50 protein-coding genes and 1 tRNA gene (2 of these 51 running past the window's edge) are annotated in these 57,671 nt (G+C 67.5%); 18 read left to right on the forward strand and 33 right to left on the reverse strand.

The window, feature by feature from the left end; all coding sequences use genetic code 11:
* From L2D00_07555 to L2D00_07565, 3 genes are all read right to left on the reverse strand, one after another.
* Nucleotides 1-143, reverse strand: the 5' end (the start) of a protein-coding gene (locus L2D00_07555) for an LpqB family beta-propeller domain-containing protein (GenBank protein WBQ11709.1). The gene continues 1,873 nt to the left of window position 1, outside the view; the window shows 143 of its 2,016 coding nt (coding positions 1-143); its start codon is at nt 141-143; its stop codon lies beyond the left edge, outside the window.
* A 175-nt stretch (nt 144-318) separates the two neighbouring features.
* Nucleotides 319-392: transfer RNA gene (locus L2D00_07560), tRNA-Gly, on the reverse strand.
* Between the two features lie 61 nt (nt 393-453).
* A complete protein-coding gene (locus L2D00_07565; GenBank protein WBQ11710.1) occupies nt 454-609 on the reverse strand; it encodes a hypothetical protein in 156 nt (51 codons plus the stop codon).
* 197 nt (nt 610-806) lie between these two features.
* On the opposite strand from L2D00_07565, the gene L2D00_07570 reads away from it, so the two are divergent.
* Together L2D00_07570 and L2D00_07575 are read left to right on the forward strand one after the other, a co-directional pair.
* On the forward strand, nt 807-2,642 hold the full coding sequence (locus L2D00_07570) for an aminopeptidase P family protein (protein ID WBQ11711.1): 1,836 nt from the start codon (nt 807-809) through the stop codon (nt 2,640-2,642).
* Nucleotides 2,639-3,187, forward strand: a complete 549-nt coding sequence (locus L2D00_07575) for a hypothetical protein (protein ID WBQ11712.1) — start codon at nt 2,639-2,641, stop codon at nt 3,185-3,187. The genes L2D00_07570 and L2D00_07575 overlap by 4 nt, the downstream gene beginning before the upstream one ends.
* A gap of 15 nt (nt 3,188-3,202) precedes the next feature.
* On the opposite strand, the gene L2D00_07580 is transcribed toward L2D00_07575, so the two are convergent.
* Complete coding sequence (locus tag L2D00_07580; GenBank protein WBQ11713.1) at nt 3,203-3,538, reverse strand: RusA family crossover junction endodeoxyribonuclease; 336 nt, start codon at nt 3,536-3,538, stop codon at nt 3,203-3,205.
* A 137-nt stretch (nt 3,539-3,675) separates the two neighbouring features.
* Between L2D00_07580 and fumC the strand changes: the two genes are divergently transcribed.
* Nucleotides 3,676-5,067, forward strand: a complete 1,392-nt coding sequence (gene fumC / locus L2D00_07585; GenBank protein WBQ11714.1) for a class II fumarate hydratase — start codon at nt 3,676-3,678, stop codon at nt 5,065-5,067.
* Between the two features lie 73 nt (nt 5,068-5,140).
* Here fumC and L2D00_07590 read toward each other — a convergent pair whose 3' ends face one another.
* Together L2D00_07590 and L2D00_07595 are read right to left on the reverse strand one after the other, a co-directional pair.
* Nucleotides 5,141-6,352 carry an ammonium transporter gene (locus tag L2D00_07590; protein ID WBQ11715.1) on the reverse strand — a complete coding sequence of 404 codons (1,212 nt, stop codon included), beginning with the start codon at nt 6,350-6,352 and terminating at the stop codon, nt 5,141-5,143.
* 165 nt (nt 6,353-6,517) lie between these two features.
* Nucleotides 6,518-7,354, reverse strand: a complete 837-nt coding sequence (locus L2D00_07595; protein ID WBQ11716.1) for a universal stress protein — start codon at nt 7,352-7,354, stop codon at nt 6,518-6,520.
* 114 nt (nt 7,355-7,468) lie between these two features.
* Between L2D00_07595 and L2D00_07600 the strand changes: the two genes are divergently transcribed.
* Both L2D00_07600 and L2D00_07605 read left to right on the forward strand, forming a co-directional pair.
* Nucleotides 7,469-8,092, forward strand: coding sequence for an HD family hydrolase (locus L2D00_07600; GenBank protein WBQ11717.1), 624 nt, complete (start codon nt 7,469-7,471; stop codon nt 8,090-8,092).
* On the forward strand, nt 8,089-9,069 hold the full coding sequence (locus L2D00_07605; GenBank protein WBQ11718.1) for an NAD regulator: 981 nt from the start codon (nt 8,089-8,091) through the stop codon (nt 9,067-9,069). Before L2D00_07600 ends, L2D00_07605 begins: the two co-directional genes overlap by 4 nt.
* A gap of 7 nt (nt 9,070-9,076) precedes the next feature.
* Here the strand turns inward: L2D00_07605 and L2D00_07610 are convergent, their stop codons facing one another.
* Genes L2D00_07610 through L2D00_07620 form a run of 3 tightly spaced genes read right to left on the reverse strand, consistent with a single transcriptional unit; the run spans nt 9,077 to nt 11,056 of the window.
* Nucleotides 9,077-9,559, reverse strand: a complete 483-nt coding sequence (locus L2D00_07610) for a DnaJ domain-containing protein (protein ID WBQ11719.1) — start codon at nt 9,557-9,559, stop codon at nt 9,077-9,079.
* Nucleotides 9,560-9,572: 13 nt separating this feature from the next.
* Nucleotides 9,573-10,445 carry a division plane positioning ATPase MipZ gene (locus L2D00_07615; GenBank protein ID WBQ11720.1) on the reverse strand — a complete coding sequence of 291 codons (873 nt, stop codon included), beginning with the start codon at nt 10,443-10,445 and terminating at the stop codon, nt 9,573-9,575.
* A 59-nt stretch (nt 10,446-10,504) separates the two neighbouring features.
* A complete protein-coding gene (locus L2D00_07620) occupies nt 10,505-11,056 on the reverse strand; it encodes an SPOR domain-containing protein (protein WBQ11721.1) in 552 nt (183 codons plus the stop codon).
* 93 nt (nt 11,057-11,149) lie between these two features.
* Here L2D00_07620 and panC point away from each other — a divergent pair, with 93 nt between their 5' ends.
* Together panC and L2D00_07630 are read left to right on the forward strand one after the other, a co-directional pair.
* On the forward strand, nt 11,150-12,016 hold the full coding sequence (gene panC, locus L2D00_07625) for a pantoate--beta-alanine ligase (GenBank protein WBQ11722.1): 867 nt from the start codon (nt 11,150-11,152) through the stop codon (nt 12,014-12,016).
* 145 nt (nt 12,017-12,161) lie between these two features.
* Nucleotides 12,162-12,677, forward strand: coding sequence for a fasciclin domain-containing protein (locus tag L2D00_07630; protein WBQ11723.1), 516 nt, complete (start codon nt 12,162-12,164; stop codon nt 12,675-12,677).
* Between the two features lie 93 nt (nt 12,678-12,770).
* Here L2D00_07630 and rimK read toward each other — a convergent pair whose 3' ends face one another.
* Nucleotides 12,771-14,186 carry a 30S ribosomal protein S6--L-glutamate ligase gene (gene rimK / locus L2D00_07635; protein ID WBQ11724.1) on the reverse strand — a complete coding sequence of 472 codons (1,416 nt, stop codon included), beginning with the start codon at nt 14,184-14,186 and terminating at the stop codon, nt 12,771-12,773.
* Nucleotides 14,187-14,384: 198 nt separating this feature from the next.
* On the opposite strand from rimK, the gene L2D00_07640 reads away from it, so the two are divergent.
* The 3 genes from L2D00_07640 (at nt 14,385) to L2D00_07650 (ending at nt 16,785) form a co-directional block, all read left to right on the forward strand.
* The gene (locus L2D00_07640) at nt 14,385-15,215 is read left to right on the forward strand and encodes a pirin family protein (protein WBQ11725.1); all 831 of its coding nucleotides are present in this window, start codon (nt 14,385-14,387) and stop codon (nt 15,213-15,215) included.
* Nucleotides 15,216-15,267: 52 nt separating this feature from the next.
* Complete coding sequence (locus L2D00_07645) at nt 15,268-16,236, forward strand: glutathione S-transferase family protein (GenBank protein WBQ11726.1); 969 nt, start codon at nt 15,268-15,270, stop codon at nt 16,234-16,236.
* An 81-nt stretch (nt 16,237-16,317) separates the two neighbouring features.
* Nucleotides 16,318-16,785: an META domain-containing protein gene (locus L2D00_07650; protein WBQ11727.1), complete on the forward strand. Its 468-nt coding sequence runs from the start codon at nt 16,318-16,320 to the stop codon at nt 16,783-16,785.
* Between the two features lie 36 nt (nt 16,786-16,821).
* Here L2D00_07650 and L2D00_07655 read toward each other — a convergent pair whose 3' ends face one another.
* The 8 genes from L2D00_07655 to L2D00_07690 form a co-directional block, all read right to left on the reverse strand.
* Nucleotides 16,822-17,238, reverse strand: a complete 417-nt coding sequence (locus L2D00_07655; protein WBQ11728.1) for a DUF1489 domain-containing protein — start codon at nt 17,236-17,238, stop codon at nt 16,822-16,824.
* A gap of 9 nt (nt 17,239-17,247) precedes the next feature.
* Nucleotides 17,248-18,033, reverse strand: coding sequence for a hypothetical protein (locus tag L2D00_07660; GenBank protein WBQ11729.1), 786 nt, complete (start codon nt 18,031-18,033; stop codon nt 17,248-17,250).
* A 73-nt stretch (nt 18,034-18,106) separates the two neighbouring features.
* Nucleotides 18,107-19,045 carry a cupin-like domain-containing protein gene (locus L2D00_07665; GenBank protein WBQ11730.1) on the reverse strand — a complete coding sequence of 313 codons (939 nt, stop codon included), beginning with the start codon at nt 19,043-19,045 and terminating at the stop codon, nt 18,107-18,109.
* 84 nt (nt 19,046-19,129) lie between these two features.
* Nucleotides 19,130-21,427: a S9 family peptidase gene (locus tag L2D00_07670; GenBank protein WBQ11731.1), complete on the reverse strand. Its 2,298-nt coding sequence runs from the start codon at nt 21,425-21,427 to the stop codon at nt 19,130-19,132.
* A gap of 111 nt (nt 21,428-21,538) precedes the next feature.
* A complete protein-coding gene (locus tag L2D00_07675) occupies nt 21,539-23,584 on the reverse strand; it encodes a S9 family peptidase (protein ID WBQ11732.1) in 2,046 nt (681 codons plus the stop codon).
* 111 nt (nt 23,585-23,695) lie between these two features.
* Nucleotides 23,696-25,765 (reverse strand): penicillin-binding protein 1C, encoded by a 2,070-nt coding sequence (pbpC, locus tag L2D00_07680; protein WBQ11733.1) that lies wholly within the window; start codon nt 25,763-25,765, stop codon nt 23,696-23,698.
* Nucleotides 25,766-25,821: 56 nt separating this feature from the next.
* On the reverse strand, nt 25,822-30,690 hold the full coding sequence (locus L2D00_07685) for an alpha-2-macroglobulin family protein (protein WBQ11734.1): 4,869 nt from the start codon (nt 30,688-30,690) through the stop codon (nt 25,822-25,824).
* A 74-nt stretch (nt 30,691-30,764) separates the two neighbouring features.
* Nucleotides 30,765-31,790, reverse strand: coding sequence for a lycopene cyclase family protein (locus L2D00_07690; GenBank protein WBQ11735.1), 1,026 nt, complete (start codon nt 31,788-31,790; stop codon nt 30,765-30,767).
* On the opposite strand from L2D00_07690, the gene L2D00_07695 reads away from it, so the two are divergent.
* Nucleotides 31,765-32,958 carry a hypothetical protein gene (locus L2D00_07695; protein ID WBQ11736.1) on the forward strand — a complete coding sequence of 398 codons (1,194 nt, stop codon included), beginning with the start codon at nt 31,765-31,767 and terminating at the stop codon, nt 32,956-32,958. The genes L2D00_07690 and L2D00_07695 overlap by 26 nt on opposite strands.
* A 119-nt stretch (nt 32,959-33,077) precedes the next feature.
* Nucleotides 33,078-33,695, forward strand: coding sequence for a hypothetical protein (locus L2D00_07700; protein WBQ11737.1), 618 nt, complete (start codon nt 33,078-33,080; stop codon nt 33,693-33,695).
* Here L2D00_07700 and L2D00_07705 read toward each other — a convergent pair whose 3' ends face one another.
* The 9 genes from L2D00_07705 to L2D00_07745 all read right to left on the reverse strand — a co-directional run bounded on the left by L2D00_07705 (nt 33,696) and on the right by L2D00_07745 (nt 48,149).
* Nucleotides 33,696-35,603: an amidohydrolase family protein gene (locus tag L2D00_07705; GenBank protein WBQ11738.1), complete on the reverse strand. Its 1,908-nt coding sequence runs from the start codon at nt 35,601-35,603 to the stop codon at nt 33,696-33,698.
* A 31-nt stretch (nt 35,604-35,634) separates the two neighbouring features.
* Nucleotides 35,635-36,570, reverse strand: coding sequence for an alpha/beta hydrolase (locus L2D00_07710; GenBank protein WBQ11739.1), 936 nt, complete (start codon nt 36,568-36,570; stop codon nt 35,635-35,637).
* Between the two features lie 164 nt (nt 36,571-36,734).
* Nucleotides 36,735-37,490 (reverse strand): SDR family oxidoreductase, encoded by a 756-nt coding sequence (locus L2D00_07715; protein ID WBQ11740.1) that lies wholly within the window; start codon nt 37,488-37,490, stop codon nt 36,735-36,737.
* Between the two features lie 79 nt (nt 37,491-37,569).
* Entirely contained in the window at nt 37,570-39,219 is a 1,650-nt protein-coding gene (locus tag L2D00_07720) for a pentapeptide repeat-containing protein (protein ID WBQ11741.1), read from the reverse strand.
* A 71-nt stretch (nt 39,220-39,290) separates the two neighbouring features.
* Complete coding sequence (locus tag L2D00_07725; protein WBQ11742.1) at nt 39,291-40,580, reverse strand: adenylosuccinate synthase; 1,290 nt, start codon at nt 40,578-40,580, stop codon at nt 39,291-39,293.
* Nucleotides 40,581-40,755: 175 nt separating this feature from the next.
* Entirely contained in the window at nt 40,756-41,382 is a 627-nt protein-coding gene (gene msrA / locus L2D00_07730; GenBank protein ID WBQ11743.1) for a peptide-methionine (S)-S-oxide reductase MsrA, read from the reverse strand.
* Nucleotides 41,383-41,638: 256 nt separating this feature from the next.
* Nucleotides 41,639-46,144, reverse strand: a complete 4,506-nt coding sequence (gene gltB, locus L2D00_07735; protein WBQ11744.1) for a glutamate synthase large subunit — start codon at nt 46,142-46,144, stop codon at nt 41,639-41,641.
* On the reverse strand, nt 46,141-47,580 hold the full coding sequence (locus L2D00_07740; protein ID WBQ11745.1) for an NAD(P)-dependent oxidoreductase: 1,440 nt from the start codon (nt 47,578-47,580) through the stop codon (nt 46,141-46,143). Before L2D00_07740 ends, gltB begins: the two co-directional genes overlap by 4 nt.
* A gap of 122 nt (nt 47,581-47,702) precedes the next feature.
* A complete protein-coding gene (locus L2D00_07745; protein WBQ11746.1) occupies nt 47,703-48,149 on the reverse strand; it encodes a MarR family transcriptional regulator in 447 nt (148 codons plus the stop codon).
* A 144-nt stretch (nt 48,150-48,293) separates the two neighbouring features.
* Between L2D00_07745 and L2D00_07750 the strand changes: the two genes are divergently transcribed.
* Nucleotides 48,294-48,605, forward strand: a complete 312-nt coding sequence (locus tag L2D00_07750) for a hypothetical protein (protein WBQ11747.1) — start codon at nt 48,294-48,296, stop codon at nt 48,603-48,605.
* A gap of 13 nt (nt 48,606-48,618) precedes the next feature.
* Here the strand turns inward: L2D00_07750 and L2D00_07755 are convergent, their stop codons facing one another.
* From L2D00_07755 to L2D00_07775, 5 genes are all read right to left on the reverse strand, one after another.
* Complete coding sequence (locus L2D00_07755; protein WBQ11748.1) at nt 48,619-49,275, reverse strand: 50S ribosomal protein L11 methyltransferase; 657 nt, start codon at nt 49,273-49,275, stop codon at nt 48,619-48,621.
* A 381-nt stretch (nt 49,276-49,656) separates the two neighbouring features.
* A complete protein-coding gene (locus L2D00_07760; GenBank protein WBQ11749.1) occupies nt 49,657-50,184 on the reverse strand; it encodes a DUF3299 domain-containing protein in 528 nt (175 codons plus the stop codon).
* 50 nt (nt 50,185-50,234) lie between these two features.
* Complete coding sequence (locus L2D00_07765; GenBank protein ID WBQ11750.1) at nt 50,235-50,846, reverse strand: DUF2796 domain-containing protein; 612 nt, start codon at nt 50,844-50,846, stop codon at nt 50,235-50,237.
* Complete coding sequence (locus tag L2D00_07770; protein ID WBQ11751.1) at nt 50,843-51,760, reverse strand: hypothetical protein; 918 nt, start codon at nt 51,758-51,760, stop codon at nt 50,843-50,845. The genes L2D00_07765 and L2D00_07770 overlap by 4 nt, the downstream gene beginning before the upstream one ends.
* Nucleotides 51,761-51,847: 87 nt before the next feature.
* Nucleotides 51,848-52,840: an NAD(P)-binding protein gene (locus L2D00_07775; protein ID WBQ11752.1), complete on the reverse strand. Its 993-nt coding sequence runs from the start codon at nt 52,838-52,840 to the stop codon at nt 51,848-51,850.
* A gap of 47 nt (nt 52,841-52,887) precedes the next feature.
* Between L2D00_07775 and L2D00_07780 the strand changes: the two genes are divergently transcribed.
* From L2D00_07780 to L2D00_07790, 3 genes are read left to right on the forward strand one after another with little or no spacing between them, the layout of a single operon-like run.
* Nucleotides 52,888-53,286 (forward strand): DUF393 domain-containing protein, encoded by a 399-nt coding sequence (locus tag L2D00_07780; protein WBQ11753.1) that lies wholly within the window; start codon nt 52,888-52,890, stop codon nt 53,284-53,286.
* A gap of 8 nt (nt 53,287-53,294) precedes the next feature.
* A complete protein-coding gene (locus L2D00_07785; protein WBQ11754.1) occupies nt 53,295-54,839 on the forward strand; it encodes a deoxyribodipyrimidine photo-lyase in 1,545 nt (514 codons plus the stop codon).
* 3 nt (nt 54,840-54,842) lie between these two features.
* Nucleotides 54,843-55,001, forward strand: coding sequence for a DUF2256 domain-containing protein (locus L2D00_07790; GenBank protein ID WBQ11755.1), 159 nt, complete (start codon nt 54,843-54,845; stop codon nt 54,999-55,001).
* 63 nt (nt 55,002-55,064) lie between these two features.
* Here the strand turns inward: L2D00_07790 and L2D00_07795 are convergent, their stop codons facing one another.
* The gene (locus tag L2D00_07795) at nt 55,065-55,997 is read right to left on the reverse strand and encodes a histone deacetylase (GenBank protein WBQ11756.1); all 933 of its coding nucleotides are present in this window, start codon (nt 55,995-55,997) and stop codon (nt 55,065-55,067) included.
* A 95-nt stretch (nt 55,998-56,092) separates the two neighbouring features.
* Here L2D00_07795 and L2D00_07800 point away from each other — a divergent pair, with 95 nt between their 5' ends.
* Complete coding sequence (locus L2D00_07800) at nt 56,093-57,094, forward strand: N-acetylornithine carbamoyltransferase (GenBank protein WBQ11757.1); 1,002 nt, start codon at nt 56,093-56,095, stop codon at nt 57,092-57,094.
* A 61-nt stretch (nt 57,095-57,155) separates the two neighbouring features.
* A protein-coding gene (locus tag L2D00_07805) for an acetylglutamate kinase (protein WBQ11758.1) crosses the window boundary here: on the forward strand, nt 57,156-57,671 show its start. 828 nt of this gene lie beyond the right edge of the window; 516 of the gene's 1,344 nt are visible here — the first part of the coding sequence; the start codon lies at nt 57,156-57,158; the stop codon falls past the right edge of the window.

The following is a 57,671-nucleotide window of genomic DNA, read 5'->3' on the forward strand; positions in this document are numbered from 1 at the left end:
TCGGGCGAAATCTGTACCGACTGCACGTTGGGCAAGCGGGCATAGGCCTCCAGAGGCACAACTGACTGCGCCCCGGCAGGCGACCACCAGGCTGTCGCCGCCGTCACGGCGGCCGCTGCCATGGCTGTGAAAGTCCGTATCATGGATTCCCCTCTTGTTATTTGATCGGCGCGTTGAGCTCATTGTGCCCAGCTAAAAGCGCTGATCAAGTCAATTGCGCGCCGAGGGGCTGGCGCGCACTGCGGCGGCATGAATGGAGAAAAGACGGCAGCAGCGGCAAGGCAGCCGGGTTCAGCCAGCCTGCGCGCACATCGGGTCTGGAGCGGGTAGCGAGAATCGAACTCGCGCGTTCAGCTTGGGAAGCTGACAGGCTACCATTACATCATACCCGCGCTCGCGGCCTGATATGCCTTAGCGGGGCCGCTTGAGGCAAGAGCGCGCGGCACCGCGCGCTCAGGCGCGGCGGGCAAGATGCGACAGGCCGATGCGATCAAAGAAGGCGTTCACGTCGGTGTTGCGCGCTTCCACACGCAAGCCGCGGCGGACGCGCGCGTGAGCGGGAGGCTGGGACGCGCCGCTCAGGCGCAGATGGTCTTCGGCGTGAAACATGGGACGGCTCCAGACGGGCGGGCCGCGAAACGGACATCGTTCGGGCGTCGGCAGATGCTGCGATATGCGCCGCGCCCCCAGCCCTTGCCAGCGCCAAAAACGCAGAGCGCCCATGCAGAATTGCTCGGGAACCAAAACACGCCGCGCGCCGCATGCAGCGGATTGATCGGCGTCGCGCGCGGGCGTAGTTTGGACACATGACAAAACCCATCCAGTCCTTCGACGTGAAAGGCGGTCCGCATCTGGGCCGCGACCACCTGCCCCAGCTGCGTGCGGCGCTCAAAACCGCCGGGCTCGACGGCTTCATCATCCCTCATGAGGATGAGTACAATAACGAGTATCTGCCTGCGAACGCCGAGCGCCTGGCGTGGGCCACCGGCTTCACCGGCTCGGCTGGCGCAGCGGTGGTGCTCAGCGACAAGGCCGCCGTCTTCATCGACGGGCGCTACACCGAGCAGGTCAAGACGCAGGTCGATGGCGATCTGTTCGAATATGCCGACCTGATCGAGCCGGGCCCTGCGGGCTGGCTGAAGGCCCACGCACCGCGCGGCGCGCGTATCGGTTATGACCCGCGCCTGCACGCGCCCGATGCTCTGGCCCGCCTGGAAGAGGGTGCCCGCGCTGCGGGTGCCGAGCTGGTTGCCCTGGACACCAACCCCATCGACACCGCCTGGCAGGGCCGGCCTGCAGCGCCGTCGGCGGCTGTCGTGCCCCATCCTGAAAGCGTCTCCGGCGAGGATCACGCCTCCAAGCGCCGGCGCATCGCGCGCGACATCACCAGCGATGGCGCGGACGCGGCCGTGATTACCAGCCCACCCTCCATCGCCTGGCTGTTCAATGTGCGCGGCGGGGACGTGGCCTGCTCGCCTCTGCCGCTGGCCTCTGCGATCCTCGACGGTGACGGGCGCGCCACGCTGTTCATCGATGAAGCCAAGCTCACCGCCGCCGCCCGCGCCCATCTGGGCAATGAAGTGGCGGTGCGCCCCGAAAGCGAGCTCGGCGATGCACTGAAGGCCCTCTCGGGCAAGACCGTACAGGTCGATCCGGCCGGCACGTCGGTGTGGGTGTTCCAGCAGCTCGAAGCCGGCGGGGCGCGCATCCAGCGAAAGCCCGATCCGGTCCTTCTGCCCAAGGCGTGCAAGAACGCTGTGGAAATCGAGGGCGCGCGCCAGGCCCATATCCGCGACGGCGAGGCGCTGGTGCGCTTCCTGCACTGGCTCGACACCGAGGCCCAGTCTGGTCATGTGGACGAGATCGAGGCGGCTTTGAAGCTGGAAGGCTTCCGCACCGCCCTGCCCGAGTTGAAGGATCTGTCCTTCGAAACCATCTCGGCGGCCGGCCCCAACGGGGCGTATCCGCACTACCGCGTCAACACCGCCTCCACGCTCAAGCTCGAGCCCGGCTCGCTCTATCTGGTGGATTCCGGCGGTCAGTATCCTGATGGCACCACGGATGTGACGCGCACCGTGCCGATCGGCGAGCCGACAGCCCGGATGCGCCGCCACTTCACCCTTGTGCTCAAAGGGCATATTGCCCTGTCCGCCATCCGCTTTCCGGCCGGCACGCCCGGTGCCGCCCTCGACGTGCTGGCGCGCGCGCCGCTGTGGATGGCCGGGCATGACTATGACCACGGCACCGGGCACGGCGTGGGCAGCTATCTGGGCGTCCATGAAGGCCCGCAACGCATAGCCAAGGCGGGCAATTCTATCCCGCTCAAACCCGGCATGATCGTCTCCAACGAGCCGGGCTATTACCAGATTGGTGCCTATGGCATCCGGATCGAGAATTTGCAGGTAGTCACCCCGGCCGAGCCGGTTGAGGAGGGCGACCGGGCGATGCTGGGCTTTGAAACCCTGACCATGGCACCCATTCATCGCGGCCTGATCGACACCACCCTTCTGACCCCGGACGAGATGGTGTGGCTCGACGGCTATCACGCCGAGGTTCGCAAGCGCGTCCTGCCCCGGCTGGACGGCGACGCGGCAGCCTGGCTGATCCGGGCAACCGAAGCGCTCATCGGGGCGACGCCGTGATCGCAGGCCTGTTGCGGGCCGCCGCCCCGATCATTGCCATTGGGATCGCTGCGCTGGCACTGGGCGGCTGCTTCTATTCCGACCGCGAACTGATCGGCTTCTGGGGTGCTGATACGCCGCTGCAGGACGGGGTGTGGGTGCACACGCCCACCCATCCCGACGGGACCGAATGGGGCGGGTTCACCTGGCGTGGCGAGTTGCGCAACCAGCGCCGCCGCTACGTCTCGGACGATGTGAACTTTCCTCACCAGAACGCGCGCCTGCGCCAGCTGCATGAGGACACGTATATCGCCCAATTCCCCGGCGAGGCCGGATACGGGTATGGCATCATGTTCGTGTATGCCGGCGGTGCCATGGCAAGCTATCACATGGCCGACTGCAACATGCTGGCCGACGCCGCGCGCGAGGAGGCAGGCGTGGCGCTCGACGCCGAAGGTTATTGCCGTCTCACCTCGCTTGATCAGCTTGAAGCGATCATGCGCACCTATCTCGCGGCGCGCGCCGGCGATCTTGTGATTGACGGGGTCTACCGGCGCGAGGGCTAAGCCGTCTGGCTCAGCTCAGGCGGCTTCGGGCGCTCGGATCGGCCGGGCGCGGACCTTCACCCGGGCCCTGTCCCCTATGGTCTTCTCCACATGCAGGCGCTCGATCTGGCTGCCATCATGGAACACCACGCCGGTCAGCCCCTCGACCACCGCTTTGGCGACCTGATCGACATCGTGGGCGGGCATATCGGATGCACGTTCAATCTCGACCACGACCTCGAAAGCGCCGTCGCGCGGGCGCTTGAACTCCGACGCGAAAAAGGCACCGATCAGCGTGTTGAAGCGATCGGAACTGGCCGTGACCGCATCCACACGCAGATTGAGCGATCCCTTGCTGGCTGCTGCTTGCATGTGGGCATTCCCTTTCGCGCGGCGCGCCGCATCCATGTCCGGCTTGATCTGTCAGGGCCGGGTGCTACACGTCCGACTCATCAAGACCCCACATTGTCCGCCTGCGGACCTGATCAAGCAAGACCGGAGCGAGCCCGATGACTGACATGCGCACAGAGACCGACTCGTTCGGCCCGCTGGACGTTCCCGCCGACAAGCTGTGGGGCGCCCAGACCGCCCGCTCGCTGATCAATTTCCGCATTGGCGGCCAGACCCAGCCTCTGCCGCTGGTGCGCGCGCTGGGCGTGGTCAAGCATTGCGCGGCCAAGGCCAATATGGCGCTGGACAATCTCGAGCCACGCCTGGGCGATGCGATTGCCGCCGCCGCGCTGGAAGTGGCTCAAGGCAAGCTCAATGATCATTTCCCGCTGGTGGTCTGGCAGACCGGCTCGGGCACCCAGTCGAACATGAACGCCAATGAGGTGATCGCCAACCGCGCCATCGAGATCCTGGGCGGCGTGGTGGGCTCGAAAGACCCGGTCCACCCCAATGACCATGTGAACCGGTCCCAGTCCTCCAACGACGTCTTCCCCACCGCCATGCATATCGCCACGGCGGAAGTGTTCGTGCGCGATCTGGTGCCTGCGCTGACCACGCTCCACGCGGCACTGGCCGCCAAGGCCGAGGCGTTCAAGGACATCATCAAGATCGGGCGCACCCATCTGATGGACGCCACGCCCCTGACCCTCGGGCAGGAGTTTTCCGGCTACGCCCACATGGTCAAAAACGCCATCCGCCGGGTCGAGGCGGCGCTGCCTGCGCTCTATGAGCTGGCCCAGGGCGGCACAGCGGTGGGCACCGGCCTCAACGCCAAGCCGGGCTTTGATGTGGCGTTCGCAAAAGAAGCCGCTGCGCTCACGGGCCTTCCGTTTGTGACCGCGCCCAACAAGTTCGAGGCGCTGGCGTCGAAAGACGCCATGGTGGAAGCCCATGGCGCGCTCAATTCGGCCGCCGTGTCGCTGTTCAAGATCGCGCAGGATATCCGCCTGTCCGGCTCCGGCCCGCGCTGCGGTATTGGCGAGCTCAACCTGCCGGAAAACGAGCCGGGCTCGTCCATCATGCCGGGCAAGGTGAACCCCACCCAGGCCGAGGCTATGACCATGGTCTGCGCCCAGGTCATGGGTAATAACGCCGGCGTCAGCTTCGCCGGCAGCCAGGGCCATTTCCAGCTCAACGTGTTCAAACCGATGATCGCCTGGAACGTGCTGACCAGCGCGCGCCTCCTGGGCGACGCGGCGGTGAGCTTCACCGAGAACTGCGTGGCGGGCATCGAGGCCAATGAAACCCGCATCGCCGATCTGATGGAGCGCTCGCTCATGCTGGTCACGGCGCTGGCGCCGAGCATCGGCTATGACAACGCCACGACCGTCGCCAAGACCGCCCACAAGAACGGGACCACCTTGCGCGAGGAAGCGGTGCGCCTGGGCTTTGTTACGGCGGAAGAGTTCGACAAGGCGGTGCGGCCCGAGACCATGCTGGGGCCGAAATAGCGCTGACAAAAAAGATCCCCGGCGGGCGAACCGCCGGGGACCAGTCAGGGAGGAACCGTTTGCAGGAGAGCCGTCAGGCGCTCTCGCCGTGCAGCGCGATGTCGAGGCCGGTGACCTCGTCCTCGGCGTCCACACGCAATGTCATGAAGCGCTCCAGCACCCACAGGATGATGAAGGTCGCAATGGCGCACCAGGCCGCGGCCGCCAGCGCGCCCCAGGTCTGGGTCCATACGATCAGCCAGTTGCCTTCCACCGCGCCCGCAGCGCCGCCCACGGCGGTGGCGGCGAACACGCCGGTCAGCACCGCGCCGGCAAAGCCGCCAATGCCGTGCAGGCCGAACGCGTCCAGGCTGTCATCGTATTTCAGTTTCGCTTTGAGGATCGTCACGCCGCCATAGGCCGCCGCGGCGGCCAGCGCCCCGATCACGAAGGCCGCATAGGGCTCCACAAATCCGGCCGCGGGCGTGATGCCCACCAGACCGGCAATGGCACCCGACGCCGCGCCCAGCACGCTGGGCTTGCCGCGCAAAATCCACTCAAGCCCCGCCCAGGTCAGCGCCGCCGTCGCCGCGGCGATCTGGGTGACCAGCGCCGCGTGCGCCGCCAGCGCATTGGCCTCCAGCGCCGAGCCGCCATTGAACCCGAACCAGCCCACCCACAACAGGCCCGCCCCGATCACGGTGAGGACGAGGTTATGCGGCGGCGCGCCCTCTTTCGGCCAGCCGCGCCGGGGGCCGAGCTTCAGCGCCAGGATCAGCCCCGCCACGCCGGAATTGATGTGCACCACCGCCCCGCCTGCGAAATCGAGCACGCCCGCCTCGCTCAGGAAACCGCCGCCCCAGACCCAGTGGGCGATGGGGGCGTAGACTAGCAGAAGCCAGATCGGCACGAACACCATCCAGGCTGAAAAGCGCAGGCGCTCGGCCGCCGCCCCCGCGATAATCGCCACGGTGATGATGGCAAAGGTCAGCTGAAACAGGATGAAGCCGCTCTCGGGAATGCCGCCCACCGCGCTGTCCAGCGTCAGGCCGGACAGGAAGAGCCGGTCAAATCCGCCAAACAGCGCCCCCTCGCCTGCGAACGCGAACGAGTATCCCGCGATGACCCAGGTCAGCGTCACCAGCGCCGCCGCGCCCAGGGACTGCATCAGCGTGGACAGCACATTGGTGCGCCGCACCATGCCGCCATAAAACAGCGCCAGCCCCGGCAAGGTCATCATCAGCACCAACGCGGACGCGGTCAGGAGCCACGCCACATCTCCGCCTGCAAATGCCGTCTCGTCCATCGCTTCGCTCCCCTTCGCGTGTGCAGCAAAGCGGAGCGCGTGTTTGACAGTTTGTCAGCGGTCGGATCGCTTTTTGACACGGCGCGCGCACGTGGCGCCCGCATCTGGAGCGCTCACGCACGGCTTTGAGGCGCCGGGGTCAGACTCGCGATCCGCTCCCGGCGGCTAGTGCGCAATCAACAGCGACGGACCATCCGTGGCGCTCAGCAGCGAGCGCGTGACCCCGCCAAAGATGAACTGGGCGATGCGCGACTGGCCATAGGCACCCGCCACCAAGAGGTCAGCGCCAGCAGCCGCCTCCACCAGCGCCGCGCCCAGCGGACCGTCAGGCTTCACCTCTACCGTGCGGGCCTCGATCCCGCGCGGGCGCAGCCAGTTGGCCAGCCGGTTGGGCGCGGCCGCGGCGCGGTCGCTGAAGTCGAGATTTTTCGGGCTGTGCAGGATGGTGACGTCCACCCCCTCGGTGAAGAAAGGCGCCGCGGCGAAGGCGGCGCGGGCGGCTTCCTTGGATCCGTCCCACGCCACGGCGATGGTTTTGGGCGCCATCGCACCGCGCCGCGGTACGAAGACCGGGCAGCCCTCGTCCACCAGACAAGCCGTGGTGAAATCAGCCAACGGCCCCTTGCCGGCAGCGGCATCGGGGCAGGTCACCAGCAGGCGCACCAGACGGGCCTGCTGCGCGGCCTCGGCCGGGCTGTCGGTGATGCGCCGGAAGCTGCTGGCGCCTTTCAGGCCAGCCGCCTCCACCGCCGCGTCAAACCGCGCGGCCGCAGCCTTGGCGTAAATGTCGGCTTCCTCACGCACGGCATCCAGCGCGGTCGACACCACCGACGCACCTGCCGCGCCGGGACCCGTCCACAGCATGTAGGCCGCAGGATCAGGCTCCACGAACACGCCGCGCAGATCGGCGTTGAAAATCGGTGCCAGCGTCACCGCAGCATCCAGCGGCGCGGCATCGGCCTCGGTTCCCTGAAGGGCGACCAGCAAGCGTTCCGGTCTCATAAACGGCTCCTTTTCTCGCACGGCGGCGGCGTAATGCGCCAGCAGCATGCCTTGAACTTACGCCGTTTCGCGATAGGACGGAACGCATAGAGCGATAACCCGGAGCCTGATCGATTGACCCGCGCCCCTTCACCGGTCCCGCCGCCGCGCGCCTGGCAGCGCATGCTGTCCGGGCGCCGGCTCGATCTGCTCGATCCCTCGCCCATGGATATCGAGATATCCGACATCGCCCACGGCCTGGCGCGGGTGGCGCGATGGAATGGTCAGACCTCGGGCGAGCACGCCTTTTCGGTGGCCGAACATTCGGTGGTCGTGGAGCGCGTGTGCCAGCGCCTGAAGCCCGACTGGCCCTATGCCTGGCAGCTGGGCGCGCTCTTGCATGATGCGGCCGAATACGTGATCGGCGACATGATCTCGCCGTTCAAGGCCGCTCTGGGCTATGATTACAAGATTGTGGAAGCCAGGCTCGAAGGGGCGGTGAACATGCGCTACGGCCTGCCCGCTGAGCTGCCCGCCGATATCAAGGCCGTGATCAAGCGCGCCGACAAGACCTGCGCCTTCTTTGAAGCCACCCAGATCGCCGGTTTCTCCACCGAAGAAGCGCGCAAGCTGTTCGGCCGCCCGCCGGCAGGCGTGCGCCTGACCATCAACCCGCTGCCCGCCCCCGAGGCGCAGGCGCGATTCCTCGACCGGTTCGAGCAATTGCTGGCCGGCGCCGAGCGCGAGCGCGCGCGATGAAGCCCGATATCGACCCGTCCAAGCTCGGCCGTCTGGTCGTCGGGCTGAACGCCGTGATCTTCGCCGCTGATGGCGAGGGCGAGCTGCAGGTTCTGGTCACTGAAAGCCTGGAGGGCGGCCAGACCGCCCTGCCCTTCGGTCCGTTCGATCCTGAAACCCACCGCACCTTCGAGATCGGCCTGCGCGAATGGGTGCGCGGCCAGACCGGGTTCGAGCTCGGCTATGTCGAACAGCTCTACACGTTCGGCGATATGGGCCGCGAGGCGCCGGTGGCGGCCCTGGCCGGCGCCCAGGGCGCGCGGGTCATTTCGGTGGGCTATCTGGGCCTCGCCCATGAAGCCCGCCCCCTCAAGGGCGAAGAAGCCCGCTGGGTGGACGTCACCCGCTTCTTTCCCTGGGAGGATCACCGCGAGGGCCGCCCGGCCATTCTCACCGATTCCATAGAGCCCGCCCTGCGCTCCTGGGCTGACGAGGCCGCCGCCCCGGGCCGGCGCGCCGCCCGCTCCCAGCGCGTGCGCGCCACCTTTGGCCTGGACGGCGCGCCGTGGAACGAAGAGCGGGCGCTGGACCGCTACGAACTCCTGTACGAGGCCGAACTGGTCGCCGAAGCCGCCCGCGACCGCGACGAGGCGCCAAACGGCGCCCTGCGCATCGGCGAGACCATGGCGTCGGACCACCGGCGCATCCTGGCCACGGCCCTTTCCAGACTGCGCGGCAAGGTGAAATACCGCCCCATCGTGTTCGAACTCACGCCGGACCTGTTCACCCTCTCCCACCTGCAAAAGCTCGCCGAGTCCATCTCCGGCTTCCCCTTGCACAAACAGAATTTCCGCCGCGCGCTGGACCGCGCCGGCTTCGTCACCGGCACCGGCCAGCTGGAAAGCCGCACCGGCGGACGGCCTGCGGAGCTTTACCGCTACAAACCGGTGCCCGCACCGGCAGGCGCGCTGGGGATTGCGGTGCCGCGGTTGAAGTGAGGGGTTCTCACCCCAACAACACATCCCGTGCTTCCTGCACTTGCGCCGCCAGCGGGCCGGAGCCGCCGGTGTCGGGGTGGAGTTTTTTCATCAGCTCGCGGTGGGCGTGGCGGATCTCGTCCTCGCTGGCGGTTTCGGAGACGCCCAGGATTTGCGCGGCTTCGCGCCGGGTCATTGCACCGGGCCGGGCGCGGCCCGGCGGCGGCTGGCGCGGGCCTGAAGCGGCGTCTTCACCCGGTCCTGACGCGCCGCCCTTGCTGTCCTGACCGCCCCGCGCCGCCACCCCCAGCAGGCCCAGCCCCGCGGCCAGCACCGGAATACCGGCGACGGCCAGGCCGCGCACGGTCAGCAAAATCCCGCCCACAACGCCCGTCACGCCGAGGCCCACCCGCAAGAGCAGGGCGGCGTTCTCGGTCTTCATGCGTGAGAACGCGAACGCCAGCGCCAGCAAAGCGCCGATGGCGGCCAGAAAGGGTATGAGCAGGCTCATCATCGCCCTCCGGTCAGAACGGCATGCGCGCACCCGCGAGCCCGGGCAGTTTGAGGATAATGATCAGCTCGCGCAATTCCTGGCGGGCGGCCACATGGCTCATGGTGAAGGGGGCCTTGGAGCCGCTTTCGGTGAGATCGAGCAAAGTCAGCCCCGCGGGAAACAGCTCGCGATAGATCACCCGCTCGCAAAACCCCGGCGCCAGGCGGAAGCCGATGCGTTCGGAAAGCTTCTTCAACCCCTCCCACACCCGGCGCTTGTTGAGCGCATCCAGCATGGAGATGCGGTTACGCATGACCACCCAGTCAATCGTGCGCCGCTGCGAGCGCGCTTTCAGCTTGCGGCACTCCCACACCATGGCGGCGTAGACGCTGGGCCGGCCCACCTCGAAGGTTTCCGGGTCCACATCGGCCAGCAGCGCGAAATCGACAAAGCTGTCATTGATGGGCGTGACAATGGTGTCGGCGCTGGCATGGGCCAGGCGCGCATAATGCGTATCGCCGCCGGGCGCATCGACAATGATGAAGTCGCACTCGGCTTTCAGCGCCGCCAGCGCGGCGTCCCAGGCGGCCTGCTCCTCGGCCTCGGCCTCATCGAGACTGCGCGTCGCCGGAGCAGGCACGGTCTGCTCCAGCGGCATGGGCAGGGCCGCCGAACGCCGCTCGGCCCAGCGCCGCCGGTTTTCAAGATAGCGCGTCAGGGTCGCCTGGCGCAGATCGAGATCGACGACGCCTACCGTCTTGCCCATGCGCATCAGCGCCACAGCCAGGTGAATGGCGACGGTGGATTTGCCCGCCCCGCCCTTTTCATTGCCCACGACAATGACATGGGCCGACCCGTCGGTCGGCTCAGACTGCATCGAGCGTTCGGCGTTCGAATTGGACATGGGTGTCAGGCCCTCAGGCGGGCCTCATGGATACACCAGCGTGCGGCGTTGAGAAGGGGTCATCCGCCGTCCGGCACGGCCACAGGCGTGCCGGTGAAATCCACCGCCTGACACCAATGCCCGCCCGCCTGCGCCTGCGCGCACCAGGCTTGCGCCGCATCCCGGCTGTCAAAGGGTCCCGCTTTCAGGCGCAGATACACGCCCCGCTCACCCAGATCAGCCGGCACCACGCGTGCACTCAGCCCGTCCAGGGCGGGCAGTGTCGCCTGCAGCGCCCGCCAGCCCGCCACCACATGGGCGGGATCGCGATAGGAGGTCAGATGCACGCCATGCAGAACCGACCGCGCGCCGGTCAGATCCGGCGCAGGCAGGGGCGCGGGTTCCGGCGCAGCGGCCGGTGGCGGGGCATCCGGCCGCGCCCGCAGCGCATGCTCCAGCGCCGTCATCTCGGCGTCCGCCGCCACGATGCGCGCCGGGTCCTGCGCCGCGGTCTCCTGCAGCAGGCGCGCCAGCGCCGCCGCGCGCATGGCTTCAGGTGAGCCGGACGACGCGGTGGTGGCCCCGCAGGCCGATACGCTCAAGGCGGAGAAAATCGCAATCGCGTGCTTCATGGTCTGAGCCCATACACCGAGTCGCGCGCTTGCGCGCGCGCCCCTGCTGCGCCTAGCGTGCGCGCCGCCATGAATTGCCGGAGCCCGCGCGTCTTGACCCGTCCCCTTCCCCTCGTCAGCGCTGTCAGTGACCTGCGCGCCGTCCTCGCGGGCTGGCGGGCGGCCGGGCTCACCATCGGCTTCGTCCCCACAATGGGTGCACTGCACGCGGGCCATATCGCGCTGGTGACCCAGGCCCTGTCGCGCTGCGACCGGGTGGTGGCGAGCATATTCGTCAATCCCGCCCAGTTCGCCCCCGGCGAGGATTTCGACGCCTATCCGCGCACGATGGACGCCGACGCCGCCAAGCTGGCCCAAGCCGGATGCCATCTCCTGTTCGCGCCGCGCGCCCGCGACATGTACCCGGACGGCTTTGCCACAACAGTCACCCTGACCGGCCCGGCTGAAGGGCTGGAAAGCGCGGCACGCCCGCATTTCTTCTCCGGCGTCGCCACGGTGGTGACCAAGCTGCTCAATCAGGTCCGGCCCGACGTGGCCGTGTTCGGCGAAAAGGATTACCAGCAGCTTCTGGTGATCCGGCGCCTCGCAGCCGATCTGGATCTGGAGACGCGCATCGAGGCCGGCGACACCGTGCGCGAGGCGGACGGCCTCGCCCTGTCCTCGCGCAACGCCTATCTGTCGCCCGCCGACCGCCAGCGCGCAGGCCGGCTCAATGTCATCCTTGCCGGTTTCGCCGCGCAGCTGGAAGCGGGCGGTGACATCGCACAGGCCGAAGCGACGGCGCTAAACGCCGCGCGGGAAGCCTTTGACAACGTCGACTATGTCACGGCGCGCTGCGCGCAGTCGCTGGCGGCGCTCGGGCCGGGCCGGCTGGACCGCCCGGCACGGGTTCTGGCGGCGGTGCGGGTGGGCACAACACGGTTGATCGACAACCGCGCCGCTTCCCCCTCGCAAGATTAACTTTCGGTCATCCCGGCGCCTGGGTGATCCGGGACGGGAACCGATGCGTATATTGGCATGTTCTATACACACTAGAACCGCTGCATCGCTCAACGCGGTGCGGCGCTAGGCAACCGATCAACAGCCCCTTCAAGGAGCACTCCCCATGCGTATCACCACCCTTCTCGCCTCGTCCGTTCTCGCCCTTGGCGCCGTTTCCGCGACCGCGCTGGCCGACCATCATGGCGGTGGCTACACCGCTGCGACGGAGCAGAACGTCGTCGAAATCGCCGCGGGCAATGACGACTTCTCGACCCTGGTGGCCGCAGTCACGGCTGCCGAGCTGGTCGAAGCCCTGTCCGGCGAAGGCCCGTTCACGGTGTTCGCGCCCAACAATGCAGCCTTCGCCGCCCTGCCCGCCGGCACGGTCGAGAGCCTGCTTGAAGAAGAAAACCGCGATCAGCTGACCGCGATCCTGACCTACCACGTGGTGTCGGGCAAATACCTCGCCGCCGAGACCCCGGCCGGCACGTATGACCTGCCCACCCTGCAGGGCGGCACGGTCAATTTGGTCGTCGGTGAAGACGGCACGGTCACCGTTGACGGTGCCACGGTCATCAGCGCCGACATCGAAGCCTCCAACGGCGTGATCCACGTGATCGACGCCGTGATCATGCCGTAACAGGCCTGATCTGACCGGGCGTGGCCTGTCCCCCCTTGCCCCGCGCCCGGACGACGAAGCCCCGCGAGACCGCGCCCCGGTCTCGCGGGGTTTTTATTGGGCGGGAGGCGGCGCGCTGCGTTGGCTGCGCCGCGCGGGACGCGCCGAGACCGTGCGCACATGGGTCTCGACATGCTCGATGATCAGATCGGCGACATTCTTTTTTGACGTCGCCTCGATGCCCTCCAGCCCTGGCGAGGAATTGACCTCCAGCACTTTGGGCCCGGACTCGGCGCGCAGCAGATCCACGCCTGCCACGGACAGGCCCATGGCCCGCGCCGCCTTGATCGCCGCGGCCCGCTCCTCGCGGGTGATGCGCACCGGCTGGGCTTCGCCGCCGCGATGCAGGTTGGAGCGGAACTCGCCAGCCTGGGCCTGGCGCTTCATCGCCGCCACCACCTTGCCGCCCACCACAAAACAGCGGATGTCCGCACCGCCGGCTTCCTTGACGAATTCCTGCACGATGAAGTTGGCGTCCAGGCCCCGGAAGGCGTCGATCACGCTTTCAGCGGCCTTGCGCGTCTCGGCCAGCACCACGCCGCGTCCTTGCGTGCTCTCCAGCAGTTTGACCACAAGCGGCGCGCCGCCCACGTGTTCGATGAGGTTGCGCGTGTCCTTGGGCGAGTGGGCGAAGGCGGTGGTCGGCATGCCGATCCCGGCGCGCGCCAGCAGCTGATGGGCGTAAAGCTTGTCACGGCTGGCCCCGATGGCTTCGGCCGAGTTCAGGATATACGCCCCCGTCATTTCGAACTGGCGCAGCACCGCCATGCCGTAATTGGTCATGGACGCCCCGATGCGCGGGATCACCGCATCGAAACGCGACAGGCGCCGCCCGTCGAAATACACCGCCGGGGCGAGGGTGTTGATGGCGATGGTGACCCGCGCGGTGTTGATCATCTCGGCCACGTGACCGCGCGCCTCGGCGGCCTCCTTCAGGCGCCGTGACGAGTAATTGCGCGGCTCGCGCGTCAGGATCGCGATGCGCAAGGGGCGGCGCACAGGCGGCTTGCGCGGCGCGTCGCCGTAAAGATCGTAGGACAGCTGGCCCTGCACACAGGACTGACCGGGATTGACCACCATATCGTCCAGGATCGCAGAGCGGCCCAGCAGCATGCGGTACTGCATGGTTTCGCGATTGGTCAGCGTCACCTCGATGGGCCAGGTGCGCTCGCCCATGCGCACGTCAACCTTGATGACCCAGCGCAGCTCGCTCTCGCCATTGGACGAGATCACCTCGCGCCGGTCCACGGCGGGAGCCGCGCAGATGATCTCCAGATCCGGGCGTTCAGGGATCGGATGCATGATGAAGCGCACCTGGGGTGCGCGGTCGGGGCCGAACTGCTCGACCGCCACGGCATGCAGGGCGCTGGTGCGCGCGCCGGTATCGACTTTCGCCTTGATGGCGGGCAGGCCCAGGCCCGGGAAGGCGGCCCATTCTTCCCAGCCCAGTACAAACGGCTCGCTCGTCATGCGCGGATATCCTGATCTTGCTATGCGGCAGGAGCCGTAGCCGCCTGCCGCCTGTCTGTCCATGCGCTGTGCGGCGCGATTTGCCCGCAGTGTTGCGCGCGCGGAAACACAATCTGGCCGGCGCGCACCCTCGCCAGCGCCGCCCTGCATGGCCATGTTGGGCGCACACCACACGGATCCCAGCAAGGATGAAGCGCCATGTCCCTTCGCCCCATCGTCAAGACCACACGCGGCATGCCGGCCTCTGATGGCGCCGGTGTGAAGCTGACGCGCCTTCTGGGCACGCCCGCCCTGCGCGTGCTGGACCCGTTCCTGATGCTGGACAAGTTCCACTCCAATGATCCGGGCGATTATCTCGCCGGCTTCCCGCCTCACCCCCACCGGGGGTTCGAGACGGTGACCTACATGGTCGAAGGCCGGATGCAGCATCGCGACAACAAGGGCCATGAAGGCGTAATCGGGCCGGGCGGCGTGCAGTGGATGACCGCCGCGCGCGGCATCATTCACTCTGAAATGCCGCAGCAGGATGACGGGCTGATGAGCGGGTTCCAGCTCTGGGTGAACCTGCCCCGCGCCGAAAAGATGAAAGACCCCGGCTATCAGGAATTCGCCGAGACCCAGATCCCGGCCGATGAACGGGAGGGCGTCACGGCCAAGATCGTCACCGGGCGCACCTCCACCGGCGTGGAGGGACCGGTGCGCGACATCACCGTGGAGCCTTTCTATGCCGAGCTGCGCATGGCCCCCGATAGCGTATTTGAAGAACCCGTCCCGAGCGGCAAGACCGCCTTCATCGCCACCCATTCCGGTTCGGTCACATCGGGCGGCGTCAGCTTGAGCGAGGCTCAGCTGGGCGTCTATGGCCCTGGCGATACCGTGCGCATCGAGGCCGGGCCGGACGGCGCGCGCCTCATGCTGGCGGCAGGCTATCCCATCGGCGAGCCCGTTGTCTGGGCCGGCCCCTTCGTGATGACCACCGAGGGCGAGGTGCGCCAGGCCATGCTGGACTTTCAGCAAGGCCGGTTCTGATCGCCCGCCTCGCACCCCAAACCTGCAAGCAGATCAAAAAGGAGGCCTCCCCATGGGCCGGCTGATCGACGGCGTCTGGAAAGACGAATGGTATGACACCAAATCCACCGGTGGAAAATTCGAGCGCTGGAACAGCGTCTTCCGCAACTGGGTAACCCCTGACGGTGCGCCCGGCCCGACCGGCGAGGGCGGCTTCAAGGCAGAACCCGGCCGCTATCACCTCTATGTCTCGCTGGCCTGCCCGTGGGCGCACCGCACGCTGGTGTTCCGCCGCCTCAAGGGGCTGGAAGACACGATCTCCCTGTCCGTGGTGCACTGGCTGATGAAGGAAAACGGCTGGACCTTCCAGGACGGGCCGGGCGTGATCGCGGACCCCGTCAACAACGCGCAATTCATGCACCAGGTCTACACCGCCGCCGCGCCGGACTATTCAGGCCGGGTGACCGTGCCGGTGCTGTGGGACAAGCAGACCTCGACCATCGTCTCCAATGAAAGTGCCGACATCATCCGCATGTTCAACACCGCCTTTGACGGCGTGGGTGCAAAGGCGGGCGACTATTACCCGCAGGCCCTGCGCGGCGAGATCGATGAGCTCAACACGCGCATCTACGACACGGTGAATAACGGCGTGTATCTCTCTGGCTTTGCCACCAGCCAGTCCGCCTATGAAAGCGCCGTGACGGCGCTGTTCGACAGCCTCGACTGGCTGGAAGACCGCCTGGCCGACGGCCGTCGCTGGCTGACGGGCGATACGCTGACCGAAGCCGACTGGCGGCTCTACACCACGCTGGTGCGTTTTGACCCGGTCTATCACGGGCATTTCAAGTGTAATCTCAAGCGCCTGATCGATTACCCCAACCTGTCGGCGTATGCCCGCCGCCTGCATGCCCACGGGGATGTGGCGGACCTGTTCGATCTCGATCACGCCAAGCGGCACTATTACGAGAGCCATGACATGATCAATCCCAGCGGAGTTGTGCCCGCCGGGCCGGACGTTCACGTGGCCGGCGCGCGCGGCTGAGACCCCTGCACGGGCAAGGCGGAGCATGATAGGCTCGCGATCAGGCTGCGCGTTGAAGCGCTGCATGACAGGAGCCTTGCCATGATCCGCCTCGCCTTCGCCCTTCCCGTGTCCGCCGCGCTGCTGGCCGCCTGCAGCGCGCCCGATCCCGCCGCGAATACGGCAGCCGCCCCCGCCGGTGAGGCGGCGCAGGACACTGTGCTGGAGGCTGGAGCCGCGAACGCCCTGATCGGTCCTGAATGGACAGTGACGGAGATTGAAGGCCAGGCGGCTCTGGCCGAAGCTGCGCCGACCATCGCCTTCCTGCCCAATGGCGTAACCGGCAGCGCCGGATGCAACCGGTTCAATGGCGAGTATCAGGCCGACGCCAGCGCGCTGAGTTTTGGTGCCCTGAGCACGACGCGCATGGCCTGCGCCGATGAGCGCATGCAGCAGGAGCGCACCTTCCTGACCCTGCTCAGCCAGGCCGTGAGCTATCAGGCCAGCGAGGACGGAACCGGGCTGGTGCTGACCGCAGAGGACGGCCGCACGATCACCGCTGTCCGCTAACGCCGGTCCGGCGGTCCTGCCTGCGCAGGCCAGCCGTCACCAGGCACCCATCTCGATCAGCTGCGAGCGCAGGGCGTCGGGCAACTCCTCCCCGCCGGTCTGCACCGACAGATCGGCCGGGGCGTCTTCAGCCTTGAGATAGCGCCAGCCCTGAAACGGCCGGCGCGGCGCGGGCGCGGTGCGCACAAGCTCGGGATCGAGCCAGATCGTGCAGCGCTTCACGCCCTCTGTGTCGGTGAACTCTTCCAGCTCCACGATGCGCTGGCGCACCTGGATCAGCCGCTTGATCACCCAATAGAGCGACCCGCCCTCGGCCAGCTCTGCTGCGCGCTTGGGCGTCATGCGGGTGGTGTGGGCCATGAGCCGGCCACCCGGCGCAATCTGATCGCGCCACGCCTCGAGATCCTCGATGGAGTCGGCACCCACGCAGAGTTTGACCAGATGAAGCGGCATGCCCCAGACCTAGGGCGAGTCAGCGTCCCCGCCAAGGGTTTCGGCGGCAGCCTCGCCATCATGCCAGTCCACCGACAGCAGCTCGATCAACATTGTCCGGTCAAACCGCTGAAACGCCGCCGAGCCGGCCATGCTCATTTCAAACGCAGCAAAGCGCGGCCCGTCGAGCGTGGCGTCATGCACGTAGTCCTGACGCAGTGAGAAACGGTCGATCCGCGCGGCCAGATTGGGCTTGAAGCTGTCCGCAGCAAACAGGCGGAACCTCTGCAGTTCGCCCCGCCGGGGATCGACAATCACCTCCCCGCGCAGCGCCTCCAGCATCGCCTCGGGGGTCTCATTGCCACCCGGCACGGCCCTGGGCGCGAAACTGTAGACCAGCGCCCCGTCGGGCAAGGTTTGCTCCAGCGTCGCACGGCCTCCGATCGCCGCGCGCAAGCCGCTGAAATCAACCGACCCGACATTGACCCCGGCCCCGGGCCGGCTCGATCCCTCGTCATCGCCGGCGTCAGGAGTGCGCTCGCGCGTGACCGAGGTCCAGACCTCGCGCTGACGCTCGCTCAGCGCCGCCTCGTCCGGTTCCAGCAGGCGGTAAGCCGGCGGCCCGTCACCGGATGGGCGCATCTCGAACGTGACGCTTTCGCCTTCCATGGTCCAGCGCATGGCCATGCGCAGCGGCGTCCTTTCGGTCAAGGGCGTCGACAGGGCTGCCTCAAGCGGTGGCGGCAGCTGGGCGTGCGCGGCGGCGGACAGGCTTGCGGCGAGACATGCCGCCACGAAGGGCAGGAAATGGGTCATGGGGCATCCCGGGCTTGTGCAATCGCCACGATTGCAGGCCCACGCCCGGTCTGCCACTTACAAACGCGACAGGTCAGGCCGCCGCGGCGCGGTCGCGATAGCCGGCCTCGCTGGCGAGATCGACGTCGAAGGTCTCCTCGCTCTTGGGCATGGGCTTGCGTGCGCCGGTGAGTTTTGACCCCAGCTTCCAGGCCTTGGAGAAGGCGAGCTTCGCCACCGCCTGCAGACCATGCGGGCTGGCAGAACGCGGCTGGAAGCCCATCCGGCGCAGGGCACCATTGGCGTGCAGCACGGCATTCTTCATCATGGACTGGCGCGTCACCACCTCGCAGGTGATGGAGACGTTCAGCCCTTCCAGATTCTCCACCCGGTGCGGGGCGTGCAGCGGCCAGCTCACAAAACTGCCCGGCGTCAGATCGATTACCGCCGCGTCGGCATCCCAGGCCCGGTCGAACGGAATGTCCTCGGTCTGGGTCTTGTGCAGGATCCGCTCCATGGAGGCATTGCTCAGCCAGGGCGCGTGCGGCGGGTAGATGCGGAAGCGCTTCTTGCCCTTCACGTGCAGCAGCAGCGTCTCCGAGACGTCGGCATGATAGAAGACCTGCGCGCGGGGCGAGGAAATCAGGATCCCGCCATAGGCGCTCAGGGGGCGGTAGTCGGGATTGAGGCGCTTGAGCTGGGCGAACAGGGCGTCAAAGAGCGGCTTGTAGACCGGGTCCTGATTCATCGCCTCGCGCAGATTGATCCACAGCTTGCCTTCGCGGACGGCTTCGATCAGCTGCGTGCCGGACATGTTGCATGCCGAGCCGGCGCGCCAGCTTTCGCGGTCTGCCGGGTCGTCGCCCATGGTGCAGATATCGGTCAGTTCGCGCGGATGGCGTTCCAGCAGCGCCGCCAGCGCCAGATCGGTAAACTCCGGCGCCATGTGAAGACGATGCCGCGCGGTCATCACGCCTTGGCGGAACTCCGCGCGCTTGTCCTCACTCCAGTCAATCAGCACAGGCTCGGTCATATCGATCCCCGTCGCATTGCGGTACGCGCCAAGGCGCGCTCGCAGGGGATCACGCACGGTTCGTGCCAGTGACGGGCAGGCCGCTTACTCCTGCGGCATCTCGCGTTCGAAATACCCGAAAATCGTGCGCCACAGATGGACCTGAAGCGGCGGCGGACGCACGCCGTGGCGCTCGCCGGGATAGGTCATCATGTCAAACCGCTCGCCGCGCGCCTGCAGCGCCGCGAACAGGCGGGTGGACTGATCAAACGTGACATTGTCATCGGCCATGCCGTGAATGATCAGCGTCGGTGTCTCATAACCATCCAGATGGGCAAATGCCGACCCGGCCTCATACCCGGCCGCGTTCTCGTCGGGCATGCCCATATAGCGCTCGGTGTAGTGGGTGTCGTACAGCGCCCAGTCGGTGACCGGCGCGCCCGCCACCGCCGCCGCGAAGCGCCCCGGTGCCTGCAATGTGGTCATCAGCGCCATATACCCGCCATAGGACCAGCCCCACAGCCCGATCCGGTCCGGGTCCACGAAATCCAGCCCCTGCAGGTAATCCAGACCCGCCAGCTGGTCCTGCGCCTCCACAATCCCCATGCGCCGGTGCAGCGCCGCCTCGAAGGCGTGGCCGCGATTGGAACTGCCGCGATTGTCCAGCTTGAACAGGATATAGCCGTGGGCCGGGAAGAGCTGGTCGCGCGGATTGACCCAGCCGCGCGTGACCGTCTGCACCAGCGGCCCGCCATAGACCTGCACGATGACCGGGCAGCGCGCGCTGGCCGTGCAATGGTCAGGACGCAGCATGGACCAGTGCAGCTCGGTTTGCCCGTCCGCCGCCGTCAGCGTGCCGAACTCCGGCGAGACATGGGCGTCCAGAAACGCGTGGTAGGGGTGGTCTTCATCCAGCGCATTCTCTTCGATCCAGGCGATGCGCGACCCGTCGATGGAATACAGCCCGGTCTGGGGCGGCGTATCGGGATCGGAATATGTGCCGATATAGGCCGTCCCGCCCTCGCCCAGCGACGCACTCCAGCGCCCCGCCCCGCGGGTGATCTGAACGGGCGTTCCACCCTCGAACGCCACGGCGTAGAGATGCCGCTCCAGCGGCGTCTCCACCCAGCCTTCAAAATACACCGTCGCGCCATCGCCCGAGAGGCCGGTGATGCGGTCCACCGCCCACTCGCCCTGGCTCAGCGCCCGCACGCCGCCTTGCGCGTCCACATGGTAGATATGCCTGAATCCTGTGCGCTCGGAGGTCCACAGGAAGCCGCCGCCCGCCAGCGGGGTCAGGTCGCTGGAGAGATTGATCCAGGTCTCCGCTTCCTCGCGCAGCACCAGGTCGCTGGCACCCGTCGCCGGGTCGGCGCCCAGCACGTCCAGTTGCGTCTGGCCGCGGTTCTGGCGCTGCACATACAGGCGGTCGCCCGCCTCGTTCCAGTTCACGCGCGCCAGATAGATGTCGGTCTGCGCGCCCAGATCGACCTGCACGCGGTTCCCGCTGGCCACATCGATGACCCACAGCTCGATCAGGGCGTTCGGGGTGCCCGCGCGCGGATAGCGCTGGTCGGCGACATTCACGCCCTCAGCCGTAATACCGAACCGCGGCACGATATCTACCGGCGTCTCGTCGATGCGCGCCGCTGCGATGCGCGACCCGTCCGGCGACCACCAGTATCCGGTGAAGCGGCGCATTTCTTCCTGGGCGACGAACTCGGCCACGCCCCAGCTGACCGCGCCTTCGCCCTCCTCGGTCAGGGCGCGCGCCGCACCCGTCTCCAGATCATGGACCCAGAGATTCTGGTCGCGAATAAAGGAGACATGGCGCCCGTCCGGGCTGATGCGGGCATCGGTCTCGAACTCAGGCGTCTCGGTCAGGCGCCGGGCCTCGCCGCTCTCCACATCGACATGGAACAAATCCCCGTCCATCGGCACCAGGATGGCGCGCCCTTCGGCGTCCCAGTCATAGGCCACCACGCCGGTCTGCGAGATCCGCGCGCGTTCGCGATACTGGATCTCGGCTTCGGACAGCTCGCCCTCTTGCGGCACCAGCGCGCGGGCATCCACCAGGCGGTAGGTCCGCCCGCCGGCCACATCCATGGCCCACAAATCCAGCACGGTGCGGTCATCCTCGCGCGCACGCTGGAAGGTGATCCGCGCCCCGTCGGGCGAAAAGCGCAGGCCGCGCGGCGACGGGCCGGTGAGGCTGGGCGATCCGAACACTCGCTCGATGGTCAGCGCCTCGCCCCGCTCGCGCGCCGGGCCACGGTCCAGCCGCAGGTCCGGCGCTGAACGCGCCCCGTCCGGCCCGCCATCCGGCCCCAGGCTGGGCGCAGGCGCGCCGCAGCCGGTCAGAACAGCAGCGGAAACAATGGCGGTGACCAGCACAGAACGCATGGGGCAGGCTCCAGGCAGATTCATGGATCGGGCAAGACAGCAGACTAACGCCAATCGCGCCAGCAGGACAGAAAAAAGGCCGGGCGCGACGGACGCGCCCGGCCCTGATCGTCAGTCGTTCAGGCCCAGCAATTCAGGCAGGGGCAGCTCGGCAGGCGGCGGTTCGCCGCCCTCGCCCTGCAGGTAGTGCTGCATCCAGCGCATCACCCGCAGCGCATAGTCATACTGCGCGGCCGCCCGGGCATTGCCGTGGCCCTCGCCGGGATAGGTGACCAGACGCACCGGTGCGTCGCCGGCCAACTGCAGGAAGCGGTAGAGGATGAAGGACTGGGTCGTGTCCACCCGCGTATCGGCCTCGCCGTGCAGGATCAGCGTGGGCGTGCGCGAGCCCTGGGCATGGCGGATCGGGCTCTTGTCTACGTACAGATCGAAATTCTCCCACGGGTATTCCATGAAATGGACATCGATCATTTCAACCGGAATCTCGGTCGTGCCGAAGAAGGACACCAGATCGGTCAGCGCCACAAAGGGCGCAGCGGCGGCGAAGTGCTCGGTCGCAATCGTCGCACCCCAGGCCGAGGCGAACCCGCCATAGGAGCCGCCGGTAATGCCGACGCGGTCGGGATCAATCAGGCCCTCCTGCGCCAGCGGGGCGATGGCGTCGACAATGTCCCAGAACTCGTCGCCCGGCGGGTCGAGATGGTCGAGCTTCATGAAGCGCTCGCCCCGGCCGGTGGAGCCGCGATAGTTCGGGAACAGGATCGCAAACCCTTCGCCCGCCGCGATATGGCCAAAGCGTGAGTAATTGTTGAGCCAGCCGTCACTGTCATGGGCTTCGGGCCCGCCATGGACCGTCATGATCAGCGGCCAGCCACCGCGCGGGGCGCGGCCCTGCGGAGTGATCAGCACGCCCTCGACGCGCTCGCCGTCGCGCGCGTCCCATTCGACCGTACGCTGAACGCCCCAGGCGATGCTGGCCAGCTGCGGGTTGTGATCGGTCCAGCGGGCGAATGCCTCGCCCGGCCGGGCGGCAAACACCTCGCGCGGATGGGTCGGCGCATCCACCACGGCGGCGATGGCGCCGCTATCACGGTGCAGATCGATGGCACGCAGAATGCCGCCTTCAAACGGGGTGCGCGCCTGCGCCTCGCCATCCACGCCATACTGCACCAGCGCGCTCGTCGTGCCGGTATGAGCCAGCGTCAGCACGGTGCGATCATCCTGCCAGGCAAAGCCGTACAGGTGCTGTTCGGCGTCACGGTCGATGATCTCCATCGCGCCGGTGCGCACGTCGGCGATATGCAGCGTGCCTGCCGTGGGGTCCGCCCGGTCCACGCCGGCCAGAAAGGCCAGACGCGCATTGTCGGGCGAGAACGCCGCAGACCCCAGCTTGCTCAGGGTCTGCGCAGACGAGATGACGGCACCCGTGCGCGCGTTCACCACATGCCAGCGCCGGCTCATCAGATTGTCATCCACCAGCGCGGTGGGTGCCAGATCGACGGCCAGAAGCGACCCGTCCGGGCTCAAGACCACTTGCGTGGCGTGACCGGGCAGATCGAACCGGGTGGCGTCCGCCTCGCGATCGCTCAGGTCAGCGCGCCAGACATGGGAGAAGACCTGCTGCTCTTCGAAGACATTGGCGCGGAAGCCCCGGTCGCTCAGGCGCGCCCGCATCGGATCGGGCCGGTCCTGGGCCACGAAGAACAGCGTGGTCCCGTCGGGCGCGATGGCGTAGCTGCGGATGGCCTGACTGTGGGCATAGATGCGCTGGGCCTCGCCGCCCGCAATATCGATGCGGTAGAGCGCCGTGGCACTGTCACCGGCACGATTGGCCAGGAAGGTCACGCCCTGCCCGTCCGGCGTCCAGGCGATGGCGCTGATCCGCCCCTCACCGGCCACATAGGCGCGGTTCTGCTCAGGCCCGGTGGCGATATGCAGCTCCACATGGGGCACGCCGTCAGACGCACCGTTGGGAACGTCGCGCGGAACGGTGACGGTGTAGGCCACTGACTGGCCGTCGGGGGAGATCACCGCGCTGCCTGCCTGGCGTATCTGGAACAGGTCTTCGATGGTCAGGGGCAACTGGGCGCTTGCGCCCGCCGCCAGTACCGCCGCCGCGAGCAGCGCCAGAGCGCTGCGCAGGATCGGGAGGGTCATGGGGTCAGTCCTTCCGCAATTTCGAACATGGCCGCGAACCTAGCGTGACTTGCGGCGGCCCGTCGAGCCTGCCTCCGCGCGCGGCAGATCACAGGCGCGTCAACCGGCGCGTCAGCCCGACGGCATGCGCACCCGCACACGCACCCGGGCGGACTGGCCCTGCGCGTCCACCGCCGTCAGCTCGTAAAACCCGGGACCGTCCGGCGTCCAGACCGGCGATCCGCCGGCGTCGCGCGGCACCGGCGCGCCGTCGGCATACCAGGCGAGCCCCCGATTGCCACGCCCGGACAGAACAAAACCCCGGCCCGGTTCATCGGCCCAGATTTCCGAGCGGTCGGGCGGGAACAGAATCTCCGGCGGCGCGTCCGCACGGGCAAACCGGTCCAGCGCAGAGGGGGCCGACTCCATCGGCGCATGGCGCGCCCGCGCCCGCGCTGCAAAGCCCGGATCGATGCGCGCCACCGAGTCGAACAGGTCAAACAGCACCGGCAGCGCCGCCGCGCGTCCCGTCACGCCCGGGCGTGGCACGCCATCCGGGCGTCCGGTCCACACCACGATGGCATACCCTCCTGCCACCCCGGCCGCCCAGGCATCGCGATACCCGTAGGACGTGCCGGTCTTGTAGGCGATGGCAGGTGCCCCGCTGGCCAGCCGCGCGGGCATGCGCCCTGGCGGCGCGGGCGAGCCTTCCAATATGGTCAGCACCTGGCGCGCGCTGGAGGCCGAGACCAGGCGCACCGGAACCGGCGCGGGCGCGTCCAGCGCGTCTTGCGTCCACACCAGTGGCCGCGCGCGGCCCTCATCACCCAGCGCCGCGTAGACCAGCGCCAGATCGCGCGCGCTCAGACCCAGCCCGCCCAGCCCAACGGCCAGCCCCGCCGCGCCACTATGGGCACCGGGCACATCGGGCGCGCCGCCCGCCTGCGCCAGCGAGGCAGTGAAGCGCGCCGCCCCCACCCGGTCGAGCAGGCGCACCGCCGGCACGTTCAGCGAATGCTGCAGCGCATCGGCCACTGTGACCTCGCCGCGGAAGCTGCGGTCGAAATTCTCAGGCTGGTAGCTTGCAAACCGTGCTGGCAAATCGGCGATACGGGTCGCGGGCGCCGCCGCGCCATCATCAAACGCCAGTGCGTAGATCAAAGGCTTCAGCGCCGATCCCGGCGAGCGGCGCCGGTTGGTCAAATCCATCCAGCCCCCCGCCCGGTCCAGCCCCGCCGACCCGACCGCCGCGCGCACGGCGCGCGTTTCGATGTCCACGATCAGGGCCGAAGCCTGCACATCAGGCCCCGCCGCGGCCACCAGCGCCGCCATCAATCGCTCGGCCTCGCCCTGCAGGCGCGAATCCAGCGTCGAGCGCACTTCGCCAACGCCGCCAGCGCCCGCGCGCACCGTCTCGGCGGCGTGCCAGGCGCGGGCGGGAAAGGCATGGCGGCCCTCAGGCAAGGCCTCATCGGCCGCGTCCAGCGCGCGTGCCTGGCTGATCAGCTCCAGCCGCGCCATGCGCTGGAGCAAGCGTGCGCGCGCCGCCCGCGCCGCCTCGGGCCGCCGGTCCGGCCTGCGCGCTTCCGGCGCCTGAGGCAGGGCGATGAGCAGCGCGATCTGGTCGGGGGTCAGCTGGTCGGGCTCACGGTCAAACCAGGCCCAGCTCGCCGCCCGCACGCCCTGCAGATTGCCGCCATACGGCGCCAGGGTCAGATACAGCTCCAGGATCTCGTCCTTGGTCAGCCGCATCTCCAGCTGCCAGGCCCGCAGCATCTCTATCAACTTGGCCCCGATGGTCCGGCGCGGGCGCGGCTCCAGAAGCCGGGCGGTCTGCATCGTGATGGTCGACCCGCCAGACCGGATGCGGCCCGAGGTGACGGCCTGACCCGTGGCACGCACCAGCGCCAGCAGGTCCACGCCGTGATGCTCCTCGAAGCGCCGGTCCTCCACTGCCAGCAGCGCCTCGATGAAGGCCGGGTCGATCCGGTCCAGGTCTGCGGCCAGGCGCCAGCGTCCCGCCTCAACCGGAAAGGCGCGCAGGGCGCGTCCGTCACGGTCGGCAACGACCAGAGAGACGGTGCGGCCCGCCTCGATGGGCGGCGGCAGGGCCAGATCGACGACCCGAAGGGTCACCAGCAGCGCCACAAGACCCGACAGGGCCGCTGCAAGTCCCCACAGAACCGCCGCATGTCTCCACAACGCTGCCTTATGTCCCCATTTTTCGGGGTAGAGACGGGGGATAGCCGCCATCGCTGTCAGGGCCGGATAGCCAGCCGGCCCGACCCTGTCCGCGCGGTCACGTCAGGCCGGTACATGTCTTCGGCCACCGCGCCGGGCAGGGCGAACTCGCCCGCCGTCACAGGCCGCACCACATAGGCGAAGCGCTCTGTACGCCCGCTGCGCGATTCGATCGCCGCGACGAACCGGTCGTCGCGCGCCTCGGCCACTTGCGGATAGCTCAGCTCGCCCAGGAAGGCGTAAGGCCCGTCCGGAGCCCCGTCCCCGGCGGTCAGAACGCCTTCAATTTCAAAGCCTGCAGGCAGAAGATCAGCGATGACATAGCTGGCCATCGCCTGGCGTTCCGGGGTCAATTCGAGGCTGATAACCAGCCGGTCGCCTTGCACAACAGAGGCCGGATCAACTGTCTCGCCGCGCGTGTTCAGGATCGTCTTTTCGAGGCGCAGCATGGACGCCGACGCGGCTGGGGCTTCGGCCGGCGCGCCGCGCGCCAGCATCGTGACGAAAACCGGTTGAGTGCCGGTATTGGTGAAAGCGCCCGCCTGCGCCAGCGTGTCAGCGTCAAACCGCACCGCCGCGGGATCGTCGGCCGCACCGTCATAACTGATTGAAGCAGCTTCACTATCCCCCGCCAACGCATGTGCGGCCAGGATCAGGAATACCTTCTCCTGCGTGGTCAGGCGCGACGGTTCGGGCAGGTCGCGTGACAACCTGCCTGCCAGCTGCTCGACGATACCGGTTTGACCCGCTTCCGCCGCCAGCGCCAGCACCGCCGCCGTGTCGCGGCGCACTGACTGATACCAGTCACCCTCATTGCGATAGCCCAGCGCCTCCACCGCCGCCCCGAACGCGCTGGCCGCGCGCGGCCGGTCGCCCATGGCGGCCAGGCCTGCCCCGATATGGGCACGTGCCAGCGGGCTCTCGATCTGGCGGATGCGCTCGTCATGCATGTAGCGCAGGCGCGAGCGGTCCGCCTGACCGTTGCGCGCCAGCACATACAGGGCATACGCCGCGCTGCGGTCTTCCAGGCGCTGGCGCGTATCCCGCGTCCAGCGGGCCTCAGGAACGCTCGTGTTATAGCCGTAGGCGCGCCACAGCTCGCCCCGGGCTATGGGCTGCAGCTGGCTCAATGCCCGGTCCAGCGCCGCACGCGGCACAGGATAGCCCTGTTGCTCCGCGCGGCTAAGGAAATCAGTGGCATAGGCGCCCAGCCAGGGCGAGGCCTGGCCGTCGCCCACACGCCACAGGCCGAACGCACCGTCACCGCTCTGGCGCGACAGGACTTGCTCAATCGTCCGGCGCACATCCGCGGCCGCACCGCCGCGCATCTCCTCATCCGACAACCCGGCCAGCTGCCGGGCATAGAGCAGCGGCATGGCCCGGCTCAGACTCTGCTCGGTACAGGCATAGGGGTAGGCTGCCAGATCGCGATAGAGCGGCCCCATATCAATCGGGAAAGCCGAGGCGCTCACCAGCAAGGAGCCTGTCCCGTCTACATATCCGGCCAGCGCTGCGGCGGGCGGTGTCCAGCTTTCGCCCGGGCGCAGCGTGCGCCGCTCGACACGGGATTCCGGCAGCCAGGCCGAGCGAACCTCGATGGGATAGCTGCGCTCGGTCGCGAAGTTTTGCGGCCCCGTCACGGCGAGAACCAGCTCGCCTATCCCCGCCGTATCAGCGGTCAGGCGGACGCGCCTATCCTCGCGCTGTCCCGGCTCCAGGGTCATTTCCACCGCCTCCGATGGCCCGGAAAGCGGACCGGTCGCGCTGATCTGCGCTGAGAAGGCGCCGGCGGGCAGGTCAATGTTATCAACGGTCACCGTGGCCTGCGCCGTGTCGCCCGGTGACATGAAGCGCGGCAGGATCAGCTCGGCCGGGGCATCCTCACGCACCGTCACCGGACGCGAGGCGGAACCCAGCCCGCCTTCAGACCACGCCACCGCCATCAGGCGCAATTCACCATTGAATTGAGGCACATCCAGAGAAATCGATGCCCGCCCGGACCGGTCCAGCTGAACCGGGCCGGAGAACAGCGCGACCGTGCGGGTGGGCACCACGGAGAGGCCCGCCGCCCCTATCTGGTCGCCGCCAGACCGCACGGGTGCGGCGGCACCCTGATTGGGGTCCAGCACCCGGCCATAATCGTCCAGCAAATCCACGCCCAGTTGCGTCTGTCCGAAGAACCAGTCCTCGGGACTGGGCGAGCGGAAATTGGTCAGGAGCAAAATCCCCTCATCCACCGCCGCCACCGTCACCCACGCCCGCTCTGCGCGCGGGCCGCCTTCGGCGCGAATGTTAACCACAAGCGGCTGCTCGGGAATTGCCCGTTCCGGCGCATCCAGCGTCAGATCGAACGTCCGCCCGTCCACGTTCACAGGCACCCAGGCCACGCCGACTGCGCGGCGCGGGCGGGGCTGATCCACGGCGTCGCGCGGGGTATAGACGCTGACCATCACATAGGCACCGGAACCCCAGTCTGCGGTGACCGGCAGGGTGATTTGTGCGCCTTCCTCGCTCACCTCGATCTGGCGCGAGGTCAGGATCCGGTCATTGGCGACCACCACTTCAGCGAGGCCCGCATAGGGTGCACGCACGGTGATGACGGCATTGGAGCCCGCCTCCGGTGCCGTGTCCGGACCAGCCACACGCACCGTGTCCGGCGCTTCCTCGCCGGCCTGGGCGCGGCCGCCATACCCCACCCAGAAGCCGGTGGAGGCAATGTCGCGCTCCCCGTCAGAGACGATCAGCGTGTAATCGCCCCACGCCAGCGACCCCGTGGATATCTCCGCCGCATCCGCCCCGCCCAGGCGCGTCTGTCCGCTCTCAACCGGCACGACACGCTCCGACCGGCGCCAGCGCCACTCGCCGCCATCGGTGCGGTACCAGTCGTAATTATAATCCCGGCGCACCAGGCGCCACTGCATGTCCGCCGCCACGGGCGCGCCGTCCGCATCCACGGCGATGAGCGAGAAACGCGCCGGCGCGTTGCGCTCGGCGGCACCGTCAAATTCAGAGCGAAGCGCGGCATAGCGCGCCTGGGGCCGGTAGGGGATGCGCACATCATCGGCGACCGCGCGCCCGCCCGGCTCCTGGACCCGGATCACCGCGCGCAGGCGCAGCGGCAGGGATGACTCCTCGCCGCGCCCGCCAGCAGACACCGGCACGCGCGCCTCGCCGCGCCCGTCCGCAGCGGTGCGCGGCAGGTCCTCGAGGCTCTCGGAGAATTGCTCGTCGTGCAGGCCGAAGCGGTATCCGGTCCAGCCGGGAAAAGGATTGGGATCTGGCTCGACCCGCGCCGAACCTTCAACAACAAGGCCTGCACCCGGCGCGCCGTAGAGGAAGCGCACACGGGCATCGACCATGCGGGTCTCGCCTGCCCGCATGGGGGTGCCGGTATCGGCGTTCAACGTCAACTCGACGCGTTGCGGGACGAAGTCTTCCACCGCAAACCGGGTCGAGCCGGCTTCACCGGCACCGTCCAGCTCCAGCGCCAGGCGCCACTGGCCCCGCGCCGCGCTGCGCGGCAGCTCAAATCCGTGCGACAGCCCGCCCGCATTCGGCGCGGTCCCGAACCGGTGGCGGGTCAGCTCCAGCCCGTTGGGCTGATACACAACAAGCGATCCGGCCCGCCCGGTCAGAGCGAGTCCGGCGAGATCCCGGAGCAACGCGCTGGCCTGCACCGTCTCGCCGGGACGGTAGACGCCCCGGTCGAGATAGACAAAGGCATCGCCCTGGCCGGGCCGGTCCCGGCCCGCGACGGGTTGATTGGACAGATCGACGGGATTGCGGTTGAGGTCCAGCAGCGCGAAATCGCCATCCGGCCCGTAAGCGGCCAGAAGGCGCGGGGTATTTCCATCCGTCCCGTTCATCAAAGCCGCGCTGAAGCGCGCCTTGCCATCCGCCCCTGTGGTGCGGTTGGCCAGCACCTCATTGGACCGCGCGACCAGACGCACCTCGGCACCTTCAGCCGGGCGAGCGGTCTGCAGCGAGCGCACCGTAACTTCCATGCCGTCGCCGCTGCGCCAGGCTGTAAAGGCCAGATCGGTAACGATAATCCAGCGGCGCGCACGCGCCTGATCACCGCGATCCGCATCGCGCTCTATGGCGTCCGCATCGTCGACTTCGATATAATAAGCGCCCGGTTGCAGCTGGCCGATCGCCTCTGCGATGGGGAATACGGTGATAACAGATGCATTGGCGTCGCCGGGCGTATCCATCTCGCCGCGCCAGACCTCAACACCCGCATCGCCCGGCGTTTCCTCACCATAAGCCCAGTTCCATTCGCCGCTCGCCGCATCGAACCCGGAGGTGATCTCACGGAAAGCCAGCGCGCGGTCGGTGACCCGGTGCACGATCACGCGCACGCGCGGCACGTTGACGGTCTGGATGGCCAGCCCGTCGGCATCAATGCGCGGCAGGACGACGCCCGAGCCGGCAAAGCCGATAAAGGCAGGCCGGTCATCAAAGGTGAGCACAGCCTGCTCGTCGGCAGCCAGGCTGGTGCCCTCGGCAGACGGCAGGCCCTGGCGCAGCGTGACGGTGCGGGTTTGCCCGAACTGCAGGCCGCCCAGGCAAAGCCGCTGGCCGCTCACAGCGAGCGAGACCGGCTCGTCAATCTCGACATAGCCGGAGTAATCCAGTTGCGGGTCGAGCGGCGCGGAGAACGTCAGGCATAATTCCGGCGACGCGGACTCGGTGTTGATCGCATAGCGCAGGTATTCGAACTGGTCAGAAGCCGTCTCGGCGGCGCGTGGAGCGTCGGCTGCGCGCAGGGTCAGCTGGGGACCCTGAGCCGCTGGCGCATCCGGCCTGTCCACCGGGTCGCAGGCGGCCAACGCCGCGCCCAGAACGAGCAAAACCCCGAAGCGTAGCCAATTGCGCGCGATCATTCCGGCGTCCCCTTGAATTTGCAGTCCCTTAACCAATTCTCGCAGGTTTGGCGGCGGAGTCGAGGGGCGTACGCCTAGCGCGCGCGGCCTGTGCCCGCGAGAAAGGCAAGCGCGGCGTCCGGCTCCCGTGCTTTGAGCATGCCGGTGAGCCAGGCCGCAGCCGGACCAGCCCCATCGCGCAGGTGCCGGGCCAGCGACAAGGCTGGCGCCCGCGCCGCCGAGCCCGGATCGGGCGGCGGCACCATCAACGCACCGTCTGACACGGCCTGCGCGCTCGCCTGCGCCCATTGGCTGAGGCGCAGCGCCTCCATGCCGACCACAAAGCGCAAGCCGCCAGCCCGGGGCGGCGCGGCGATCAACGCCCCTGCGTTCAGCCGGCGCGCAGGTGGAGGCAGCAAGGGCAAGACTGTGCGGCGCGCAGTTCGGGCCGCCGGAGATGGCAGCGCGCTGTCCAGCAGGCTGGCCAGACAGGCGCCGTCATCGCCCGGCGGTGCATAGCGCACCGCCTCGATCAGCTGGACGCCGCCCCCCAGCGCGTGGCGCTGGATCAGGTTCAGCCCGCCGGACTGGACGACCGGGGCGCTGAGTTCGAAATGCGCCGGGATGTCCGCCCCCTCGATCCGCGCCGACAGCACGATCTGCGTCCAGTGCTGCGCCCCTACGGCATGGTTCGGTCCGGCGCGCGTATCCACCACCTGCCGGGCCCGGATGGGGCCCAGACCGCACTCGACCAGCGCACCGCGGCCCGACACCGAAGCCCCGTCGATCCGCACGCCGGCTTCAAGGCGCGAGCGGACTGACTCCGACACCGCTTCAACGGCAGCCGCCTGAACGTCCGCTGCCGGGACCGTCCAGAGGGTGCCGGATTCGAGGCGCCCCGCCCGGCCCGCAAGGCTGACATCACGCGTCTCGTGGCGCGCGAAACGCGCCAGCGCATGACCGGGGGCGGCGGGGAAAACCCACAGGCGTGTATCAGGCCTCAGGGCGCGCGGCTCCAATACGGTGACCGACAGATTGCGGCCCGGCCCGGTCAGCGCCCGCGCCAGAGCCAGACCCGCCATGCCAGCGCCCAGAATGACCACGTCCACGTCCGTTTTCATGACAGGAATGAGCCGCTTGAAGGTGCAGTTCGTCAAGGTCTGTGACGGCCCTGGATCAGCAAAGACGGTGCGATCTGAATGTGATAATGAGACAGGCTGGCGATTGCACATTGGCCGCCTGCGCACCCCAGCAATTGGTATGCGAATTGGTCTGATTATTTTCATCTTCGTTGGCGCTTGCGCCGAGCGGTCTGACCAACGGCAAGGGCGGCTTGATCGCGCCGCTGATCTGATCGAGGCCTGCGATCAGGCCGGTAGCCCCGCTATCTTCACCCAGTTCGGCGAGGTCGCTGGACAAACAGAGTCCGGCATTTCCGCCCGCATCTGGCTGATAGATGATCAGACCGCTTGCTATGATGGCCCGGTGACCGAGGACGCGTCAGCCTGGTTTCAGACTCGCGAAACCCCGCTCACCACCCTTGTAGTTCGAAGCGGTGGCGGCAACGGGCAGGCGGGTGTTGTCATTGGCGAAGCATTGGCGCGTTGGGAGACCGGCATCGTCGTGCGGGATTACTGCCTGTCGGCCTGCGCCAGTTCGATATTTCTCGGCGCGGTCCAACGCACGGTCCCCGAGCCCGGCATTGTTGGCTGGCATCACGGATTGCCCTGGACGCGGTACGAAGCCCTTTGGACCGGCCCGGCGGCTATGGATGAAAACCTTCGCGCGATTTCAGGTTTCGCGATCCGGCGCTTCCACCGGTCTGGGCGAAATGATGTGCCGCACAGGGTCTGGCTAAGCCTGCCCGATCCTGTGCGCGAACAATTGGAGGCGCACCCCTATTGGCGCCTCCGCATTGAGCGCCTTTACAATCATGCAGGCGTTCTGACCGAATTCCGTTCCGCGTATGTTGTGGCGTGGGGCCGCGCACCCGATCACGTGGCCGAGGCCCTGCCTGCGCTGAGCCAGGGTGTGCCCATGTTCTGGACACCGGATGAAGAGACGCTGCGCTATTGGGGTTTTTCCGACACGATCATGTGGGACGCCACGCCGGAAGCCGTGCTGGAACTCGGACTGCAGTCATCCCCGCGTACGGTGAATGTGCGCGCGCCGGTCAGACGGGGTGACTTTCCAATCTACCCGGACCCAGCCTGGCCAGATGATTCAGATGATTGGCCGGTCTACGGCGAAGGACGCCAAAGTGGTCAGAGCCATCCGGCGCCCGGCTGACGCACCTGCCCGGAAACGCCCCTAATCATCCCGTCGCGCGACCCGGGCCGTCTTGCGGCGCGCGAACATTTGGCTAGTTTGTCCGGACATCACGCTCCGCGTCCTGAGGGGAGATCGCCATGCTGATTGCCTTCCTGCTTGCCGCCGCCCAGCCGGCCCCGGTCAGCCTTGACGAGATCGCGGTCTATGACCGGCTCGACTGGTCGCGCGAGGTGACCGAATGCGACCGGCTGGCCGCTCATCCTGATGATCCTGAACGGGTTGCAGACGGCGTGGCGCAGGGCGATGTGGACCTGGAGGCGGCGCGCGCCGCGTGCGAGGCGGCGGTGGCAAGCGATCCGGACAACCCCCGGCTCAATTACCAGCTGGCGCGGGTGAGCGGGTATGCCGGGCGTCATGATGAGGGCCAGCCGTTTCGCGACACCGCCCTGCGCGCGGGCTATCCGCAATCGCTGTTCGTGGTGGGTTATATCCGCCTGACCGGCTGGGACGGGCGGCCCGATGACGCGTGTTATGGCGGGGAGCTAATCCGGCGCTCGGCCCGCGCCGGACGCTTCGCCGGGCTGGTGGGCTTTCCCCATTATGCGCTGACGGGCCGCTTCGCCGGATGCCCATCAGACAAGCCGGTGATCGACCACGATGAAATGACGAGATTCCTCGATCACGCCGAAGCCGACGCCAGAGGATTCTACCAGGAGGCGCTGGTTATCCAGCTGCGCGCGCGTCTCGCCGAGTGATCACTCAGCCGCCACCTGCAGCGTTTCACGCTGCGGGCTCCAGCTGGTGTGGCGCAGGGCGCGGCCGAGGGTCTGGCGGCCCGCAGCGTCGGTGAAGCGCTCGCCGTCCCAGACCTGGACACCACTGACGAGCACGCAGCGCACCACGCCGTCTGAACGGTTGACCATCTGCTCGTGCCCATAATCCTCGCGCCAGATGAAGCGGGAGCGGGCCTCGGAATCATAGGCGCGCAGGGCTTCGGGATCGATGACCACCAAGTCGGCCCGGTCACCAATCTCCATGGTCCCGGCGTCCACGCCGATGAACTGTGCCGGGTCGCGGGTCATGCGCCGCACCTGGCTCGCCACACGCTCCATACCCTCAGACTGGGCGATCTGGAGGCCGCGCAGATTGCCGTCATAGAAGGCCATATTGGTGATGTGCGCCCCGCTATCATTGAAGCCGGGCAGGATCTGGGGATGGTTCAGCAGCGCGCGCACGATCTCCGGATCGCGATTGGCCGAGACCGTCCACCAGCGCAGGGACAGATCATACGTGCGCAAGAGATGGAGCATGAAGCCCGGCTCCTCTGCGGCCCCGTCAGGCATCGCCTCGAAGGCCGCGCGCTCGTCTGTGGTGCGTGCCAGAGACGGGTCTGACCGCCAGGCCTGGAACCGGCCCAGAACCTGGGCGAAGGTCTCGCCTGTCCAGATGTCCGGCCCGCCCGAATAAAAGACCATCTCACTGAAATCGCGGTCGAATGAGAGGGTTTCCGCCGTCAGGAGGCGCTTCAGGCGGTTGAGCCCGAACCCGGTCTTGCCGGTCATCCACATCTTTGAAAACCGCGCCTGGAAGGCCGGATCGTCCAGCAAGGCGCGCCGGCCCGCCACGTCTTCGAGATCCAGCTCATTAAGCTCGCGCAAAGCCGGGATTTCCTCGGCCAGCGGGTTGATCGGCCCGTCCCAGAACAGCTTGAACGGCGCAGCCAGCGCCTGGAAACGGAAATGGCCGCCAAACAGGGGCGAGTTGAACACCCGCGTCAGCAAGAGCGCGAGACGGCGCAGGGATTTGTTGGAGGCGACATCCATCGCCGCCACCGCCGTGACCTTCAGCGGCTTTCCATGCAAGCGCCCGGAGGTTAGCGAGAAATTGCGCAACACCGCCAGTGGCTTGTCCTTGGGCGGGGTGGCCTGCCAGAGCCGGTCATGGCGGCGCAGGACGCCGGTGAGGCGTTTGAGCTCGCGGTACTGACCGAACTGGGAGGGGATTTTCACCCGCCGGTTGGGATCTTCGGACAGGAAGTGGAAGGGCAGCGCATCCGTGGAGAAGCCCGGATAGCCGTCAGTCATCGCCCGCTCGAGCACCTCCTCCATCTGCCTGAGATCATTGTCCGATGCGGTCCGTGTCACGGCACCGGTCAGGCCCATCACCTCGATGCGAAGCATGGAATGGGGAATGAGCGGGATGACATTACAGCCCAGCGGCAGATCGTCGAGATGGGCGTAATAGCCCGCCGGGCTGGTCCACACCGCCTTGTCGGCCACCTTGCGCAGCACCGGCTTGGGCATGTTTTCCACCCGGGCGAAGCAGTCCACCAGCGGATCCTCGCCATTGCGCCGCTGATTGCCGAACGCCAGCCCCAGCGAGCAATTGCTCATCAGAACCGTGGTGGTGCCGTGACGGACAGCCTCTTTCAGCGCCGGGTCAAACTCCACTTCAAGATCGAGATGGGTGTGGATGTCCAGAAGGCCCGGCGTTACCCAAAAACCTTCGGCGTCAATGATTTGATCGGCGCGCGAGCGGTCCAGCCCGGGGCCGCGGGCGGCCACCCGTCCGGCCCGGATGGCAACATCCTCAAGCACCGGCGCACCGCCGCTGCCGTCAATGACCAGCCCGCCTGCGATGATGCAGTCATAGCGCTCGCTCATGGCGCACTTCCTCCCGTCACAGCCCTTGTGGTCAGGCCTTTTGCATACCCGACCGGAATTCAAGGAAGGCGTCAAGCACCTCGCCAGGCGCTTCGAGCTGGGGGTAGTGGCCGACGTGAGGAATGAGCACCGTGTCGGGGTTTGGCACAAGTGACTGATAATGCTCGACCATATGGGCTCCGGACACCGGATCCAACGCGCCGTCGATCACCCGCAATGGCACGGGCGAATGAACCAGCGCGCCCACCCAGCGATCCCGTGTCGCGCGCCGTTCGGTAATATAATTCAACAGCTTGTGACCGATGCGCGGCATGCCGCCGCCCATCATCGCCAGCGACCAGAAGGCGTCGAGCGTTTCAGGTGAAGGCTTCGTATCGGGGCCGAACACCTCGCAAAGCCCTGTTTCAAAACGCTGTCTTGTCATCATCCGGCTCAGGAGCGGCCCCAGCGGCGAGTGCAGCAAGCGCTGGGTGAGGGTGGCGCGGTGCTGCTCGGGAAACAGGCCGCCATTGAGAAAACAGATGGATAGAATCTCCAGCCCCGCCGCCCCGCTGGCCCGCCGGTCGATCATGCGGGCCAGCAATTCCTGGGCAACCGTGTCGCCATAGTCGTGAGCCAGGATATGGCAGGCGCTCACCCCCAGCCGGTCAAACCAGGTCTCGTGCAGGTCTGCCTGGTCCTGGATCGAGTAGGCGTAATCTGCCGGCTTGGCCGAAAAGCCGAACCCGATCATATCGATAGCCGCCACCCGGTAGCGCTCGCACAGGGCGTCCCACTGGTGCGCCCAGTCCCAGCTGGCGGTCGGGAAGCCGTGAATCAGGATCAGGACGGGGCGGCTCTCGTCACGCCAGTCGCCGCCCGTGCGCTGGAAGATATCATGGCCGCGATAGCCAAACATCGACCCGCCCGCGCGCCAGTCATTGAGGGATAGCGGCGGGGCCGGAACGGGGGACAGGGACGGGGACATGGGCGTCACTTTCGGGCTCGATCTGGCGTCATCATCGCCCGGGCAGGTGACGAAAACACCCGATCATATGTCATGATCGCCCGATCATATGTCAAACCGGCCAGATCGAGGGCCGCCGCGCCATCTGCAGCCCGGATTCGCCCCGAGTTTTCGCCGAATTCTGCCTAACGCACGTAGCTGGCACCATTCACATCAAACGTGGCGCCCGTGGCCGACGCGCACGCGCCCGACAGAAGGAAAGCGGTGAGCGCCCCGATCTCCTCCGGTGCTGCCATGCGCCCGAGCGGCACGTCGGCCTCAGCCTTCGCCCGCGCAGCGGCGTCCTGAGGTGCCATGTCGGTGTCGATCCAGCCCGGCGCGATGGCATAGGCGAGCAGACCCTGCCCTGCATGGGCGCGCGCCAGCGTCTTGATGAGGGCGATGAGACCGGCCTTCGACGCGGCGTAGGAGGCGTGATCGGCATCATCGCCGCGATGGGCGGCGCGCGAGGCGATCGCCACCAGCGATCCGCCCTGGCCGTCAAGCCAGGCCCGTGCGGCCAGGCGCGCCAGATCCGCGCAGGAGGTCAGATTGACCTGCAGCGTGCGCGCCCAGTTGGCGCGCCAGTCCGCCTCGCTTGCGGCGATCCCGGCAGGCTCGAAGATTCCGTGATTGAGCACCAGCGCGTCCGGCGTGCGGCCACCGGTGCGGACCGCCTCGTCCCAGACAGCGCGCGCAGCATCCGGCTCGGCCAGATCGCCGGCGACCAGACCGGCGCAGCGCGGCCCCAGCGCCCGCGCCACAGCTTCAGCCGCGGCGCGGTTGCGCGCGTAGTGCACCAGCACATCCCCGCGCGCGTCCGCGCAGGCCTGCGCGACGGCCGCGCCCGCGCCGCGCGAGGCGCCGGTGACGAGGACGAGGCGGTTTTCAAGGCGGGTCATGGCGCGGCTCTCCGGGGCATCCGACGGGAGCGCAGTTGAGCCCGGTGCGCCGCGCGCTGCAAGACGTGCGGCTGCTTGCCTAGCTGATCTGGAACCGCCTGCGAACGGCCAGCGCAGACAGGAAAATCAGCCCGATGGATGTGAGAGACTGGACGGTCGATACGATCTGCAACAGCAACAGCGCCCAAGGCCACTCGAACCCGGATCGCCAGGCCGAAGCCTCCAACCATCGCGGATCCCATACGAAGAAGGGCCGCACAATACCCAAAGCGGACGCTTCCAACGCCATGCTGGTGCGCGCTTGCAGTCCGGGCGTCGGCACCATCCAGCAAGCGGCAAGCCAGTAAAGCGCCGCAAAAACCCCAAACCAGATAACCAGGCAAACCAGCGGCTTGCCAACGCGCCGGCCATATTCAGCGACATGGCTGTAGACCCACGACACCAGTTTCTCAGTAACCGGCGTGGCTGCGATGTGCCGGCGCGCCTCGATTTCAAATCTGTAGAACTGGTGTTCGCGCAGACTGTCCGCCTGTTGCGCCATGGCGCGCTTCAGGACACGCGCGCCTCCTTCGAGTGCGCTCAGAGCCTCTTGGGAATCCATCCCGGCAGCCTTGGCAAGGTTGAGAGCCTCCGACCTGAAGGCCTTCACGTCCGTGCCCTCGTCTGCGATCGGATAGCACATCCAGCCTGAGACAATCGCACCGCTGAAGGCGCTGATGATGCGAAACGGACCCTTTGCCAGATTGAACAGGCCGGAAATCTCGGCACCGTCAAAAGCCGAACGCCAGTGCCTCTCGTGGCGGCCTGTGACCTCCAGGGCGTAAAACTCGCACAGGTGTTTGAACATCGCCCGCTTGAAGGAAAACTGCTTTGCAAACCTCGCTTCAAGAAACGCCGCGACACCAAAAAACTCGGCGCGTTCAAACGAGGCCGGGCCCAGAAATCTGGCCCGATGGAAGTCCGCTTTCTTGTTGAAAGTGGCGTATCTGAACCGGGCTTGCTTTTTGAAGGTTGCTGTCTTGAACAGTGCGTATTCGTGAAACAGCGCATCTTCGAAGCTGACATCTTGTAAAAAATGGGCGTCTTCGAAAAAATTCCAGGCATGAAATTGCGCGCGGTCAAAGCTTGCGCCTCGGTGAAACCGGGCCCTCCCGAAATTCGCCCGACCGGCAAACCGCACGTCCGAGAAATCCACTTTGCCATGGAATTGCGCGCCGGCGAACGAAACGTCACCTGGAAACTCGGCGCGAGCGAAATGTGTGCCGTCACCAAAATGCCAACCGGTGAAGTCTGCCTTGCCAAGAAACAAGGCGTCCTTCAATGAGACGCAGCGAACGGCATCAGCTCCGGTGTCGCCGGGCCGCAAAGATCCTGACTGTAGCACCGCTCCATCAAGCAGAACACATCCCGCTATCATGGCGCTGTCTGCAGCGGCCAGCCGCAACGTGATCTCCCCGGCGAGCGCGCCCCATTTCGAACTGTCCGGCTTCGACTTCCAGGAAGCCGCCAGCGGCTGGTGCACAATGTGCCATAGCACCCCGCCAATGGAGGCGATCAGGCCGCGATTCTTCAGGGTTGCGTCATCAAGGGATTGTCCGGTCTTCGGATCCAGGTGCCAGTAATCCTGAAGTGTCTTCGCGCCGCTGGGATGTCCGTCAATGGTGTGATCCTTCAGCGCGTCCCAGCTGAAGTCCGGACGCGTCTTCGGTGCAGCGGCCTCGTCTGTCATCGCTCCCTCCCACCCTAAAATTCAGGGTAGCAAAAGAGCAATGAGCTTCAACCATAAATTTTCGCGTCACCCTACCCCTTGAACGGGTCCTGCATCAGGATGACGTCGTCGCGCTCCGGGCTGGTGGACAGGATGGCGACCGGGGCTTCGATCAGCTCCTCGATGCGGCGCACGTATTTCACGGCCTGGGCGGGCAAATCCATCCAGCTGCGCGCGCCGGCGGTGGAGCCGGACCAGCCTTCCAGAGTTTCGTAGACCGGCTGCACCCGGGCCTGGGCTTCGGCACCGGCGGGCAGGCGGTCATACATCTCGCCATTGAGCTTGTAGCCGACGCAGACTTTGAGCTCGTCAAAGCCGTCGAGCACGTCGAGCTTGGTCAGCGCCACGCCGGTAATGCCGTTGATCTTCACGCTCTGGCGCACCAGCACGGCGTCAAACCAGCCGCAGCGCCGCTGGCGGCTGGTCACCGTGCCGAACTCCTTGCCGCGTTCGCCCAGGCGCTGGCCGGTGGCGTCGGTCAGCTCGGTGGGGAACGGCCCCTCGCCCACCCGCGTGGTGTAGGCCTTCACAATGCCCAGCACATAGCCCACCTGGCCGGGGCCCACGCCGGACCCGGCGGCGGCCTGGCCGGCCACGGTGTTGGAGCTGGTCACAAACGGATAGGTGCCGTGGTCCACATCCAGGAAGGCACCCTGGGCACCCTCGAACAGGACTTTCTTGCCGTCCGCGATGGCACCGTTGAGGGTTTTCCAGACCGGGTCGGCATAGGGCAGAACTTTCGGCGCGATGGCCATCAGCTCGGCGGTCAGCACGTCGGCGTCATACTCTTCCACGCCAAAGCCCCGGCGCAGGGCGTTGTGGTGATGCAGAAGCTCACCGATGCGGCGGCGAAGCTGGGCTTCGTCGGCCAGATCAATGACCCGGACCGCCCGCCGGCCCACCTTGTCCTCATAGGCCGGGCCGATGCCCCGGCGTGTGGTGCCGATCTTCATCCCGTCATCGCGGTTTTCGCGCAGCGCATCAAGCTCGCGGTGAACCGGCAGGATCAGCGCGGCGGTTTCGGCCAGGCGCACCAGCTTGGGGGTCACGTCGACGCCCTGGGCGCGCACTTTCTCGATCTCGGAGATGAAGGCCCAGGGATCGACCACCACGCCATTGCCGATCAGCGACAGCTTCTTCTGAACCACGCCCGACGGCATGAGCGAGAGCTTGTAGGTCACCCCGTCCACCACCAGCGTATGACCGGCATTGTGGCCGCCCTGGAAGCGCACCACCAGATCCGCGCGGTGGCACAGCCAGTCCACGATCTTGCCTTTGCCTTCGTCGCCCCACTGGGCGCCGACGACCACCACGTTCGACATGGGGATGCTCCGCTAACGGTGTGAAACCGTGGCGAGGCTTAGACCCTCGCTGCGTTGCGGGCAAGGCGTGAGGCTGGAGCGCGATCTGAAAAGCGCGAACCGGTTTTCGGATAAATTGCGCTCCGGATTATCGAGCTGGAGCGTGCGGCCTGACGCAGTCAGGCCGGATAACGCTCTACCCGCCCCAGATCTGGCGCAGGCGCTGGTCGCGCCGGCAGCCGAAACGGTAGCGCTGGTAGCGGATCGGGTTGTTCACCGCATAGTCCTGATGCTCGGCGCCGGCCGGCCAGAACGTGTCGAAATCGCGGATGCGCACGGCGATGTCGCGCCCGAACCGGTCGGCGATGGCGTCTCTGGACGCTTCGGCGGCGGCGCGCTGTGCGTCATCGACCGGGAAAATGGCCGGGGCGTAGGCCGCGCCACGATCACAGAACTGGCCGTCGCCGTCGAACGGATCGACATTGAGCCAGTAATGCTCGAGCAGCGCCTCATAGCTCACCACAGCCGGGTCATAGATGATGCGCGCGCTCTCCACATGACCGGTGCGCCCGCGCACCACATCGTAATAGCCCGGATTGGCTTCCGATCCGCCGGCAAAGCCGGAGACGACCTCGATAACGCCGTCGAGCCCTTCGAAATCGGCCTCGGTGCACCAGAAACAGCCCGAGGCGAAAATGGCGTGAGACAGGCCATCGGGCAGGTCCGCACCATCGGCCTGGGCCGGGCTCAGGTAATCATTAGCGAAGCTCGCGGCGCTGAGCGTGAGGGCGGCGAGCAGGGCAAGGGCGAAGCGGGCGATCATGGGCAGGCTCCAATTGCGGGGCGTGGTCTGACACACCATGTGGCCCGATCCGCCATCGCGCCAAGGCGGGGCGCGGTCACCTTTGCGTGTGACGGCTATGAAGCGGGAGGCCGGGCGCGCGCCGGCGCGCGCGTAACGTGGCCATGGAAGTGGCCAAAGCCCGGCCTGCGAACGAGCCAGGCCGTTGGCGCTCTTATTGTTTCATGCGCTCCAGAAGCGGCCAAACAAGTGGCCAAAATTCAACGCACCCAGCCCCTCAAGCCCGCTTGGCACCCGCCTCGATCTTCGCCGGCTCGAACGGGACCACATGACGGAATTCCGGCCTGCGCGCCTCCCAGTCATTGAGGATGGCAGCGGCGTGGAGGGAGCCGGTGGCGGCGTAATGGGCTTCGATGAGGGCGCGGCAGCGCGCTTCGGCCTCGCCATTGAGTTCAGCCAGGAACACGGTCTCGCCATTAAGGCGCGGCTCCAGGCGTCCGTCCTCGTCCAGCACAAAGGCCTCGCCCCCGGTCATGCCGGCGGCGAAATTATCGCCCACCTTGCCCAGGATCACCGCGACGCCGCCGGTCATGTATTCGCAGCCATTGGCGCCGCAGCCCTCGACCACCACGGTCGCGCCGGAATTGCGCACGGCGAAGCGCTGGCCGGCACCGCCCGCGGCGAACAGGCGCCCTGACGTGGCACCGTACAAAACCGTATTGCCGATGATCACATCGCCCGCGCCATGACGGCGTGCGCCGCCATAGGGGCGGATGGCAATGGTCGCGCCCGACAGGCCCTTGCCGACATAGTCATTGGCGTCGCCCTCCAGCTCGATACGCAGGCCTTTGGCAGAAAACGCGCCGAGCGACTGACCCGCCGATCCGGCCAGGCGCAGGGTGAGCTGGCCGTCCTCCAGCCCGTCCGGGCCGAAAGCGCGCACAATGGCCGAGGACACCCGAGCGCCCACGGCGCGGTCGGTGTTCTTCACGTCATAGACCAGCTGCATCTTCTCGCGCCGGGTGAAGACCGGAGCGGCGTCTTTCAGGATCTGCTCGTCGAGGCTCGGCGCCACGGCGTTGCGCTGGGCGCGGGTGGAGCGCGGCGGGCGGGCCTGGGGGTCGACGCGCACCAGCAGCGGATTGAGATCGAGATCGTCGAGATGATCGGCGCCGCGGCTCACCTGATCGAGCAGGTCGGCGCGGCCGATGACGTCTTCGAGGCGCTCGGCGCCCAGCCTCGCAAGGATCTCGCGGGTGTCGCGGGCGATGAAGGTCATCAGGTTGACCACATGGTCGGCCATGCCGGTGAAGCGCTTCCTGAGATCATCGTCCTGGGTGCAGATGCCTACCGGGCAGGTGTTGGAATGGCACTGGCGCACCATCAGGCAACCCAGCGCGATCAGGCTGGTGGTGCCGATGCCGAACTCTTCGGCGCCCAGCATGGCGGTGATCACCACGTCGCGCCCGGTGCGGATGCCGCCATCGGCGCGCAGCGTCACCCGCTCGCGCAGTCCGTTGAGCGAGAGCACCTGATGGGCTTCCGACAGGCCGAGCTCCAGCGGCGCGCCGGCGAATTTGATGGAGGTCTGGGGGCTGGCACCCGTGCCGCCCACATTGCCCGAGATGAGGATCACGTCGGCATGGGCCTTGGCCACGCCCGCCGCCACCGCCCCCACGCCCGCAGCGGCCACCAGCTTCACGCACACGCGCGCCTCGGGATTGATCTGCTTCAGGTCATAAATCAGCTGGGCCAGGTCCTCGATGGAATAGATGTCGTGGTGCGGCGGCGGGCTGATCAGGGTGGTGCCCGGTGTGGCATGGCGCAGGCGCGCGATCATCTGCGTGACCTTGAAGCCGGGCAGCTGCCCGCCCTCGCCGGGCTTGGCACCCTGGGCGATCTTGATCTCGATCTCGCGGCACTGGTTGAGATATTCGGCCGTGACACCGAACCGGCCGGAGGCCACCTGCTTGACCGCCGAGTTCATGTTGTCGCCATTGGCCATGGGCGTGTAGCGCGCGCGGTCCTCGCCGCCCTCACCCGACACCGACTTGGCGCCGATCCGGTTCATGGCCACGTTGAGCGCGCCATGGGCTTCGGGCGAGAGCGCTCCCAGGCTCATGCCCGGCGTGACAAAGCGCTGGCGGATCTCGTTGACACTCTCACAGCGCGACACATCGATGGACGGACCCACCGCGCGCGGCTCCAGCAGATCGCGCAGCTGGATCGGGTCGGCGTCGCGCGTCTGCAGGCCGACATACTCGCGGAACGCCGCGTAGTCCTCCTCGCGCACCGCCTTTTGCAGGGCGGTAACGGACCGGGCCTCGACCGCATGCACCTCGCCCGAAGCGCGCTGGCGGTAGAACCCGCCCACAGGCAGGCGCACCGCGCCGTCATCACGCCAGGCCCAGGCGTGCAGCTCGGCCAGCTTGTGCTCAAGGCCGGCCAAACCGATGCCGGAGATGCGGCTGGTCACGCCACCGAGATATTCCATCCCCACCGCGCGCGAGAGGCCCAGCACCTCGAAATTGCAGCCGCCGCGATAGGAGGAGACGACCGATATGCCCATTTTGGACATGATCTTGAGCAGCCCCGCATCGAACGCGGCCTTCATGTTCAGCGCTTTCTGACCCAGGCTCAGCGAGGCCAGGCCGCGCTGGCTGCGCGCGGCCACGGTTTCAAACGCGATATACGGGTTCACGGTGGTCGCGCCGAGCCCGATCAGAACCGCCAGGCCATGAGCGTCGGCCACATCAGCGGCGCGCACGTTGAGCGAACAGTATGTCCGCAGGCCCTTGCGCGTCAGGTGCGTGTGCGCGGCACCGACCGCCAGCGCCATGGGCACGGAGCAACGCTCCGCCCCCTGCGCCTCATCGGTGAGCACCAGATGCTCGGCCCCGCCTTTCACGGCGGCTTCCGCGTCGGCGCGGATGCGGTCCAGCGCGCGCATCAGCCCGCCCCCGGTGCCGGTCGCCTCGTCAGCGGGGAAGGTGGCGTCCACCTCGGCCACGCGCTCGCCCAGAACGCTGCGCAGGCGCGCATACATGCCATTGGTGAGCACCGGCGAATCCAGCACAAACACATTGGTCTGGGCTTCGTCGGTGGCCAGGATATTGCCCAGGTTCTTGAACCGGGTTTTCAGGCTCATCACCCGGCCTTCACGCAAGGGATCGATGGGCGGATTGGTGACCTGGGAGAAGTTCTGCCGGAAATAATGATAGACCGGCCGGTAGCGGTTCGACAGCACCGCCAGCGGGCTGTCATCGCCCATGGAGCCAATGGCTTCCTTGCCGGTCTCGGCCATGGGCGAGAGGATGATCTCCACATCCTCAAGCGACAGGCCGGCGGCGGCCTGGCGGCGCGCCCGCTCGGCGTCATCGAACAGCAAATCTTCCGGGCCGGGGCCGATCTCGGCCTCGATATTCTTGACGTTTTTCAGCCAGTCTTCGTACGGATGCTTGGAGGCGAGCATGTCGAGCATGTCATGCTCGCGCTTGAACCCGCCCTCATGCAGGTCGACGCCGATCATGCGCCCCGGCGTCACCGCGCCGCGCTCGATCACCGTGTCAGGATCCAGCGGTGCCATGCCGGTTTCCGAACCCACGGCGAGCAGGCCATCAGCGGTCAGGCTCCAGCGCAGGGGGCGCAGGCCGTTGCGGTCCAGCCCCGCAATCGCCCAGCGGCCATCGCAGGCCACCACCGCTGCCGGCCCGTCCCAGGGCTCCATCACCGAGTTGCAGTATTCGTACAGGCCCCGCCAGGCACCGGGCATCAGCTCGCCACGCTTGGACCAGGCTTCAGGGATGAGCAGCGTCTTGGCCATGGGCGCCGAGCGGCCGGCGCGCACCAGCACTTCGAACACTTCGTCCAGCGCCGCCGAGTCCGACGCGCCTGCGCTGATCACCGGCTTGACCACATCCTCGGCGTCCTTGAACGCCTTGGCCGCCATGAGGATTTCATGGCTCTTCATCCAGTTGCGATTGCCCTTGAGCGTATTGATCTCGCCATTATGGGCGAGCATGCGGAAGGGCTGGGCCAGGCGCCATTCGGGGAAGGTGTTGGTGGAATAGCGCTGGTGGAAGATGGCAAAGGACGACACGAAGCGCTCATCGCGCAGATCGGGGTAAAACGTGTCGATGGCTTCAGCCAGGAACATGCCCTTGTAGACCACATCGCGCGCCGACAGCGAGGCGACATAGAAGCCCGGCAGGGCGTCCTCGCGCGCGCGCGCCTCGATCCGGCGGCGCACCAGATAGAGCGCGCGCTCCAGCACGGAGGCGGCGCGCTTCTTGGGGTCTTCAAACAGGATCTGCTCGATGGCCGGGCGGGTGGAGGCGGCCTTGTCGCCGAGGCATGAGGGGTCGATGGGGGCCTGGCGCCAGCCGTAAAGCCGGAGCCCGGCGCGCAGCACTTCGGTCTCGACAATGGTGCGGCTGCGCTCCTGCGCCGCGAAATCTGTGCGCGGCAGGAAGATCATGCCCACGCCGATGACCCCGGTGCCCGGCGCGTGGCCGGTGCGCGCCACCTGCGCCTTGAAGAAGTCCTGCGGAATTCCGACGCGCAGGCCCGCGCCATCGCCGGTCTTGCCGTCCGCATCCACCGCGCCGCGATGCCAGACGGCCTTGAGCGCCTTGATCGCCAGTTCCACCACCTCGCGCCGGGGCGTGGCGTTGATGTCGGCGATCAGGCCGACGCCGCAGGCGTCGCGCTCGGAGTCGGCTTCATAGGCACCCGCCGCGATCAGACGATCGCGATTGTCGAGATAGCGCTGCGCATCGTTCATTCGGCCATCTCCGCCTGCCGGACTGACGCGTCCGCGCGGGCGCGGGCCATCAGATCGGCGTGAATTTCAGTGGCTGCATCCATCCCGTCGCGCACCGCCCAGACCACCAGAGACGCGCCGCGCACGGCGTCGCCACCGGCATAGACGCCGGGGATGGAGGTGCGGCAGCGATGGGTGACACGCAGCGTACCGCGCGGTGACATCTCAAGCTCCGGGGCCCCGTAAAGCGCGGGGAAGTCTTCCGGTTCGAAACCCAGCGCCGCGATCACCATGTCGGCTTGGGCGTCGTGCTCCTGGCCGACAGCGGGCATGGGACGGCGGCGCCCGGTGGCGTCCGGGGCACCCAGCACCATGCGCTGGATGCGCACGCCGGTGGCGGTGTCAGCATCGCCCAGAATGGCGGCAGGCGCACACAGCCAGTCGAATTTTACGCCCTCTTCCTCGGCATGGGCGACCTCGCGGGCCGATCCGGGCATGTTCACCCGGTCGCGACGGTAGTGGCAGGCGACGCTCGCTGCGCCCTGGCGCACCGCCGTGCGCACACAGTCCATCGCCGTATCGCCGCCGCCGATCACAATCACGCGCTTGCCCTGTGCATCGAGGCGGCCATTGTCGGCGATCGTCTCGCCAAAGCCGCGCCGGTTCGACGCCGTAAGATAGTCCAGCGCCGGCACCAGCCCACGCCCGCCGCCGCCGGGGCAGGTCAGTGCGCGCGCCGCATAGGCACCCGCCGCGATATAGAGGGCGTCATGGCGCGCACGCAGATCATCCAGGCTGGCGTCCCGCCCGACCTCGAAATTGAGCTGGAAGACGATCCCGCCCTGCTCCAGGCGCGCGACCCGGCGCGCCACGACCGACTTGTCGAGCTTGAAATTGGGGATGCCATAGACCAGAAGCCCGCCCGCCCGGTCCTGCCGGTCATAGATGGTGACCGCATGGCCCTGCTCACGCAGGCGCTCCGCCGCCGACAGGCCTGCCGGTCCTGCACCGATAATACCGACAGAAAACCCGCTTCCGGCCGCCGGGCACAGCGGCTTGACCCAGCCGTTTTCCCAGGCGGTTTCGGTGATGTGCGTTTCCACCGAGCCGATCGTGACGGCGCCATGGCCTGACTGCTCGATGACACAGGCGCCCTCGCACAAGCGGTCCTGGGGGCAGATGCGGCCGCACACTTCGGGCATGGTGGAGGTGGCCGAGGAGCGCTCATAGGCCTCCTCCATTCGGCCTTCCGCCGCCAGCATCAGCCAGTCTGGAATATCATTGTGCAGCGGACAGCCGGTCTGGCAGAACGGCACGCCGCACTGGGAGCAGCGCTCGGCCTGCTCGGCCCCGCGCACAGGCGAAAAGGGCGCGTAGATTTCATCGAAATCTTGCTTGCGCGCGTCCGCGGGGCGCTTGTCGGGATAGCGCTGGTCAGTGGTCGTGAATTTCAGCACAGTCGCGTCTCCTCACCCGCCGGCAGCGCTTGTTTTCGCTGTTCAGGAATGGCCCGGACATTTGTCCGGACTTGTTGCATTGCAACAAATTACGGGCTCTGGCGCAAGTGGGCGCGTCGGCCTCAGCCGGCCGGGTCGCCCGCGTCGGACGCCAGCCGGGTCAGGGCATCATAAAGCGTATCGGCCGCTTCGTCGCCCAGCCTCTCATCCAGCTCTGTGTTGAAGGCACGCAGCACGGTGTCGGCACGCTCGGCCGCGCGCCGGCCGGCCTCGCTGAGCGCAACCAGAGCGCCGCGCCGGTCCTTTGCGTCCCGCCGCCGCGTCACCAGGCCCGCCTGCTCCATGCGCGTGACCAGCCCGGTCACGGCCGGTGCGCCCAGCGCCAGCACATAGCCAATGGCGCCCATGCGCCGTTCGCCCCGGCGCAGGAGCAGAAACAGAACCGCCGCCTGGCTGGCGCTGACGCCGGCTTCGGCACGCAGACGCTGGTCCGCGTCCCGGCTGAGGCGCCGGGCCGCAATTTCGATCAGTAAAAACAGCCGCCGGTCCACGGCGCGAACGCGTGCCATAATCGCAACGTCACGCGATTCCTTCGGGTGTGAAAGAGTTTAGGCGTGTTGCCAGCCGCCGAGAGAGGCCGTAACGTTTTTGAGGTCATTGATTTCCGCAACGGGCTGCGGTGCCGGGCGGTCTTGAGAGGGGATGCTATCACTATGAAATATATTGCTTTGGCTGCACTGATCGGCGTGTTCGCTACCGCCTGTGCGACGACAGATGATGGCGCGCCGGGGCGCACCGCTGCGTCAGCGTCAACAGCGACCGCCAGTGCAGAAGACCTCGCCCGCGCCGAGCGCGAGGGCTATGACCCGTATGCGATCCGGTGCGAGCGCCAGACGGTGCTGGGCTCGCGCCTGCCTGCGCGCCAGGTGTGCCGTCCGGAATGGGAATGGCGCGCCATGCAGGAGGTCAGCCAGGACGCCGTGCGGAATGTCCAGAGCCAAGGCACGCCCATGAACAGCAATTGAGGCGGGACGCGTCTCAACCGGCGAATCGCCACACCCGCGCCTGACGGACCTCGCGATCCTCAAGATCGCGTGAGACGGGTGTGTCGTAGCGTGCCAGCGCTGCGAGCTGTGTCTTGGGCAGGAATGTCCGGCCAGGATCGCCGATCAGCACCTGGGCACCGCGCGCATGCAGGCTGGCAAGCCAGGCTGCAATGCGTGCGGCACCGGGCGCTTCGTAAAAAACATCTCCGGCCAGCACCACATCCCAGCCCGCGTCCGTGCCGGTGATATCGGCCAGTTGCGCATCCAGCGCCACGCCATTGAGCCGGGCGTTCAGACGCGCGGCCGCTACGGCGAACGGGTCAATCTCGCTGGCGTCCACTCGGGCCGCGCCGGCCTTCGCAGCGCCGATGCCCGCCACGCCGCACCCGCAGGCGAAGTCGAGAACGTGGGCACCATCGACCAGATCGCGGTTGTCCATGACATAGCGCGCCAGCGCCTGCCCCCCGGCCCAGGCAAAAGCCCAGAAAGGCGGCGGCAAGCCGATCTCGCCCAGCGCCTCTTCGGTGCGGGTCCAGATTTCAATGGTTTCGTCAGCCAGATGAAAGCGCAGCTCAGGCGTCAGCGGCGCGCTGGTGATGCGCGTGTGCCGGGTGATGAAGGCGTCTGCGGTGTCGGGGGTCAGTGTCATGGTGCCGGTGTAGACCGGCCCCGGCTGCGGGGCCAGCGCCCGGCACGCTGCCAGGCGAGCAGAGAGGTGGGACCCGCCCCGAGGTGGCGCCGGCTCTCGATCGCCCCCTCAGACGAAAGCGTGCCGCGCTGACACACTCGAGACGAGTCCCGGACCGGGCTTCGCAAGGCGCGTGCTAAGCGGCACCCGATCCATGACGTCAGGCGGCGGGACGCGGCGGATAACTGCCGTCGGGGGGAGAAGAACCGCAGCCGGAACCGCGCCGCGCCCACCGCCTTGACCCTCACACTGGAGGCCAACTGCGTCGCCAATCGTGCCGGTTTATGGTGTTTTGGCCGCAGGCCCGCCGCAATCAAGGCGGCGGCGTTCATCTACGTGTCATCACTGGCGGTAGGGCTGCAACGCGGTCAGTTCCAACGTGTAGGCGGCGTCGGCCAGATCACTGGCGTGACGGCGGGTGCGCATCACACCTTCAGCGAAGACCGGCTCCCACATGCCCTGCACCGCTACGCCGTCGGCGGCCTCCACATAAATGAGCTGATTGGGCGGCGGCGGCGGGACGTGCACACACGCACCCACGAACGGCACCAGCAGAAAGCGCGAGACCTGACCCGAGGCAGAAAAATCGAACGGCAGCACAAAGCCGGCGATGCGCACACGCTGGCCGTCCAGTTCCTCCACGACGTTGAAGGTCTGCAGCTGCGGCATCTGATCTGTGCCGAAATGATTGAAGCCGAACTCGATCGCCTGGACCTGCTGCAGCCGGGCGATGCGCTCGGCCTCTCCTGGTGGCAGGAGATCGGACCAGACCAGTTCAAGACGGCCGGTTGCCTCGCCCTGCACGGCGTGCGCAGGGGCGGACAGGATGGCCGCACACAGGGCCATGAGAAGGGCGATCACGCGCATCATGATGATGATACATGCGCGTGTGACCGCCCCGCTTCAAGAGCGCGATGCTGTTACGGCGCGATGACGGCGCTGTCCCGCGTCAGGGTGGCGGCCCCGGCCCGGTTCCCGCTGACATAGCTCGCCTGCAGGGTTTCCAGCCGCTCAAAGGCATCGAACAGGCCGCCGGCGTCGAGCTGGTCAGCCCGGGCGGCGGTGTCGCAGGCATAAGTCCAGCTGATCACAAGATCGCTATCTCCGGCATAACGGCCAGCTTCGGCATGATCATCATGGCCGTGATCGTGGTCATCATGGCCGTGGCCATGGTCGTGACCGCTCGAATGACCGTGACCGCCGCGCGTCCCCTCGATCTCGACGGTGGCCAGCGTGCAGCCGGCCGCCGCGGGGAAGGCCACCGGTGCCAGCTCGAACGCCGCATAGGCCGCGTCGATGGCGGCGCGCTCGTCATCGTTGGCGGCGGCGCGCTCGAACCCGAAGAAATTATAGGCGGCACCGCTGAGCACCACCAGGGCCGCGCCGGTGCCGGCGTCGACCGCCACGTCCAGCGCTGCCGCGCCGTGGACATGGGCGCCCAGCTGGCGCATCGGGGCGTCATCACCCAGGGCGGCGCCGCCCGACAGCACCACGGCCAGCGCGGCGCAGCTCATCAGTTTGGAAAGCGTCATGGGTTGGGCTCCTGTGTCTGGTCATGGTCAAGTGGGTCTGAGTGATCGTGACCGTCATGATCATGACCGGCATGATCGTGATCATGGTCATCATCGTGGGCGTGAATGTGGCGATGCGCGCCATGATCATGAGGATGCGGAAGAGCGTGCGCCGCGTCACCATGATGGGCGTGGTCATGGCCCAGCAGCATCAGCGCCGCCGCGCCGGCACCGGCGAACACCGCACCGCCGCCGCGTACCAGGCCCGCGGTGAGCGCCTCGCTGAGCAGATGGGCGGCACCCACATGCAGGAGCAGGCCCGCCACCAGCGCCATCAGGATATTGAGCACCGACAGATCCAGCGCCGCAGCGGACGGCGCCGCGATCACCGCCGCCACCAGCATGGTCAGGCCCGCCGCCGCGAACGCCAGCAGCGCCGCCATCCGGTCGCCAAGTCCGCCGCGCTGCAACAGGATGAAGCACACCACCGCCACGGGCAGCTGATGCACCACCAGGCCGACCCCGGCCGTGACCGCGAGCGCCGGCTCCATGGCGTGGGTGACGGCGAATACCACACCATCCAGCGCTGAATGGACCGTCAGCGCACCGACCGCCGCCAATGCCGCCGTACGCGCACGCGACGAGCCGGGCCCGGCCGAGACAGAGGCCACAGCGGTGCCGCCGGTCACGCCCTGCAATACGAACCCGCCGGCAAACCCGGCCAACACCAGCCAGGGCGCATAGCCGCCCGAGGCCAGAGCCGACGGGATCAGCTCCACCACGGCCAGGGTGACGACCAGTCCGCCGGCAAAGGCTGCGAAGAGCGGCGAATGCTGACGGGTGAAGCCCGCGCCGCGCAGGGCCAGAAGCACGGCCAGGCCCACGGCGCCAGCGGCGACGAGCCCGAAGACCAGGGCGGACAGTAACGGGCTCAAGCGGGCACGGCTCCGGAGGCGTTGGGATAGGTGTTATATTGTTACGTTCGTTTAGCGGCTTGCTGCCGCCATGGCAAGCGCAAGCGGTTATTGAGCCTCGCCCAACGCAGCGCCCAGAGCCAGCCCGGATTGCCAGGCCAGCTCGGCGCGTGGGCCCAGACGCCAGTCGCCCCCCACGCCGATCGTGCCGGACGGGTCCATAGCACAGGCGCTGCCTGCCCCCTGCTGGACCAGTGCATAGCGCCAGCGATGGGTGCCGGTCCAGACGGGCGATGGCATGCCCAGACGTACAAAGGCTTCTTCGCAAAGGGCCCGCGTCACGGTGTCAGGCTCGGCTTCCAGAAATGCCTGCGACCAGTCGGTCGAGCCCTGCAGCACCCAGCATTCCGGACCCTGCCAGCCGGGCCGGGCATTCATGCGGGCCATCCAGCGGATCGCGCCGCCGAGCATCTGGGCACCGTCAAAACCGGGGTCAAAGGGCGCGTCCATCACGCCCATCACGGTCCAGCACGGGCCGATCTGCACGGTGCGGGTCTGATGAATCAGTTGAGAAAAGTCCGCGTCGGTGCGCGCGAGGAGCTCGATCAATTGTTCAGGCGGCAGGGTCAGGGCGATCCGCTCGAACGGGCCTTCCGCCTGGCCATCCTCGAAATGCACATGCCAGGCACCCGGTTCGCCCGACAGGCGCAGCGCCCGCGCCGCGAACCGGACCTGCTGCCCGCTCAGCGCCGTGCGCACCAGGGCGTTCATGCCCGGCGTGCCCACCCAGCGGGTTTTGGGCCGCAAGGGCTGCATGCCGCCCACGCGATCAATCGAGACCAGGCGCGCACGCCAGACCTGCGCTGCGCCGGCCTCTGCCGCCTCGTCGATCAGCGCCTGAAACCCGGCCGTTTCGGCAGTGACGAACTGGGCACCGTGATCAATGCGCACCTCGCCCAGCGGCGTCTCGGCCCGCCGGGTCGACAGGCGTCCGCCGGGGCCGCGCCCCTTGTCGAACAGGACCGGCTCGAGCCCGGCCAGCGCCAGCGCGCGCGCCGCCGCCGCGCCCGTCAAACCCGCTCCGATCACCGCTGCCCGCATCGACGCCCGCCCTGTTCTGCCGTGCGCCAAGACCTATGTCTGGCGTCATGGAACATCAAACGCAAAATACTGACGACACCGCTAACGCGCCGGCCTGCGAGGTCTTCTTTGACGGCGCCTGCCCGCTGTGCCGGGCCGAGATCGGCCTGTATCAGCGCCAGGGCGCGCAGGCGCGCTTCACCGATGTCAGCACAGGCGCGGGCGCGCCGCCGGAGATCACACAGGACGCCGCGCTCAAGCGCTTTCACGTGCGCCGGGCCGATGGCGTGCTGGTGTCGGGGGCCGCGGCCTTTGCCGAGCTGTGGAAAGCCACGCCCGGCTGGCGCTGGCTGGGCCATGTCGCCGCCCTGCCCCCGTTTGTCTGGATCGGCGAAGCGCTCTACCGCGCCTTTCTGGTGATCCGGCCGGCGCTGCAAGGGCTGGCGCGCCGCCGCGCCAATGGCTGAAGGCCGCGATGGGCGCGCAGCTGGTCTGGTTCAAGCGTGATCTGCGCGCACAGGACCACGCGGCGCTGGCCGCGGCGGCGTCCGCGGACGGGCCGGTCATCTGTCTGTACATCATCGAGCCCTGGCTGTGGGCGCAGCCCGATTATTCCGGCCGCCACTATGCCTTCCTGACCGAGACGCTGGCCGAGCTCGACCGGGCACTGCGCGCCCGCGGTGGATCGCTGACCGTGCGCACGGGCGAGGCGGTGGCGGTGCTGGAGGGATTGCACCGCCAGCAACCGATCGACGCCATCCACGCCCATGAAGAAACCGGGCTGATCGCCACATGGGAGCGCGACCGGGCTGTGGCCCGCTGGGCGCGCCGGCAAGGCATTGTCTTCATCGAGCATCGCCAGACCGGCGTGATCCGCGCGCTGGCCTCGCGCAATGGCTGGGCGAAGCGCTGGGACGGGTTCATGAGCCAGCCTGTCATCCCGGCACCCGCGCGGCTCCAGGATGCGGGCGCGCCTTCGGAGCGGGTCCCGGCACCCGCGGCGCTGGGCCTGGCCCCCGATCCCTGCCCGGAGCGCCAGACAGGCGGGCGTCGCCAGGCCGTGGCGGATCTGGAAAGCTTCCTGTTTGCGCGCGGGCGCGAATACCGCCGCGCCATGTCCTCGCCGGTGAGCGCCTTTGACGCCTGCTCGCGCCTGTCGGCGCATCTGGCGCTGGGCTCCATCTCGGTGCGTGAGGCGTATCAGGGTGCGGGCCGCGCGCTGGCCGCTCACCGCGCGGCAGGTGAGACGGGATTTGCGCGCTCTGTGGAGAGCTTCATCTCGCGCCTGCACTGGCATTGCCATTTCATGCAGAAGTTTGAAGACGAGCCGGAGCTGGCGGTCCGCGACCTGCACCCGGCCTATCGCGGCGCGCGGCCGGAGGCCAACCCGGAGACGCTGGCGCGATGGATTGAGGGCCGCACGGGCCTGCCGTTTCTGGATGCGTGCATGCGCGCGCTGGACCATACCGGCTGGCTGAATTTCCGCATGCGCGCCATGGCCGCGGCATTTTCCAGCTATCATCTGTGGCAGGACTGGAAACGCCCGGCCCAGGCGCTGGCGCGCCGCTTCACCGATTTCGAGCCGGGCATTCACTATCCCCAGTTCCAGATGCAGTCGGGCGTGACCGGCGTGAACACGCCGCGCATCTATAACCCGGTGAAGCAATCCATGGATCAGGACCCGGATGGCGTGTTCATCGCCCGCTGGGTTCCCGAGCTCGCCGCCCTCCCCGCGCCCTTCCGCCATGCGCCCTGGAGCGCGCCGCAAGGGGTGCTGGAGGCGGCGGGGGTGCGGCTGGGCGTCATCTATCCCGACCGCATCGTCGATCACGAACAGGCCGCGCGCGAGGCGAAGGCAAAGCTCAGCGCCCTGCGCCGCAGTGCCGGGCACGGGCCCGCCAGCGACGCCATCCAGGCCCGCCACGGCAGCCGAAAATCCGGGCTGAAACAGACCGGATCGGCAACGCAGCGGCGCAAGGCGAAAGCCGCACCCGATCCGGCGCAAGGGAGCCTGTTCTGAGCCATGGCCAAAGGATCCAACCGCCGCAACGCGACCGCCAAAGCCGATCTGCCGCAGAAAACCTGCGTGACGTGCGGGCGGCCCTTCACCTGGCGCAAGAAATGGGAGCGGGTCTGGGACGAGGTGAAGTATTGCTCGAAACGGTGTGCGGGTAGCCGCTAGCTTGCCTTTTGCTTTGTCGCATTGTCGAACCGCGAAACCGGTCCCCACTTTTGCTGAAAATGCTCAGTACCGCCTCAGCGCCGCATCCGCCGCGTGGTGAAGAAGCGCGTGGCGCCGGGCCAGGGCATCGAGATCGCGGGCATAGCCGCCGCCCAGCACGCCGGTGACGGGCACGCCGCGTTTGAGGCAGGCGTCGAATACCATCGCTTCGCGCACGGCCAGCCCCTCGTTCGTAAGCGACAACAGGCCCAGCCGGTCCTCGCGGTGGGGGTCGACCCCGGCGTTGAAGAACACCAGATCGGGCCGGCTGGCCTCCAGCGCGTCGTCCACCGCGGCGCGGGCGGCGGCGAGGTAGGCGGCGTCTTCGGTCCCCTGGGGCAGGCCGATATCCATGTCCGACATCGCCTTGCGGCGCGGCCAGTTCGCCTCGCAATGAACCGACAGGGTGAAGACGCGGGGGTCCTGTTCGAAAATGCGCGCCGTGCCGTCGCCCTGATGCACGTCGAGATCGATGACGAGCACGCGCTGGACTGCGCCTTCAGCGAGCAACAGCCGGGCCGCGACGGCCACATCATTGAAGACGCAGAAACCCGCACCGCCTTGTGCATCGGCATGGTGGCTGCCGCCGGCGGTATTGCAGGCCGCGCCATGCTCTAGCGCCAGTCTTGCTGCCAAAGCCGTGCCCGCCACAGCGCATTGCGAGCGCAGGGCGACGGACGGCGTCATCTCCAACCCGATGCGCCGGGCCAGCGGGGCCGGCACCGCCGCACCCAGCACCTGATCCACATAGGCCGGGTCATGGGCGAGCTGCAGCCAAGCGGCGGGGGCCGGCGCGGGCCGGTGAAACGCGTCCCAGTCCGTGATCAGACCGCTGGCGATCAGCTCGCCGGCGACCGCCCTGAACTTGCCCATGGGAAAGCGGTGACCGGCGGGCACGCCCGCCGCGACATACGCCTCGTGAAACACCACCTCGACCATGGGCCTGAGAGCTAGCACGCGGGGGCGTGGCTGCAACGTCATTTGCCAAGGCGCACGCAGGCGATTACACCGCTTGGCTTCGACTCTCGCCGCGCTTTCCGGAGCCTTGCGCCATGCGTCATTTCCTGAGCACCGAAGACTGGTCCCGCGACGAGCTGCAGGCCATGATCGATCGCGCGCGCGTGTTGAAAGACAGCCCCCAGGGCGAGGCGCTGAAGGGCAAGTCCATCGCGCTGATGTTCTTCAACCCGTCCCTGCGCACGCGCACCTCGTTTGATCTGGGCGCGCGCCAGCTGGGCGGGCACGCCATCGTGCTGGACGCGCGCGGCCAGACCTGGCCGCTGGAAATTCATGACGGCGCGGTGATGGACGGCGACCCCGAAGAGCATGTGCGCGAGGCGGCGCGGGTGCTGTCGCGCTATGTCGACCTGATCGCGATCCGCTGCTTTCCCAAGTTTCAGGACTGGACATCCGAGCGCGAAGACCCGCTGATCACCGCCTATGCCAAACACGCCACCGTGCCGGTGATCAATATGGAGACCATCGTCCATCCCTGTCAGGAACTGGCGCTGATGATGGCGCTGCAGGACCGTATGGGCGATGTACGCGGCAAGGACTTCCTGTTGACCTGGGTGCCGCATCCCAAGCCGCTGAACACGGCGGTGGCCAATTCAGCCCTGCTGATCGCGTCGAAATTCGGGATGAACGTGCGCCTGCTGATCCCGGACGCGGTCTATCGTCTGGATGAGCGCTATATGGGCGCGGCCCAGCGCTTCTGCGGTGAAGCGGGAACATCCCTGACCGTGACGACCGACCCTGAAGCCGCCTATGCCGGTGCCCACGCCGTCTATGCCAAGAGCTGGGGCGCGCTGCCCTTCTACGGTAATTGGGACGCCGAGGCACCCTATCGCGCCAAAGGCGCGGGTTTCATTATCGACGAGGCCAAGATGGCGCTGACGGACGCCGGCGTGGTGAGCCACTGCCTGCCCATGCGGCGCAATGTGAAGATCGCCGATGCGGTGGTCGACAGCCCGGCCTTCCTCGGAATTGAGGAGGCGGAAAACCGGCTGCACGTGCAGAAGGCGCTGATGGAGCGCATGATCGAGGAGCGATGAGGCGCGCCGTCAATCCTTGCGCCCCTGTCCTTGTCTGCAGTCCAGTCCGGATGATCCGCCCATGACCCGTGAATCCGCCCAAGCCCCCGCCCAGCCCGCGCCGGTGCGCGCGGCCATCGTGCAGCTATTGTCCAACATGCGCGACGGCAAGGAGATCCGCGAATACCTCACGCGTTTTTCCGCTCTGGATCAGGAACGCTTCGCCGTCATCAAGGTGGGCGGAGCCATCATCGAGGAAGACCTGGATGCGCTCGCCGGCGCGCTGGCCTTTCTGCAATCGGTGGGGCTGGCACCGATCGTGGTGCATGGCGGCGGACCGCAGCTCAACGCCACGCTGGAAGCAGCCGGCTATCCTGAGGAGCGCGTGGACGGCCTGCGCATCACGCCTCCCGCGGCCATGGGCGTGGTGCGCGACACGCTGACAGCCGTGAATCTGAAACTCGTCCAGGCCGTGCGCGACCGGGGCGGACGCGCCGCGGCCATTCCGTCTGGCGTGTTCGAGGCAGACCTGATCGACGAGGCCAGGCTCGGCCGCGTGGGCTCGCCCACACGCGTGCGTCTGGAACTGGTCGCCGCG

It is taken from the genome of Hyphomonadaceae bacterium BL14 (assembly GCA_027627705.1).
Lineage (GTDB): Bacteria > Pseudomonadota > Alphaproteobacteria > Caulobacterales > Maricaulaceae > Oceanicaulis.

Bases quoted from the DNA above. Each gene is read 5' to 3' on its own strand.
- L2D00_07565 (WBQ11710.1), bottom strand. From the start codon at position 609: ATGTTTCACGCCGAAGACCATCTGCGCCTGAGCGGCGCGTCCCAGCCT.
- L2D00_07570 (WBQ11711.1), top strand. From the start codon at position 807: ATGACAAAACCCATCCAGTCCTTCGACGTGAAAGGCGGTCCGCATCTG.
- L2D00_07580 (WBQ11713.1), bottom strand. From the start codon at position 3,538: ATGCAAGCAGCAGCCAGCAAGGGATCGCTCAATCTGCGTGTGGATGCG.
- fumC (WBQ11714.1), top strand. From the start codon at position 3,676: ATGACTGACATGCGCACAGAGACCGACTCGTTCGGCCCGCTGGACGTT.
- L2D00_07590 (WBQ11715.1), bottom strand. From the start codon at position 6,352: ATGGACGAGACGGCATTTGCAGGCGGAGATGTGGCGTGGCTCCTGACC.
- L2D00_07595 (WBQ11716.1), bottom strand. From the start codon at position 7,354: ATGAGACCGGAACGCTTGCTGGTCGCCCTTCAGGGAACCGAGGCCGAT.
- L2D00_07605 (WBQ11718.1), top strand. From the start codon at position 8,089: ATGAAGCCCGATATCGACCCGTCCAAGCTCGGCCGTCTGGTCGTCGGG.
- L2D00_07610 (WBQ11719.1), bottom strand. From the start codon at position 9,559: ATGAGCCTGCTCATACCCTTTCTGGCCGCCATCGGCGCTTTGCTGGCG.
- L2D00_07615 (WBQ11720.1), bottom strand. From the start codon at position 10,445: ATGTCCAATTCGAACGCCGAACGCTCGATGCAGTCTGAGCCGACCGAC.
- L2D00_07620 (WBQ11721.1), bottom strand. From the start codon at position 11,056: ATGAAGCACGCGATTGCGATTTTCTCCGCCTTGAGCGTATCGGCCTGC.
- L2D00_07630 (WBQ11723.1), top strand. From the start codon at position 12,162: ATGCGTATCACCACCCTTCTCGCCTCGTCCGTTCTCGCCCTTGGCGCC.
- rimK (WBQ11724.1), bottom strand. From the start codon at position 14,186: ATGACGAGCGAGCCGTTTGTACTGGGCTGGGAAGAATGGGCCGCCTTC.
- L2D00_07640 (WBQ11725.1), top strand. From the start codon at position 14,385: ATGTCCCTTCGCCCCATCGTCAAGACCACACGCGGCATGCCGGCCTCT.
- L2D00_07645 (WBQ11726.1), top strand. From the start codon at position 15,268: ATGGGCCGGCTGATCGACGGCGTCTGGAAAGACGAATGGTATGACACC.
- L2D00_07650 (WBQ11727.1), top strand. From the start codon at position 16,318: ATGATCCGCCTCGCCTTCGCCCTTCCCGTGTCCGCCGCGCTGCTGGCC.
- L2D00_07655 (WBQ11728.1), bottom strand. From the start codon at position 17,238: ATGCCGCTTCATCTGGTCAAACTCTGCGTGGGTGCCGACTCCATCGAG.
- L2D00_07660 (WBQ11729.1), bottom strand. From the start codon at position 18,033: ATGACCCATTTCCTGCCCTTCGTGGCGGCATGTCTCGCCGCAAGCCTG.
- L2D00_07665 (WBQ11730.1), bottom strand. From the start codon at position 19,045: ATGACCGAGCCTGTGCTGATTGACTGGAGTGAGGACAAGCGCGCGGAG.
- L2D00_07670 (WBQ11731.1), bottom strand. From the start codon at position 21,427: ATGCGTTCTGTGCTGGTCACCGCCATTGTTTCCGCTGCTGTTCTGACC.
- L2D00_07675 (WBQ11732.1), bottom strand. From the start codon at position 23,584: ATGACCCTCCCGATCCTGCGCAGCGCTCTGGCGCTGCTCGCGGCGGCG.
- L2D00_07685 (WBQ11734.1), bottom strand. From the start codon at position 30,690: ATGATCGCGCGCAATTGGCTACGCTTCGGGGTTTTGCTCGTTCTGGGC.
- L2D00_07695 (WBQ11736.1), top strand. From the start codon at position 31,765: ATGACCACGTCCACGTCCGTTTTCATGACAGGAATGAGCCGCTTGAAG.
- L2D00_07690 (WBQ11735.1), bottom strand. From the start codon at position 31,790: ATGAAAACGGACGTGGACGTGGTCATTCTGGGCGCTGGCATGGCGGGT.
- L2D00_07700 (WBQ11737.1), top strand. From the start codon at position 33,078: ATGCTGATTGCCTTCCTGCTTGCCGCCGCCCAGCCGGCCCCGGTCAGC.
- L2D00_07705 (WBQ11738.1), bottom strand. From the start codon at position 35,603: ATGAGCGAGCGCTATGACTGCATCATCGCAGGCGGGCTGGTCATTGAC.
- L2D00_07710 (WBQ11739.1), bottom strand. From the start codon at position 36,570: ATGTCCCCGTCCCTGTCCCCCGTTCCGGCCCCGCCGCTATCCCTCAAT.
- L2D00_07715 (WBQ11740.1), bottom strand. From the start codon at position 37,490: ATGACCCGCCTTGAAAACCGCCTCGTCCTCGTCACCGGCGCCTCGCGC.
- L2D00_07720 (WBQ11741.1), bottom strand. From the start codon at position 39,219: ATGACAGACGAGGCCGCTGCACCGAAGACGCGTCCGGACTTCAGCTGG.
- L2D00_07725 (WBQ11742.1), bottom strand. From the start codon at position 40,580: ATGTCGAACGTGGTGGTCGTCGGCGCCCAGTGGGGCGACGAAGGCAAA.
- msrA (WBQ11743.1), bottom strand. From the start codon at position 41,382: ATGATCGCCCGCTTCGCCCTTGCCCTGCTCGCCGCCCTCACGCTCAGC.
- gltB (WBQ11744.1), bottom strand. From the start codon at position 46,144: ATGAACGATGCGCAGCGCTATCTCGACAATCGCGATCGTCTGATCGCG.
- L2D00_07745 (WBQ11746.1), bottom strand. From the start codon at position 48,149: ATGGCACGCGTTCGCGCCGTGGACCGGCGGCTGTTTTTACTGATCGAA.
- L2D00_07750 (WBQ11747.1), top strand. From the start codon at position 48,294: ATGAAATATATTGCTTTGGCTGCACTGATCGGCGTGTTCGCTACCGCC.
- L2D00_07755 (WBQ11748.1), bottom strand. From the start codon at position 49,275: ATGACACTGACCCCCGACACCGCAGACGCCTTCATCACCCGGCACACG.
- L2D00_07760 (WBQ11749.1), bottom strand. From the start codon at position 50,184: ATGATGCGCGTGATCGCCCTTCTCATGGCCCTGTGTGCGGCCATCCTG.
- L2D00_07765 (WBQ11750.1), bottom strand. From the start codon at position 50,846: ATGACGCTTTCCAAACTGATGAGCTGCGCCGCGCTGGCCGTGGTGCTG.
- L2D00_07775 (WBQ11752.1), bottom strand. From the start codon at position 52,840: ATGCGGGCAGCGGTGATCGGAGCGGGTTTGACGGGCGCGGCGGCGGCG.
- L2D00_07780 (WBQ11753.1), top strand. From the start codon at position 52,888: ATGGAACATCAAACGCAAAATACTGACGACACCGCTAACGCGCCGGCC.
- L2D00_07785 (WBQ11754.1), top strand. From the start codon at position 53,295: ATGGGCGCGCAGCTGGTCTGGTTCAAGCGTGATCTGCGCGCACAGGAC.
- L2D00_07790 (WBQ11755.1), top strand. From the start codon at position 54,843: ATGGCCAAAGGATCCAACCGCCGCAACGCGACCGCCAAAGCCGATCTG.
- L2D00_07800 (WBQ11757.1), top strand. From the start codon at position 56,093: ATGCGTCATTTCCTGAGCACCGAAGACTGGTCCCGCGACGAGCTGCAG.